Below are 57,671 nucleotides of genomic sequence, written 5' to 3' on the forward strand. Positions count from 1 at the left end.
ACAGATCCTGCAGACGTGACCGTCGGGCACAAGTATCCTGCTAGCAACTGCGTAGCAGGGACAAGATGCTCTGGGTATCTTTCAGTACGCGTACCTGGCGGAACAGGGCTTCGCCCTCCTTATAGTGGCGGGCGATAAACCTCAGCCACTGTTTGATGCGCGCCGGATAGTACTTCTCTTTCTCACTGACTATCTCAAACTCTGAATATTGCAGGAGTAGCGCTAACACCTCGGGCCAGGGCATGGGCATCTGCTCGCCTTTCACTACGTGGGCCAGGTTGGGGATGGTCAGGGCGCCGCGGCCGAGCATGACGTCATCACAGCCGCTGGCCTCGCGGCATTTGAGGTAATCTTCTCTGCCCCAGATCTCGCCATTGGCGATGATGGGCAGGCGAGTGACAGATTTTATCTGCGCGATATATTCCCAGTGCGCCGGCGGTCGGTAGGCTTCCTCTTTGGTGCGGGCGTGTACCGTGAGTTCGGTGGCGCCGGCCGCCTCGATAGCCTGGGCGATTTCGGTGCAGCGGCTCTTGTCATCCCATCCCAGGCGGATCTTGGCCGACACAGGCTTGTCCTTGGGTACCGCCTGCCTCACGGCCTGGGTCACCCGGTAAATGGTTTCCGGTTCTTTTAACAGCGCCGCGCCACCCTTGCTGCGATTAACCATAGGGGCAGGGCAGCCATAGTTAAGGTCGACGCCGCGAGAGCCGAGTTCGACGGCGCGAATGGCATTCTCGGCCATCCAGTTGGGTTCCTGCCCCAACAGTTGCAGGCGCACCGGGGTGCCCGAGGCGGTTTTGCATTGGTATTTAAGCTCGGCGCAGAGTCGGTAGAAGACTTTTTCCGGCAGCAGCTGATCGACGACACGAATAAATTCGCTGATCACCATGTCATAGCCACCAACGCTGGTTAGCAGGGCTCGCATAGGGGCGTCGGCAACGCCTTCCATCGGGGCTAAGATGACACGCATGATTCTCGTTTTCTCATTAATTCAAGGCGCGGAGCCTAAAAAGGTGAACCTGTCGGCCATGGTTTACGTACTGCTTGAGTACTGTATTGCCCGGACCGGGTAAAAGGGCGCTTATTCTACGTCAAGCGCCTGGCAGATACAAAGCCTGTGTGCGTGCGAGGAGGTGTGGGGATAACGGCTGTGCCCAGCCAAACTCATGGGTCAGATGTGAGCATCTTTTGTTATCTATGACTGGTTTATCGATTTTTAGTCGATAAAGACTTGAGATCAATCGATTACTGCCATTTAGATGCTTGCGCTAACACATAATTTGGGTCATAAATGTGATGCCTGATAAGTTTTTTGAAATAAAAATCTAGGGGGCCGGGTCATATTATCCGAGCCAGCAACGCACTGATGTTGGCAAACCATTGCATATAAGAGATCAACAAAGGAAGAGATTATGAAATTAGTTAAGAATACTGCTGTTGCTGTAGCGTTAGGCACTGTGTTTGTTGGTAGCGCGTTTGCGGCGCAGGCTCAAGCTAATCCGTTTGGTTACAGTGAAATGCAAGCTGGTTACCAGATCGCCGATGGCGAAGGTAAGTGTGGCGAAGGCAAGTGCGGCGAGAACATGAAGAAAGGTGCCAAAGAGGGCAAATGTGGCGCGCAGCAAAAAGCGATGAAAGAGGGCAAGTGCGGTGAAGGTAAATGTGGCGAAGCTATGAAGAAAGGCGCCAAAGAAGGTAAATGTGGCGAAGGCAAATGCGGTGCCCAGATGAAAGCCCAAAAAGAGGGTAAGTGTGGCGAGAACATGAAGGCCAAAGAGGGCAAGTGTGGCGAAGATATGAAGAAGGGTAAAGAAGGCAAGTGTGGTGGCCATAAGTAATAGGCCTTAAGGCAATTGCCCATGTCGATTAGGCCAGTTTTCACTGGCCTAATTCTTTTTACATAAGGTAAATGCGTCAATTTATTCACTAGAGGTGAGGTGATGATGACACAAGCTAAGGTGGGTCTCGGCCTGCGCCGCGAGATGCTAGATGAGTTTTGCCAGTCCGTCCCCGGAGCCATCGATTTTTTCGAGGTGGCGCCCGAGAACTGGATGACACTTGGTGGTAAGTTTGGCCGTCAATTTAGGCAGTTAACCGAGAAGCACAAGTTTTTCTGCCACGGACTGTCCCTCTCTATCGGTGGGCCTGAGTCCCTAGATACCCGTTTCGTCAAACAGGTGAAGCACTTTCTCGACCATCACGGCATAGATATCTATTCGGAGCATTTGAGCTACTGCTCGGGCAAGGGCCATCTGTATGACTTGATGCCAATCCCCTTTACTGATGAGGCGGTGCGCCATGTGGCAAAGCGTATCGAGCAGGTGCAGGATATCTTAGAGCGTCCCTTTATTCTGGAAAACGTATCCTTTTACGCCGCACCCGCGAGCGAGATGAGTGAGTGCGAGTTTGTCAGCGCCGTGCTGGAAGAGGCAGATTGCCGCCTGCTGCTGGATGTGAACAACATCTATGTTAACGCGATCAATCATCAGTATGACGCCGAAGCCTTCTTAAGGGCCATGCCCAGTGAGCGTATCGCCTATCTGCATATTGCCGGTCATTACGATGAGGCAGAAGATCTTAAGGTCGATACCCATGGCAGCGAGGTGATCGACCCCGTGTGGCGTCTATTAGAGGTCTGTTATCAGACCCATGGTGTGTTTCCAACCTTGCTCGAGCGTGACTTTAATATTCCGGCCACCTCTGAGTTGCTCAAAGAGATCAACAGGATACATGACTATCAGACCAAGGCATTACAGCCCAGCCATCGGAGCGCCTAGATGAGTTTTACCCAAGTTCAGCAGTCGTTTATCGATTACATCAAAGACCCTTCATCGCCCCTGCCTCAGGGGACGGATGAAAGGCGCATGGGGATCTATCGCGAACTGTTTTTTAATAATGTGAAGGGGTTTGTCGCCAGTGGTTTTCCCGTGCTCTGCTCCTTATATGAAGAAGATGACTGGCAGGCGCTGGTGCAGCAGTTTTTTGTGACCCATGATTGTCAGACGCCGATCTTTATCGAAATCGCCCAGGAGTTTTTGCTGTTCTTGCAAAATGAGTATCAGCTGAGCGAGCAAGATCCCGCCTTCATGCTAGAGCTGGCTCACTACGAATGGTTGGAGCTGGTGGTGGCTACGGCGCTCGATGACAGACAATCGCAAAATATTAACGAGCAGAACCTGGAAACCCAGCCCCTGGGATTAAGCTTGGCTGCCAGGGTGGCCCAGTACCATTTTGAGGTGCAGCGTATCAGCCCGGACTATCGCCCCGAGGCGCCTAGCGAGCAGCCTAACTTTTTCTGTATCTATCGAGATGCAGACGATGAAGTCTGTTTCTTGCAGCTCAACCCGCTTACGGCGCAGGTGCTGGCCTATATCGAGCAGCAAGATGGTATGGAGTTTGCCGCGCTATGCGACTGGCTCGCATCGCTTTATCAGCAGATGCCGAGGCCTCAGATAGTAGAGGGTTGTCGGCAGTTGCTGCTGGATATGGTGCAGCGGGGCATAGTGGTCGCCGCGAGATAAAATTTGTCCAAATTAGGCCTTTCTATCGTGCTGGCTTGTCACTATAATGGCGGCGAAAATTGATCTAGATCAATAAAAGTTGTCAATCATGAGTGAGGAAAGTATGAGTCAGCCGTTTAAAGACCCGTTTAATTTTGTTTATTTTCTTGGTTTCTTGCTGGTAATGATGTTGCCTACGCTGCCAGCTACCCTGTCATGGTTGAAACACCTAAACCTGATCTCTTAAGCGGTTAAGCAACTAGCTTAGCGGGCTAAGTCGGGTATACTAACCACTCATTATTGAGTGGTTTTTTTATGCGAGGAATTCATGGTTATCAAGCGGGGCTTCTATCTACTCCTAGGCCTTAGCAGTCTGTTTCTCGGCCTGCTTGGCATTGCCCTTCCGCTGCTGCCGACCGTGCCTTTTATCTTGCTGGCGGCCTTCTGTTTCGCCCGCTCGAGTTCGCGCCTGCATGACTGGCTGATGACTCATCCTTGGTTTGCCGATGCGCTGCAGAACTGGCATAGCGAGCGCGCCATTCGCCGCGGCTTGAAGCGCAAGGCCTATATCGCTACCTGTTTAAGTTTTAGCGTGAGTATCATCTTGGTGCCGCTGCTGTGGGTGAAGTTGATGCTGCTGGCCATGCTGACAGGCTTGCTGCTTTATCTCAGGCAAATTCCCGAATTAGACGACTGATTGTGAACTTAGGTTGTGAACCTTGGCGGTGAGTTTGGTTAAGCTTTGTGACATTCGCTGTTGCAACCCATATCAAAGGAGCTTAAGCTTTAGCCGAAAATTCTAGTCAAAACTGGCCCTATGGCCAGTTTGTCCTTTTTAAGGGCTCAAACGAAAAAGATGGTAGTAATGAATACAGACAAGTTAGCCTTGATCAAGCAGAGCATTAAGACAATTCCAGATTATCCGAAACCAGGGATCATGTTTCGCGATGTAACCAGTTTAATGGAAGACCCAGCGGCCTATCAGGCGACGATTGCCCTGTTTGTTGAGCGCTATAAAGATCTTGGCGTGACCAAAGTGGTGGGCACTGAGGCGCGTGGCTTCCTCTTCGGCGCGCCGCTGGCGTTAGAGTTGGGCGTCGGTTTCGTGCCTGTGCGTAAGCCGGGTAAACTGCCGCGCGAAACCATTTCTGAGAGTTATGAGCTGGAATATGGCCATGACATGTTGGAGATCCATACCGATGCCATTAAGCCAGGCGATAAGGTATTGGTGGTCGACGATTTGCTGGCTACAGGCGGTACTATCGAAGCGACAGTAAAGCTTATCCGTCAGCTCGGTGGTGAAGTTGAGCACGCGGCGTTTGTGATCTCTCTGCCAGAGCTTGGCGGCGAGCATCGTCTTGCCGAGATGGGCCTCTCTCTGATGACCCTGTGTGAGTTTGAAGGCGAGTAATACCGTCTAATTGATCGCTCAAGTCGATCATTTAAGTGCCGTGGCTATGCCGCGGCATTTTGCTATCTGGGCATCTGTGATGTCAGGCCGATGAGATATGTGAGCCTGTTGTCTACCCCATGCGGCTGATGGGCGAGGGGAGATGGCTAACAGTACCTTGTCAACTCGCTAAAGACTGACTAAAGAGTGGCTCATGATGGCTTAGCAATAGGCCTCATCCGGGCGGGTAAAGCGGGTGACAGGTTAAACATGAAGCAAGCTGGCTTAACAAAGATAAATTAAGGCGCGCTAAGCGCTTAGCTTGCTAGCGAGATGGACCTTGGCATGTTATTGTTTGCTGATTAATGAAGTGTGCTTCGTAATAGTTACCAACCTTGGGGAGTTCCATGTCATATCAGGTGTTAGCCAGAAAATGGCGCCCTGCAACATTTGAGCAAGTCGTCGGTCAGTCACATGTGCTGCATGCCCTAACCAATGCCTTATCGCAAAACCGTCTACATCATGCCTATCTGTTTACTGGTACCCGAGGGGTCGGTAAGACGAGTCTGGCCAGGCTATTTGCCAAGGGATTGAATTGTGAGCAAGGGGTAACGGCTACGCCCTGTGGCCAATGTGCCAGCTGCGTCGAGATTGCCCAGGGCCGTTTTGTCGATCTTATCGAGGTGGATGCGGCGTCGCGCACTAAGGTTGACGATACCCGTGAGTTGCTGGACAACGTTCAGTACCGCCCCACACGTGGCCGCTTCAAGGTGTATCTTATCGATGAGGTGCATATGCTCTCGCGCAGCAGCTTCAATGCCCTGTTGAAGACGCTGGAAGAGCCCCCTGAGCATGTTAAGTTCTTGCTGGCGACCACAGATCCTCAGCGCCTGCCGGTAACCGTACTCTCCCGCTGTCTGCAATTTAACCTTAAGAGTCTGACACTCGATGAGATCTGCGTGCAACTTGGCCACATCCTGGCGCAGGAGCAGGTTGGCTATGACGATGGCGCGGTAAAACTACTCGCCAAGGCAGCCAACGGCAGTATGCGTGACGCCTTGAGTCTGACAGATCAGGCTATCGCCTTCGGCGCCGGTCAAGTCAGGCTCACTCAGGTGCAGACCATGCTAGGCACCATAGATGAGCATCATGTGATTGTGTTGCTCAAAGCCCTGTGTGATGGCGACGTGGATCAACTCATGAAGGTGACTGGGGATGTTTTATCCTTCGGCGCCGATCCCCATGAGGTGCTGCGCAGCCTGCTGGAATTGCTGCATCAGATCACCTTGACCCAGTTTGCACCCAGCGCCGCTCAGCTGTCGCAATATGCCGAGCAGATCAAGGCCTTCGCCAAACAGCTAAGGCCCGAGCAGGTACAGCTCTATTATCAACTATTGCTAAACGGCCGACAGGACCTGCCCCATGCACCCGATCCTAAGTCTGGCCTAGAGATGGCGCTATTGCGCGCCATCGCTTTCGTGCCCGAGGCGCCTGTGCAGCGCTGGATGGGCGAGGCAGGTAGCGAGATCCTCTTGCCAGACACTCTTTTACGAGAACAGGGCAAGGGTGAAGATGTTGCGCCAACCTCTGCTAAGCCAGACGAAACAGTTAAGTTGGTGAAACCTGCTGAGTCTGTGTCAAACAGTCAGGACGAAGTGGAAGCCGAGGTTGAAGAAAAGGCTAAGGTTGAGGCCAGCAGTGAATCAAGTGCGCCAATGTTTTCTCAAGACGATGCGCAAACGCCAACTGCAGAGCAGACGAACAAGTTAAGCGATACTGACGCCCCAATTGAAGCGGACTTAGTTGAAGCGGATTTAGTCGAAGCGGATTCAGCTGAACAGGATGCGCTTGAGGAGGATGAGGGCGCACTCGATCTGTTTGCCGAGCAGCAGCTGATTTTGAGTCAGGCCAATAGCCAAGGTCATAGCCCTAATCATAGTTCTGAGCCTATCATTGAGCCTGTGTCTAGCCCTGAGCCGAGCGCGCAAGCAACGAGCTCGGCAAATAAGAGTCCCGTAAGCGATGCATCTGCCGAGTCTAAAGTGGATGCGTCGACGAGTTCTGCGACAGCGCAGGGCGGTGAAGCGGCTTTGCCAACCGAGATGCAAATGCCTGCAGCGAGCGTCGAGCAAACAGCTTCAATAGCCGAGCAAGCCACTTCGTCAGCAGACGAGAGTGGCAGTTTTTATGATGACCTCTATTTCAGTTCAGATGAAGAAGAGTCCAGCGACTCAAGTGACTATGAAGCCTACCTTGCCTATCAACAGGGCCAGGATAGTCAGACGTCTGGCGATATCTCTTCCTCTGAGGCAACAACGCCTGCTGCCAACAGTGTCCAGGCTAGCAGCGCTCCGGTAAATGAAAATGCACCACTTGGCGGCTTGACGCCCGATACTGGATCGGCAAGTGAAGAAACAACGTCCAACCTGTTAGAAGATGATCTGCTCGACGCCGTGCTGAATGCGCGTCAGAGCCTGCTTAGCGATCTTGAGGAAGATGCGGCTAAGGAGGACGCGGCTAAGGAGAGCGCATCAAAAAAGCCCCTAGTCGGCGTTAAGACGCCTGGGGCTAACCAGGCTCAGCCAAGTAGTGAACAGCTGGCGGGCGAAGAGAGCAAGTTTACCGCAGCGCCTTATGTGCCGCCCAAACGGCCAGAGCAAGCAGCCTTGAGCGTAGAAACAGCCCTGAGCGGAGAAAAAGCAGCCCTGAGCGGGAATGACGAATCCCAGAGGGGCGGTGAAAATGACTTGAGCGGGGAAGCAACTTCTCAGAGCTTTGGTGAGACAGCCCAGAACGTACAAGATAATGCCTTGAGCGTAGAAGCTGTCTCGAACACGGCTGTGATGACGGAGCCTGGGACGAAAGTGCCTGCTCCGCAGCACAATAATTCTTCACAGCAGCCTACTGCGTACCTAAATAATGAAGACAGGCCGCCTTGGGTGTCACCAGAGCCAAGTCAGCAGGCGATGACCGCGCCAAGTGATGAAGCATCTAATCTTGTCGAGCAAGTCGATACAGAGACTGAATCACACGTCCGCGCCGCTGCAGTTGCTGAGACTGAACAAGGCTTGGATGAACTCAGCTTGGAGGGCCAAAGCTCGGATGGCCAAGGTCCAAATGAAAGAGGTGCTATCGGCAATCATCCCGTCCAGAGTCCTGCTGCGCAGGAATCTTCTGCATCTTCAGCGGTAACTCAGTTCGTCAGTCAGACGACCCGGGTGGCCTTTGTGTCCGATGAGATCTCAGGCCATGATACGGATCTTAAGTGGTATCGCTTGATGTCGGCGCTGGAGATCGGCGGCCGGGTAAGACAGCTGGCGGTCAACGCCGTATGTAAGGCCTTTAGTGAGCCACTGCCTCTGGTGCTCAAACCCAATCAGAAGCATTTGGCGGCGCCAGGTGCCATCAGTCAGCTCGAAGATGCCTTGTCGAAGGCCTTGGGCGGCAGCTGCCAGGTGGCGTTTACTGTCGGCGTCGAGCCTGAGCGTGAGACACCGCTAGAGATACGTCAGCGTTTTCATCGTGAGCTGCTCGAGCAGGCGCATCAGGGGCTATTGCAAGATGAAAACATTCAGTGGCTGACACAGGTGATGCAGGCAGAGATGGAGCCAGACAGCTTAAGTTATCTGCCGGAGCTTCTGGGTAAGCGGGGCCAGACGATATCACTTATCGATAAGTCGAACTTTGTGGCGACAGAGGAGTCTTAACTCACTCGAGTTATCGCTCATGTGAGGGATAGCTTGAATCAGTCGTTAGTGTGGCTAACTAATGTCGTGAGCAAGTGTCGTGAGCAAACGCAGTGAACTAGTGCAGTTGGCTCGATAGAATGAAGGAGCCGAGCAATGCGAAAGGGCTCGCAGGTCATAAGTTTTAAGATTGGTGATCAGCTTTGATTGCTTATTGGTGCTAATTCAGTAAGATTAGCCAGTTTTTTTAATATTGAAGAGAACTCGATATGTTTGGAAAAGGCGGTATGGGCAACCTGATGAAACAGGCCCAGATGATGCAAGACAAGATGGCCAAGGCGCAAGAAGAGATCGCGCGTATGGAAGTGACCGGTGAAGCCGGTGCGGGTCTTGTTAAGGTCACTATGACAGGCTCTCACAGCGTACGTAAGGTCGAGATCGACCCAAGCCTGCTAGAAGATGACAAAGAGATGCTCGAAGATCTGATCGCGGCGGCTTGTAACGATGCGGCGCGTCGTGTCGAAGAGAGCCAGAAAGAGAAGATGGCTGAAGTCACAGGCGGCATGCAGTTGCCACCAGGCATGAAGATGCCTTTCTAACGATGAAATTTAGTCCCCTCGTCGATGAGTTGATCCAGTCGCTGCGCTGTCTGCCCGGGGTTGGCCCCAAGTCGGCTCAGCGCATGGCGTTTCAGCTGCTTGAGCGCGATCGCAAGGCGGGTCACAAGCTCGCCCAGGCATTGTCGAGTGCTATGAGTGATGTGGGACACTGCAGCAGCTGTCGCACCTTCACCGAAGAGAGCCTGTGTCCCATCTGCGCCAGTAGTCGCCGTGGCAGCTCAGATCTAATCTGTGTGGTCGAGACGCCTGCAGACGTGCTGGCGATTGAAGCCGGCGGTCACTTCTCGGGCCGTTATTTTGTGCTCTTAGGCCACCTGTCACCCCTCGATGGTGTGGGGCCTGACGAGCTCGGGCTGAGCCTGCTGGAGACCCATCTTGCCAGTGGCGAGGTGAGCGAGCTTATCCTGGCGACCAACCCCACGGTAGAAGGGGACGCGACGGCGCACTTTATTGCCGATATGGCCAAGCAGCATGAGGTCAATGTGAGCCGAATTGCTCATGGTGTGCCCGTGGGCGGCGAGCTGGAGTATGTCGACAGCACCACGCTGGCGCTCTCCTTTAATGGACGCATTCCGTTATAAGGCTCTTTTAAGTCCTATATTAAAATCCAGTTCATCTTGAGCTGGATTTTTTTTGACCAATTAAAACCCTTTGTCTGTTTTTAGCTTGAAAAGCGAAAATCCAGCCCCATCTCTAAAGCCATAAGCGTTTTTGTGAAATAGAGAAGGAAACATCCATGTCACATCAAGAAACCCATGGCTTTCAAACAGAAGTCAAACAACTACTCAATTTGATGATCCACTCTTTATACTCCAATAAAGAGATTTTCTTGCGTGAATTGGTCTCTAACGCCGCCGATGCGGCCGATAAACTTCGCTACGAAGCCCTGACTAAAGATGAGCTTTACGAAGGCGACGGTGAGCTGCGCGTACGCGTCAGTGCCGATAGCGAGAAAGGCACAGTGACCATTGAAGATAATGGTATCGGTATGACCCGCGATGGCGTGATAGAGCATCTGGGGACCATCGCCAAGTCGGGCACCGCAGAATTTTTCAAGAACCTGTCGGGCGATGAGTCTAAAGACTCACAGCTGATCGGCCAGTTTGGTGTGGGCTTCTACTCGGCCTTCATTGTTGCCGACAAGGTGACCGTACGCACTCGCGCCGCCGGTCACGCGGCCGATGAGGCGGTGCAGTGGGAATCGGCCGGTGAGGGTGAATTCACCGTCGAAAATATTGTCAAAGAGAGCCGCGGCACAGAGATCATCTTGCATCTTCGCGAAGAAGAGAAAGAGTTTGCGAGCGATTATCGTCTGCGCTCTATCATCACCAAATACTCAGATCATATCTCGGTACCGGTAGAGATGTGGCAAGAAGGCACGCCAGCCCAGGAAGCGACAGAGGAGGGCGGTGAAGCCATTCCTGCGACCGAAGGTCACTGGAAGGCGATGAACAAGGCGACCGCCCTGTGGACTCGTAACAAGAGCGATGTCACCGACGAAGAGTATCAAGAGTTCTACAAGCATATCTCCCATGATTTTGCCGATCCTCTGCTGTGGAGCCACAACCGCGTTGAGGGTAAGCAGGAGTACACCAGTCTGCTTTACATCCCGTCGAAGGCGCCTTGGGATCTGTGGAACCGCGACCGTAAACACGGCCTGAAACTCTTCGTGCAGCGCGTATTCGTGATGGATGATGCCGAGCAGTTTATGCCAAGCTACCTGCGTTTCGTGCAGGGTCTTATCGACTCAAACGATCTGCCGCTGAACGTCTCGCGTGAAATCTTGCAGGACAACAAGATCACCACGGCGCTGCGTACTGCGGTGACCAAGCGCGTGCTTGGCATGCTAGAGAAGCTGACTAAGAACGATCCCGAGAAGTATCAAACCTTCTGGGCCGAGTTTGGTCAGGTATTGAAAGAAGGTCCGGCGGAAGATTTCGCCAACAAGGAGAAGATTGCCGGCCTGCTGCGCTTTGCCTCGACTCACACCAACGAGGCGGCCCATACCGTTTCACTGAGTGACTATGTTGAGCGCATGAAGGAAGGTCAGAGCAAGATCTACTATATCGTTGCCGACAGTCATGAAGCGGCGGCTAACAGTCCACACCTAGAGTTACTGCGTAAGAAGGGGATCGAGGTGCTGTTGATGTCGGAGCGTATCGACGAGTGGTTGATCAACCATCTCACCGAGTTCGACGGCAAGCAGCTGCACTCGGTGACCCGTGGTGACCTTGAACTGGGTGAGCTGGAAGATGCCGCCGAGAAAGAGGCCCAGGAGAAGCTGGAAACCGAATCTGAAGGCCTAGTGAAACGCGTCAAAGAGGTGCTGGGCGATAAGGTGGCCGAGGTGAAGGTGACCAGCCGTCTTACCGACACCCCAGCCTGTGTGGTTGCCGGCGCCGGTGAGATGTCGTCGCAGATGATTAAATTGATGCAGGCCGCTGGCCAGGCTGTGCCGGAGAGCAAGCCTGTGTTTGAGCTTAACCCCGAGCATCCGCTGGTAAAACGTCTGGACACAGAGCAGGATGAAGAGGTGTTTGGTCAGTGGGCCGAGCTCTTGCTGCAACAGGCGCAGCTATCTGAGAAAGGCAGCCTGGCTGACCCATCAGCTTTTATCAAACTGATGAACAAGATGTTGTTAGCCAGCGTTAAATAAATCTAAGCTAGAGTTAGTAAGAGGCAGTTTGACTGCCTCTTATGCTATCTACTTATCGCCAACTCATTAACAGAGACAAGCTCTCTCAAAAAAAGAGACGCTCTCGATAAAAGAGATATTATGGATTCAGTATTGGATTTAACCAAAGAAAACATTCAGCAAGTGGTCGATGCCTCCATGCAGCAGGTGGTTGTCATGGCCTTCTGGAGCCAGCAGAGCCCGGAGAGCCTGCAGCTGATGCAGACGCTGAACCAGATCGCGGCACAGGGGCGTTTTGTATTGGCCAAGGTCAACTGCGATCAGGAGATGGAGATAGCCAACTATTTTCAGATCCAGAGCCTGCCGACCACCTTGGTGTTAAAAGAGGGTAAGCCGGTCGATGGCTTTGCCGGCCTGCAGGAGGCGGCGCAAATCGAGGCCTTACTCGACCAGCATCTGCCTAAGGCCTGGCAAGTCGCGCTTAATCAGGCCAAGGTGCAGCTCGCCGAGGGCGATGCTGAAGGGGCGCTGCCGCTGCTCAAACAAGCCTATCAGGAGTGCCAGACGGCCGAGGTATCCTTGGTGTATGCCGATGCGCTGCTGGCTGTGTCAGACATCAATCAGGCTAAGGTGTTGCTCGATGGTATCGGCCTTGCCGATCAAGACGCCTACTATCAGAGCCTCAAGGCCAAGCTCTCCCTGGCGCTGGACGCCGCCGATACGCCGGAGATCAGAAGTCTGCTGGATGATGTCGAACAAGACCCCAGTGATTATGCCAAGCTTCTGTCCCTTGCCAAGGCACTTCATGGCGCCAAGCGCGATGAAGAAGCCCTCGAGCGTCTGTATCTGGTATTAAAGACAGATCTGCAGGCTCAGCAAGGAGAGATCAAGCAACTTTTCATGGAGATCCTCACCGCGTTAGGTCAGGGACATGCCGTGGCCAATCAATATCGTCGCAAATTATACACCTTGCTCTATTAGGGCCTGTTGATCTTTGCTGTTTGTTTTTGCAGCAGTTTGTAGGTGATTTATACAAGGCAGAGCCTGTGCCGTGTAGTGTTTTTATAAACCAGAGTTACACAAACGGGCGATTACGCTGTAAAAATGGCCTACAAACACTACCCAATGGGTTCATCTAAACACGCACTGCACTTGATGAAAGGCTTCCTGCCTTTCACCGCAGGCGGTCAGCGACGCTGTTAGAAATCGTTCCAGACGATTTCTTTGTTGTTCGCCATTCACATAGAGTAACTATGCTTCATGACTCTCGCCTCGTGCAAAACGCGTTTAGATTGAACAAAAATTAAACTTGAAAGTTCAACAGGCCCTAATGAGTCTCTGCATCGGGTCATCATACCAGTGATATATGCTAACCCTGTCGCTTTATAAGGTGGTATGTGTGGTATCAGCCTAAAGTCGAATTAAAACTGGCCATGCGGCCCTTCAAATAGACGCCCATTTGTGCGAAGATCGCCGCCCAGATAAAACTAATAATCAAATTTATGCGAAATAAGAGGACTCTCAGATGCGCATTATGCTATTAGGTGCCCCAGGTGCCGGTAAAGGTACTCAAGCCCAATTCATCATGGAAAAATACGGTGTGCCACAAATTTCTACGGGCGACATGCTCCGTGCAGCCGTTAAAGCGGGAACGCCTCTGGGTCTAGAAGCCAAGAAAGTGATGGATGCAGGACAGTTGGTTTCTGATGAGCTGATTATTGGACTGGTTAAAGAGCGTATCGCCCAAGACGATTGCGCCAAGGGCTTCCTGCTCGACGGTTTCCCACGCACCATTCCTCAGGCCGATGCCATGGCGGCTAGCGGTATCGATATCGATCACGTGATCGAAATCGACGTGCCAGACGAAGAGATCGTTAAGCGCATGAGCGGTCGTCGTGTACACCCAGGCTCTGGCCGTGTTTACCACATCGTTTACAACCCACCTAAGGTGGAAGGTAAAGACGATGTAACCGGCGAAGATCTGGCTATCCGCCCAGATGATGAAGAGAGCACAGTGCGTAAGCGTCTAGGCATCTATCATGAGCAGACTAAGCCGCTGGTTGAGTACTATGGTAAAGTTGCCGAGCAAGGTAAGCTGACTTACAACAAGTTCGACGGCACCCAGAGTGTTGGTGCTGTGAGCGAGGCTATCGTTAAGGCGATTGGCTAATTCCGCTCCTATAAAGTGAAGCGCTATATGAGCTGCTTCTCATATTTGAAAAAGCCCACCTAGGTGGGCTTTTTTTATGTCAGGGTGGGTGCTAGCCTAGCGCTATCCTTGCCAGAGAATATGAGTAGAGTAATTCTTGAATAAAGTCGACAACTTATCTCCCGCTAAGCTTGGTGTCTTGCTGGTTAATCTCGGCACACCCGATACACCAACGCCTAAAGATGTAAAGCAGTTCTTAAAACAGTTTCTCAGCGATCCCCGTGTGGTCGACCTAAATCCCTGGATCTGGAAACCCATACTCAATGGCATCATATTAAATACGCGCCCTAAGGCAGTAGCCAAGCTCTATGAGTCTATCTGGTGGCCCGAGGGCTCGCCTCTGATGGTGATCAGTGAGCGCCAACGTGAGGCGCTGAGTGCGATTCTAAAAGCGCGTCATGGTCACGATGTTCCGGTGGAGTTGGGGATGAGTTACGGCAACCCCTCGTTGACAGCTGGGATAGATAGCTTGCTGGCGAAAGGGGTGGAGCGCCTCGTCGTACTGCCTTTATATCCCCAGTATTCCTGCTCGACCGTGGCACCGGTATTCGATGCCATCGCCAGTGACTATAAGGGCAGACGCAACTATCCCGAGACCCGCTTCAGTAAAGAATATTTCGAGCACCCGGCCTATATCGCGGCGCTGGCCGATTCAGTGCGGCGTCACTGGCAAGATAAGGACCAGGGGGATTGCCTCTTGATGTCTTTTCATGGTGTGCCACTGCGTTATGTGACCGAGGGCGATCCCTATCAGCGTCAGTGTCAACGCACTGCCGCGCTTCTGGCCGAGGCCTTGGGGTTGACCGAGTCACAGTGGCGCCTGTGTTTTCAATCGAAATTTGGTAAGGAGGAATGGCTGACACCGGCAACGGATGCGCTGCTCGAGAGCCTGCCGGGTCAGGGGATTAAGCGTGTGGATATTCTCTGCCCGGCTTTCGCCGTCGATTGTTTGGAGACGCTTGAAGAGATCTCCATTGGCGGCAAGGAGAGCTTTATCGAGGCGGGCGGTGAGGCCTACCATTTCATCCCTTGTCTGAACGAGGATGAAGCTCACATGCAACTGCTTGCGGACTTGGTCGATGAGCAGGCGGCGGGCTGGCTTAAATCTTAAGCAAAGAATCTCGGGTAAACGGCATAAATCACTGCCCAATGCTATTTTATATGGTACGATCTGCCGCCGTTTTTTTGAGGCAATGGCGTCCGCGTAGCATTAACCAAAACGCGGCCTGGTAGACAGTAGACTAAGGGGGTCTAGTGTGCTGTTTATTCTTATTTGATTCTGCATGGATGCATTAGAGTGAGTTCTGTATGAAGTTTCCCGGTCAACGTAAGTCGAAACATTACTTTCCAGTTAAGAATCGCGATCCATTATTGGCGCAGTTAACCCTGCAGCCGCAGCATATTTCAACCCACATCAGTGGAATTGATCAGACACTGGTCGACATCGAGGCCAAAGTGGGCGACGAGCTACTTAGCCGTTACGCCCTGCCAAAAGGAAACTCGACACTGATCGATGATGAGAAGGCGCACCAACTTTACACAGAACTGAAGTCTTCTGAGCTGATCAGCGATGAATTTGCCGGTGGCACCATAGGTAACACGGTACACAACTACTCTATTCTCGCCGACGATCGCTCAGTGCTGTTTGGGGTGATGAGCAACCACATCGAGGTGGGCAGCTATGCCTATCGTTATCTGTGCAATACCTCTTCTAAGGTGGATCTTAATTTTCTGCAGCCGGTCGATGGGCCCATCGGTCGTTGTTTCACCCTGATCTCAGAGTGCGGCGAGCGCACCTTTGCCATCAGCAAGGGCTCGATGGATAAACTCACGCCTGAATATATCGACCAGGAGATAGTGCAGACCTCGTCGGCGCTAGTGCTTACCGCCTATCTGATGCGCGCGAGCGGTGGCGATAAGATCACCGATGCCGCATTAAAAGCTATTGAATACGCCAAGGCGGCAGATGTGCCCGTGGTACTTACCCTGGGGACACGCTTCCTTATTGAGGAAGATCCCCTGTGGTGGATCGAATTCATTAAGGAAAATGTCACCATACTGGCGATGAACGAAGATGAGGGCGAAGCCCTGACCGGCTTTAAAGATCCCTTGAGTGCCAGCAATGCGGCCCTTGAGTGGTGTGATATGGTGCTTACCACGGCAGGCCCGCTGGGGCTCTACACCGCGGGTTATACCGAGGATTCCGAGAAGCGCGAAACCAGTCATACGCTGCTTCCTGGCGCAATTCCAGAATTTAACCGCTACGAGTTCTCAAGGCCTAAACTAAAGCGTGACTGTCAGACCCCTATTAAGGTATTTGCCCATATCTCGCCTTACATGGGCGGTCCTGAGATCATACGTAATACCAATGGCGCGGGCGATGGTGCGCTGGCGGCGCTGCTGCACGACCTTGCCTCTAACACCTATCATAAGGCCAATGTGCCGGGGTCGAGCAAGCATAAGCGAGACGGCCTGTGTTACTCCTCTTTCTCGCAGATCTGTAAGTACGCTAACCGTGTAGCCTACGAGGTATTGGCGCAGCACAGTCCACGTCTGTCTCGCGGCCTGCCTGAACGGGAAGACAGCCTGGAAGAAGCTTACTGGGAAAGATAGGCTATTGGGAAAGATAGGCTTTGGCAGTTTTAAATAGGCCTGCACGGTTTTAGCGAGGCTTGTTTAAGTTAATTCCCGTTCTACCCTATATAAATTAAATAGAAAAGGCGTCCATAGGACGCCTTTTTTGCTTTTATAGAACGATGAAATCTATGGTTTTACTCTTTAAGTTCGGCATTGACCTGATCGACGAAGCTACCGGCAGTTTTACCCGCTTGAGGGTCATCAAAGGTCTCTTGATTAAAGGCATTTTCCGATTTGGCAATGATAAGCGTCGCAACCGAGTCTCCGGTGACGTTGACTGCGGTGCGCACCATATCCAGCAGTCTGTCGACCCCCATGATAAGGGCGATACCTTCGACAGGCAGACCCACCTGATTAAGCACCATGGCTAGCATGATAAGACCGACACCTGGTACACCTGCTGTGCCGATAGAGGCTAGGGTTGCTGTGACCACCACCATGGCATAGTCGGTGATAGTGAGGTCGATACCAAATACTTGGGCAATAAACACCGTGGCGACACCCTGCATAATCGCCGTGCCGTCCATATTAATGGTGGCGCCAAGCGGCAGAGTGAAAGAGGCAACCTTGTTATCCACCCCTAGACGGTGCTCAGAGGTTTCTAGCGTCACCGGTAGCGTGGCATTTGAGCTAGCCGTACTAAAGGCGAACAGCTGCACATCGCGCATTTTACGAATAAAGGTAAAGGGACTGAGTCCGGAGAAGAGTTTTAATAGCACTGGGTAGCTAACGAAGGCATGGACTAATAACACCGCCAGAACTACCGCGAAATATTTAACGACGCTTTCAAATGTCTCGAGACCTAAGGTTAAGGCGAGTTTACCCATGAGGGCAAATATACCGTAGGGGGCCAGTTGCATGATGAGAGTGACCACGCGCATGATCACTTCATTTAGGTCGTTAAATAGTGCCGATACACGTTTACCGCGCTCGCCAATATGGGAAATGGCAAAGCCAAAGATCACTGCAAAGATGATGATCTGTAGCATATTCCCCTCAGTCATCGCCTGTATCGGGTTTCGGGGAACCAGGTTGATCAAGACATCAGAAAGGCTAGGGGCCTCTTTCACACTGTACTGCATGTTTTCTGCTGCTAGCGAAGCGTTACCTGGATGAACGAGCAGCGCGACCAAGATGGCCATAGATAGCGCAATCGCCGTTGTAAACAGATAAAAAGCGATGGTTTTTCCACCGAGCCTGCCAAGGGATGATGGGTCACTCAGCGAGCAGGTACCACAGACCAGGGAGATGAAGACCAGAGGGACGACCAACATCTGTAAACTCGAGATAAAAATACTGCCGACCACGTTCAATAAGCCGTTAGTAATATACTCTTCGATAAACTCACTACCGGGGAAAAAACTGCGTAGCAGTAGCCCGATTAAAATGCCTCCGGCCATACCTATGAGTATTTTTCCTGTGAGGCCTAATTTTTTGTTTTGCGTGCCAGCCATAGTGCTTCCTGTATTATTTTTATGCTTTTCAATTTGCACCTAAAGCCTAGCAAGAAACCCTAGGTGATGAAACGGCTAAATAGTTAAAGTTTTTGTCACTTTTACGCTCTTAATTGCGATTAGTGATGGAAAAGTTATGGGAAAATTGTGTAATGTTAGCCTATAAGTAATAAGCAGATGCTTTTAATGATAATCTGAGTAACAGGGAGTCTGACAATGAAGTCAGCGTTTAAAGTTTTTACCTCATATTTATTTTTGCTTTTTATTGTCGCCTGTAGCGGCGGGGGAAATGTCACAGATGGTGGATCCGGTGGTACACCGACACCGCCAACTATCTCTATTGCTTTATCTATCGATAATACGCAGATCTCAGTAGCGGAACCTGCGATGATCACCGCTAAGGTGAAAGATTCAACAGGAGCCGCTGTCAGTACTTTGGTATCGTTTAGCTTGAACAATGATACTTACGGTACCTTCTCTCCTGGTACGGGTGAAGTAGCGACCGATGCCGATGGTATTGCTAAGGTGCGCTTGGATACGGCTGCTATTAATACTGGCGCGACGATTACTGCGACGACCAGCTCTGGCGAGAGTGCTTCGCTTAATGTCACCATGGTAGGTGATGGCGGCGAAGCCGGCGGTGGAGCCCAAGTGTCTGTATCACTTACCGACAGTACCGGTAATCCGATTCAATCGATCAGCATTCTTGAGCCAGGCAAGATCACTGCCACGGTAACCGGCATCACTAAGCCGACAATCGTAACTTTTGCGACGACTATTGGAGACCTGCCTATCAAGACTGCAGTGACCGATTCTGAAGGTAAGGCTACGGTCGACATCTATGCTGGTAGCTCTTTAGGGGCGGGTGAAGTAACCGCGAGTCTATCTACCAATGAGGTGGGTAAGACTATCGTTGTGGTTGGTGCGACCAATGTAGTGATGGGAAGCGGCGATCCTTTTGTTCAAGGAAAAGCTGAGATTAGTACCGCAACTCTCTCTGCTGGTGGTACGGCAACAATTTCCGTTCTTATTCAAGATGATAAAGGTAACCCCTTTACTCAACCTGTAGATGTTAATTTCTCTTCAACCTGTGCGACTAAGAATCCTGCTCAGGCCGAGATTAGCTCGCCGGTGTCTTCGAGTAACGGTGTTGCTACTTCAACCTACCGTGCGCAAGGTTGTGTGGGTGAAGATCAGATTAACGTCACGGCCAACGCAGGTGGAATTAGCCTATCGGCAACGGGCACACTAACTGTCCTGCAAGCAGATGTTGGCAGTATCGTATTTGAATCGGCAACGCCGCAAAATATCGCAATCTTGGGTACCGGTGGCATTGAGTCTTCAGTCGTTAAATTTAAAGTGCTGGATAAGAACAGCAACCCTGTTCCTAACCAAAATGTTTTGTTTTCACTTAACACTAAAGTAGGCGGCGTAGATATCTCACCTCTGCAGGCAACTACTAACAACGAGGGTATCGTTCAGACGGTCGTCACTACCGGTACGGTAGCTACATCACTGCGTGTTACTGCGACTGTTGATAACGGTGCGGTACCGGCCATTTCGAGCCAGTCTAGCCAGTTGATAGTTTCTACGGGTATTCCTGATCAAGACAGTTTCTCGTTATCAGCATCTGTGCTCAATGCTGAAGGGTGGGACGAAGATGGTACTAAGGTAGTCGTTACCGCTCGTATGGCAGATGCCTTCAATAACCCTGTGCCAGATGGAACAACAGTGTCGTTTACTACCGAAGGTGGTGCAATCGAAGATGCCTGTCAGACGGTTAATGGTGCCTGTTCGGTGACCTGGACCAGTCAGTTACCACGTCCTGAAGGTGAAACCATCATTTCTGGCGCTGGTGCTATGTATCGTAATCCAAATGCAGCATTGGTTTACTATTCAACGCTCGGTGTGTACGGTAACTTTTATGGTCAGATGTATGGTGGTCGTGCCACAGTAACAGCGACAGCGATTGGTGAGGAGTCTTTCCCAGATCTTAACGGTAATGGCCGTTTCGATGCCTCGGAGATGGCTGAGTTTACCAATGGTAAAGATGTAACGGGTCAGTCGTTCGACCTTACCGATGCCTTTAACGATTACAACGAAGATGGTTTGTTTAATCCGCAGCAATCAGGTGGGCAAATTGGCGGTACTCTCGAAGAGTTAATTGATTTTAATGCCAATGGCGTCTTCGAAGCCAAAGATGGTAAGTACAACGGTGTATTGTGTTCAGACCCTGTGCATGCAGGCTGCGCCGATGGTGTGAATGATTCGAAATCTCTCTATGTGCGACGTAGCTTGGTAATTGTCATGTCGGGTAGTACGGCTTTTGCTACTGCGCCTAACGACATTCTGATCAGCGATAAAGATGGCGATCATTACGGTGGCAGTATCAATATCGTAGGTAAGGGGGCGGCCAGTGTATCCTTTACTATCTCGGATCTACATAACCAACAGATGCCTGCAGGTTCTAAAGTTCGCTTTAAGACGAGTGCGGGTTCTGTAGTAAGTACTGCCGAATATGTATGGCCTAGCTCTAACTACAATGGTGGCCGTGAGTTTACCGTCACATTAAAGGGTGAAGATGAGCCAAATACAGGTGTATTTATTGTTGAGGTAGAAACGCCTGGAGGTCTAATTACACAAGTAGTCTCTATCGGTGTAAATATCCTTTAGACAATCCTTTGAAAAAGACGCCCTAGGGCGTCTTTTTTATCGAGTCGATTTTACCTATTTGATGAATTAGCACAGGTAGTTGCCAATTCGATTTTGCAAAAAACAAAAAGCCATCTTTTCAGATGGCTTTTTCAGCTTTAACTTACTAGTAGTCAAAATCTATTTCTGGAATTGATACACGCTGCCGAGCTTCATTATCTGTGTCAGTTCATCCAGCGCGGTTCGCGATTCGACAATGAGCTGAGGATCGGCGAGATCGTCGATGGCGAGCTCGTCACGATAGTGTTTATCGACCCAGAGGTTAAGCCTGTTAAACAGCTCATCATTCATCAAGGTGTTGGGGTTGACGGCAGCAAGCTCTGTCTCGTTCATGGCGACTCGTAGACGCAGACAGGCGGGGCCTCCGCCATTTTGCATGCTCTGCTTCACATCGAAATAGTGCACCTGCTTGATCGGTGTCCCCAAGGTGACGAGCTCATTAAGGTAGGCATATACTGCCTCATTTTCCTGACAGTTAGTCGGCGCAATAATCGCCATCTCACCATTGGGTAGGGTGACTATCTGGGTGTTGAACAGGTAGCTCTTCACCGCATCCTGGATGCCGACCTTGGCAGTAGGCACTTCAATAAAGTGCAGTTCTTTACCGTTGAACTTACCTTGGATTTCGGCCAGTTTCTTTTGTGTATCGATAAAGGCCTGCTCGTGATAGAAGAGCACATTCTGGTTACCCACGGCAATCACATCGTTGTGGAACACGCCTTGATCGATGACATCTGGATTTTGCTGGATAAAGACGCTGCTCTCATCATCGAGTTGATGCAGACGGGCGATGGCTTGTGAGGCTTCGAGTGTCTGTCTAGCAGGGTATTTTTTCGGCTTTGGCGCGTTAGGGTTAGTCGCTTCCTGGCCGTAGACGAAGAGTTCGATACCGGCATGACCGTATTCGCTGCAAAGACGCGTATGGTTAGCCGCACCTTCGTCGCCGAAGCTCACGTGTTCAGGCAGATGTTGATGGTGATGGAAGTAACGCGAATTATTAAAGGTGGCGGCCAGTATGTTACCTGTGGTCACAGGTTCTATGCTGCGATGGAGTTTGTCTACCAGGTTTGCCGGGGTGAAATGGATCTTACCATCATGGGTATCGGCGCTTGGTGAGACGGTTGCCGCATTGGCCGTCCACATACTTGAGGCGCTGCAACAGGCTCTAAGGAGCGCAGGGGCTTGTTTGGCGGCTTTATTTAATACTTCGGCATCTGTACCAGAAAAACCAATTCGACGCAGTGTGTGAAGATCTGGGCGCTCCTGAGGGGCAAGCATACCTTGGGCTAAGCCTAAATCGGCGAGGGCCTTGGCTTTCTTAAGGCCTTGTTTCGCAGCCGCCTTAGGACTGGATACCGCGGCGGCGTTATTTAAAGAAGCCACATTACCGTATGACAGGCCCGCATAATTATGAGTCGGTCCGACGAGTCCATCAAAATTCGCTTCGTAATGCTTCATTGCATATCCTTCAAGTTATTATTGCTTTAATAGGGCGTCAACACAGGGCTGAGGTGGCGCCGTAATTTGTTGAATTTGTGCTCCAGTATACTTGAGCTTTGGGGCATAACAAGCTAGGGGAATGGTGCCTTATCTGTGATATTGGCTCAGAAATGCATAAGTATTACTTGCTAGTTGGGGAATAATGAAATATTAGTTTTTAATTACGCAATATTATTTTTCACATTTTTTTCAAAAACGGTTAAAAATTGGCTCGCCGTAACAAATAAAACAGGGATTAGCTTGAAACTATTGATACAACCCTCTATATATGGAGCCAATTTACAGAATTTTGAGACTTTTTGGCGCAGATCATTCTATGGGTAAATCGCTAGTTATTGTCGAATCACCGGCCAAAGCCAAGACTATTAACAAATATCTCGGCAAAGATTACATCGTAAAATCGAGTGTGGGTCACATCCGTGATCTTCCTACCTCATCCTCCAGTGACGCCAGTTCGTCGACTAAATCGCCCGCCGAAGTGCGCAAGATGTCCCCCGAAGAGAAGGCTAAATATAAGGCAGAGAAAGCGAAGAAAGCTCTGGTTGCGCGCATGGGTGTCGATCCTGAGCGAGGCTGGAAGGCTAAGTATCAGACGCTGCCGGGCAAAGAGAAAGTTGTCAAAGAATTACAGTCACTTGCTGAAAATGCAGATCATATCTTCCTCGCAACCGATTTGGATAGAGAGGGAGAGGCAATTGCATGGCATCTTCAAGAAGTGATTGGTGGGGATCCAGAGCGCTATCAGCGCGTGGTCTTTAACGAGATCACTAAGAGCGCGATTCAAGAGGCGTTTAGCCATCCGTCGCAGCTCAACACCAATATGGTCAATGCCCAGCAGGCGAGACGTTTTCTCGATCGCGTGGTGGGTTTCATGGTGTCACCCCTGCTTTGGAAGAAAGTGGCCCGTGGCCTCTCCGCAGGGCGCGTGCAATCGGTAGCGACGCGTCTGGTGGTCGAGCGTGAAGGCGAGATCAAGGCGTTCGTACCTGAAGAGTTCTGGGACATTCATGCCGAGCTGACTACCCTAGGTAACGAAGGGCTCAAGATGCAGGTGGCTAAGTTTAAGGGTGATAACTTTAACCCTGTAAACGAAGCCCAGGCCATGGTGGCGGTAAACGCACTACAAGATAGCAAGTACCAGGTTTCTAGCCGTGAAGTCAAAGCGACTTCTAGTAAGCCCTCGGCGCCCTTCATCACCTCGACGCTTCAGCAGGCGGCCAGTACCCGTCTCGGTTTTGGCGTGAAGAAGACCATGATGATGGCTCAGCGTCTCTATGAGGCGGGTCATATCACCTATATGCGTACCGACTCGACTAACTTGAGTCAGGAAGCCCTCGATAGTGTGCGTGACATGATTGGCAAGGAGTATGGCGATAAGTATCTGCCCGATGCGCCGATCCGTTATGGCAGCAAAGAGGGAGCACAGGAGGCTCACGAAGCGATCCGTCCGTCCGATGTGAACGTCAGTGCCAGCAGCCTTAGCGATATGGAAAGAGATGCGCAGCGTCTCTACGAGTTGATCTGGCGCCAGTTTGTTGCCTGTCAGATGACCCCTGCCAAATATGATGCGACGCGTTTGACCGTGACCGCAGGGGATTACGAACTCAAGGCCAGTGGCCGTACACTTAAGTTTGACGGTTGGACTCGGGTTCAGACCGCGCTTAAGAAGAAAAACGAGGAAGACAACACCCTGCCGATGGTTGCCGAAGGCGATGTGCTGGCATTAGAGGAGTTGTTACCTAAGCAGCACTTCACTAAACCGCCCGCGCGTTACAGCGAAGCATCACTGGTGAAAGAGCTTGAGAAGCGTGGCATTGGTCGTCCATCGACCTATGCGACCATCATCTCGACCATTCAAGACCGTGGCTATGTAAAGGTTGAGAATCGTCGGTTCTACGCCGAGAAGATGGGGGAGATCGTTAGCGAGAGCCTCATCGGCAGTTTCGAAGAGCTGATGAGTTACGACTTCACCGCCGGCATGGAGCAGACCCTGGATAACGTGGCCCAGGGTCAGCTCGAATGGAAGAAGGTACTGGATAACTTCTACAAAGGCTTGACCGCTCAGCTTGAAAAGGCCGAGCTACCGCCGGAAGAGGGCGGCATGCGCCCTAACGAGATGGTGCTGACCGATATCGCCTGTCCGACCTGTGGACGCCCAATGGGCATTCGCACCGGTACTACCGGCGTGTTCCTGGGCTGTTCAGGTTATGCCTTGCCACCGAAAGAGCGCTGTAAGACGACCATGAACCTGACGCCGGGCGAAGAGGCCGTCAGCGAGAACAGCGAAGATGCCGAAACCGATGCACTGCGCGCCAAGCACAGATGTGATGTTTGCGGTACGGCCATGGACAGTTATCTTATCGATGAGAAGCGCAAGCTGCATGTGTGTGGTAATAACCCCATCTGTGGCGGCTACGAGGTCGAGCAAGGACAGTTTAAGATCAAGGGGTACGAAGGGCCGATTATCGAATGCGATCGCTGTGGCAACGATATGGAGCTGAAGAATGGCCGTTTTGGTAAGTATTTTGGCTGTACTAACAGCGAGTGTAAGAATACACGTAAACTGTTGAAAAATGGCGAAGTGGCTCCGCCAAAGGAAGATCCGATCCACCTGCCAGAGCTGAAATGTACCAAGTCTGATGGCTATTTCGTGCTCAGAGACGGCGCAGCAGGCATCTTCTTGGCCGCGAGCACTTTCCCTAAATCACGTGAAACCCGCGCGCCTTTGGTGGAAGAGCTGGTGAAGTACCGTGAGCTCTTATGGCCCAAGTATCAATATCTGGCCGATGCCCCTGTAGCGGATGAAGACGGTAATAAGGCTGTCGTGCGCTTTAGCCGTAAGACCAAGGAGCAATATGTGGCAACCGAAATCGACGGTAAGGCGACCGGTTGGACGGCCAAGTTTGTCGGCGGTAAGTGGGTCAGTGAAGCCAAGGCTAAGCCAAAGGCGAAGAAGAAAGCCTAACTGACAGACTGTCAATTATCTAAATAAGGGCCCTAACTGAGTTAGGGCTTTTTTATTGGGATAAATATTAGTGGTTCATAATCTGTTGTATTAGGCTAATATAGATAAGATTACCTTGCTAATCATTAAACTAGCTGGGTTTCATCGCAGAGGTTTCGACGGACTTAGGGTTATAAATGGAGCGTAAAATGAAAACACTGATCATGGCAGCAGGACTTGGGATCTTAAGCTTAAACGCCTATTCGGCCGATTGGCAGGTGAGCAACCAGGGCTCACGGGTTAACTTTATCTCAATCAAGAAGGGTGATATCGCAGAGGTGCATCATTTTACTCAGGTCTCGGGTCAGCTTAGCGACGCCGGCGCCTTTAGCCTGTCTATTCCCCTTAACAGCGTGGTCACCAATGTGGAGATCCGCGACCAGCGCATGAAAGAGATACTGTTCGAAACCGCTCAATATCCGAGCGTCGAATTAACTGCCAGTCTCGATGGAAAGGCGATCGATAAGGCTAGTGTTGGCACCATAATGTCGATGAGTGTCGATGCTAAGGTGAGCCTGCATGGTAAGACCCAGACTCTACCTGTGATGGTGAGTGTGGCCAAGGTGGCCGGTGATAAGTTGATGGTGGCCAGTGAGGCGCCTCTGGTGGTCAATGCCGGTGACTTTGGCCTGACACCTGGGGTTGAGAAGCTCAGAGAATTAGCCGGTCTGCCTGCCATCAGCAAGGCGGTGCCGGTTTCTTTCGTATTGACCTTAATGCGATAGAAAAACGTGCACTAACAACAAGATTGGCTGGTCGATTTATATCATAATGGCGGTAGAAACTGGATATTGAGCATGGGCTATACCATGCTCATATATAAGTCGTGTGTTTAGGGCAAAAAATGGTTACTGATAAAGACGGATACATACATCTAATACAATATCTTACCGAGCATCTAGGCCTGTTTGAGTCTTCCGAAGACGGTGGGGTAGCGGGTGACACCGTCATGGAGTTGTTTGAAGAGCAGTTGGCGGCGCAGATCATCATGGTGTGTGGCCAAAATCCTTCCTTAACCTTTGCCGAACGCAACATGGTGATCCGAGAAGTCGATGCCATCGTCTATGACTTAGAAGAGATCTTAGCCAAGGTGGCTAATCACAACGCCACCCAAGAGCAGACCCTGTTTATTACCGAGTTTTCGGGACTGATCAAAAATCTGTTCGATCAGGAAATTGCCAAGATGCAAGCTTAGGTTTTGCAATCCGAAACAGGTGTTTACAACTCACTGCTTGAGAATGTCAGTCTTTATTCCTACTGTTAGCATAAGTGCGAAATTGGGAAGTTTGTGTGCATGTCTGCAACCTCTATCAGTAAACAACATTTTGTTATCTATGCGGTACTCGTGTTGTTTTGGGTCATTTTTCAGATCTTTAGCGCTAATGCATTGGCGTTTGGCTGGGGGTTCATTCCATTTGTCATCTCCTTGCCCTTTGTGCCCTTCATCTTGGTCTGGTTGGGAGTGCAGTTTGTGCGCCATTACAGATACATACGGTTAGGGCCCAACATCAGCGAGCACCTGGTGCACTGTATCTGTACCTGTACGCTATTTTGTCTCTTCGTCTATCATTTTGTTTACTAATCCAAAAGGAGTTGTTGATGATAGAACTACTGTCGGGATTTCATCATGATACCGTGGCGGTGAAGGCCAGAGGCGTGCTCTCTCGGGCCGACTATGACCAGACCCTAATTCCGGCGATAGAAACCAAGTTGCAAGATCACTCAACCATTAAGCTCTGGTATGAATTTAGTGAAGAATTTGAAGGGGTTTCTGTTGAAACCTTGTGGGATGATGCCAAATTAGGATTCTTTCATTTGACGGACTTTTCCAGAGTCGCCATCATCACAGATAGTGAGTGGGTGGCTAATACCGCCAAAGTGATGGCCTATATGGCGCCCTGTCCGGTGAAGGTATTTGCCCGGCAAGCGGCGGATGAGGCGCTGCGCTGGCTGGGTGAGAGTTCGCCGGAATAAGATTGTAGTTAGGCCGACACTCAGTCGGCTTCGTTTCATTGGGTTTAGGATATTTTTTATGATTAGAATGTTGACCTTGAGCATGTTGACCTTGAGAACATTGAGCCCTAAAGCGTTGACCAAAGCATTAATGTTAGTGGCGCTATTTCTGCTTGCGCCTGCCTATGGCGATGATAAAGCGGTCATTGGTCAGACGGCCATGATGACGGTCGATGAAGCCGGGCTAGTCTATCAGGCCCGCATCGATACCGGCGCAGGTAATACGTCCTTGCATGCCTTCGATCTTGAAATCCAAGGGGGCAGCGCCAAGAAGATGGCTGACAATGTGGGTAAGACCATCTGGTTTACCACAGAAAACGCCGCAGGTGAGCGTAAGCGTCTGAGCGCCAAGATAGTTAAAACCTCCACCGTCAGCAACTCTCAGGGTACTGAGACACGTTACATGGTGGAGATGCATGTCGGTTTTGCCGGTGAGACCCGCAAGGTTAAGGTAAACCTCAGAGACAGAGGCCACATGGATTACAAACTGCTGATCGGCCGTAACTGGCTAAAAGGCAAGTATGTGGTGGATGTGTCTGAAAAGCGGGTGATAGGTGCCAGGGCCCCCATCAGCATCCTGGAAACCGGCTTCTTGTTTGATACCCGCATCGATACCGGCGCGGTAGAAAATTCGCTGCACGCGGTGGATCTCAAGGTGGAGAATGGTGTCGAAGATATGGAGCAGAATGTCGGTAAGATGCTCGCTTTCACCACGGAAAACGAGAAAGGTGAAACAAAACGTGTCCATGCCCGTATCGTCGAAACCTCGCTTATTCGCAATGCCCAGGGCAGCGAGGTGCGCTACATGGTGGAACTCAATGTGGGTGAGCCGGGCAGGGAGTATAAGGTGAAGGTGAACCTGAGAGATCGTACCAAGATGACCAATAAGCTCTTGATAGGTCGTAACTGGTTGCAAGGCCACTACCTGGTCGACGTCGCGAAGTAACCTGTCAGACAAGGCAGACAAATATCGTCCCCGGATGTTTTCACCTCCGGGGATTTTTTATGCCTTATTGAGATGTAACTCGCATACCAGCTCGGTAAACTGCGCGCTCTGACTGGCGACTGTGAGCCTGCCGTTGAAGTGAGCCTTGAGCCACTGATTGATATGGATGAGGGAGCCTTGTCCCTTACCGCTACAATTACCACTGCTATTGCCACAGCTATCTAGCGCATGAGTGAGTTTCTCCAGCCGGGCTTGGCCTATCCCCAGGCCGTTGTCTCTCAGGGTCAGGGAGAGCAAGCCTTCTCGATAGCGAATACCTATGCTCAGCTGTTTCGGTCGATTGAGCGCCTGACTGTCGGGAAAGGCATGTTGCAGGCTGTTGCCGATCAATCTGTGGCAGAGCACCAGAAAATGCCAGGGTGAGATGGGCAGCGTCAGGTGATGGGGACAGTCTATCTGCACTGCTACGTCCTTGGCTTCGAGCTGAGGCCTTAACATGGCCACCAGGTCTTGCAAGAAGAGGTCGGCCACAGTGGCGCGAACATCTGTGATGTCGGCGCTGATCAAGGATTGACCATGTCGTATGATATCTATCTGGGATGTCAGGGCCTCGGTAAATTTGGCAAGTTGAGGCTCATCGATATCGGCCGCATCTAACTGACGCAGCTGGATAAAGATCTGCTCTAGCGCCTGCAGCTCCTGGCGGAGTAACTGATGTACCACCTGAGGCAAGATAGCCTGCTGGGCCAGCTCTATCTGTTTAAGCTGCGCCAGCCCCTTGGGATCTATCCCTTCTTTTACCACGGCTTGTGGCTTGGCATCTAAGGCCTGTTTTAGCTCTGTGTTTCTTGCCCCTTGTAGCTTGATGGTTTGCTCCAGCTCTGCCTGTTTGGCCTTGAGGCTGCTGATATCTACCGCCATGGCACCCAGGGCGATGATGTTGCCATCCTTGTCTTTGATTGGGTACTTAGTGATCAGGTAGATACGCTCACCATGCACGGTGGGCATTGGCTGCTCAAAGCTCTGGGCTTGATCGCTGCCCAAGATGATGCGGTCATGATGATTGATGATCTCGGCAATATGCGCCGGATAGAGGTCGCTGTCGCGCATGCCGATGACCCGGGCTCGCTCTATGCCCATCACCTCGCAAAACTTGTCGTTGACCAAGGAGTAACAGCCATGGGTGTCCTTGATGCAGATGAGGTTTTGCGAGGCGTTGAGCAGGGAGTTGATCAACTCTTTCTTGTTCTCCAACTCCTGCTGCGCCAGTTGTTGCATCGCCAGTTGCTGCTCCAGCGCTAGATTGCTGGCATCGAGACTGGCATAGGCTATCTCCAGCTGATTGCTGCGGGCGATGAAGGCCTTGGCCAGTTGGCCAACCTCGTCGTGGCGCTTGTTGGCATCTAGCTCCAGCCTGCCCAGGTTACCGCTTTGCAGCGCCGAGACGATCTGAAAGATTGGCCGGATAAAGAGCTTGTGCTGGAAGATAAACAGAATGAGCAGGGCGATAAGCTGCGCGAGTAACAGAAATGCACCTATCTTGAGCGCGATGGCGTTGGCCTGGGATGCGAGGCTCGACAGCGGCGTTACCAGGATGATCTTCCACTGGGTCTGGGCCATGGTGAGGATAGACACCAGCACGGGCTCGTTAAACAGGGGATCGCTACTTAGCTCCAGGGTCACTATAGGCGTCTTGCCATGGCTTCCCCTGATAGAGGCATTGATGAGTGTGGTTAAGCGCTCTCGCTCCTCTCTAGGCGTCTGTACGAGCACTTTCTCGAGCTGTTCGGGGCGATAGGCCGGGCTGGTCATTATCTGCTGACTAAAGGTCTGGTCCATCGTCTCTATGCGTTTGGCGATGGGGGCGAGTTGCGGGTAGCGCTGAATAAGTCTAGAGAGCGGCTGGCCGAGCATGGCGGTCTGCTGCTTATCAGACTCGTCGAAAGGATCCGCCAGCAGATTGTTGTAGCTGTCCAGCGCCAGGATATATCCCTTCGAGAGGGGGTTCTGGTCGGAAAAATTAAAGCGCTTATCCAGGCCGCGCAGGGCGATGTCGACCGTGGCCACGCCGATGAAGCTGTGGTTGGCGCGCATGGGCACGGAGGCGGTGATCATCACCTCCTTGGTGTAGGGGTCGACATAGGATTTAGACCAGTGGGTATGGCCATCTTGGAAATATTTCGCCGGCAGGTACCAGAAGGCCTGATGATAACCTGGGCCTTCGGCGCTGTTGTAGTTGTCCAGGTATTGAAACTCATCATGCTTGTCCCGCGCCCAGAAGAAGCTGTTGCGCGTCTTCTGTGTACCGAACATGCCGGGCTCGGGCCAGATCCCGCCGCCTGCGATCAGCTGATGGCGCTCGCCAATATCCAGCAGGGAAGGGATCAGCTCTTTCACCACCTCATCCTGGCCGCGATAGGTTTCACCCACTATGCCTATGGTGTTCGCCAGTGTCTCGATTTTGGAGGTGACCTGTTGCAGTTGCTCTATGACCGCCTGGCCGTAGTTCTGGCTCAGCGAGAGTTGGGTGTCCATGTGATGTTTCTTCTCGGTAGAGAAGATCAACCAGATGCTTGAGGCGATGATCAGGACCGCGACCACAAATTGGACTATGGTGAATTTAAAGGTAAGGCTGTTTTTCCACTGGGTGTTTAATGAGCCGGCCTCGTCTTTCTCATTGGCGACCATAGGGGCTTGTGATCCATTCATGCATTAGTGATAGCTCAAGATTAAATCAAAATGCGACAGGATTAAACTCTTATGAAGTCGGCTTAGGGTGACGAGTTGCCTCCCTAAGCCGTTAAAGTGACTAGCTTTTAGTGACTAGAGCATTAATGACTAGAGCATTAGTGACTAGACTTTCAGGCCAACCAATAGCTGATCCAGCTGTTCGGCGGTGGCGTGCAGCTCGTCGCAGCCTGAGACAGACTGGTTGGCGGACTGCTCCACATCGTGAGACTGGTTGCGGATCTCCATCAGGTTGGTGGCGATCTCGTTGGCGACCGCCGATTGCTCCTCGGCCGAGGTGGCGATCAGTACGCTCATTTCGTACACCCGCTCGCTGTGGTGGGCGATGGCCTTGAGATCTTCGCCGGTTTCCAGCACATGCTGCTTACCCTCCTGGGCCTTCTCGACTGTGCGTTTCATCACCTGAGTGAGTGCGTGAGAGCCTGTCTGCAAGGCCTCGATCATCGATTTGATCTCAACGGTTGCGGCCTGGGTGCGTCCGGCCAAGGTTCTGACCTCATCGGCGACCACGGCAAAGCCGCGACCCTGCTCACCGGCGCGGGCTGCTTCGATGGCGGCGTTGAGCGCCAATAGGTTGGTCTGCTCTGAGATGGCGTTGATGGTGGTGACCACCTCATCAATCTTGGCGGCGTTGTCGTTCAGGGTATTCACCGCCGTCGAGGCGTCGCCAATTTCGTTGGCAAGATCGCCAATGGCTTCGACCGTGATGGCGATATCTTTCGAGCCCGCATCAACCTGTTGGTTGGCCTCCTGGGTCTCGTTAGAAGATTGCTCTGCGTTGCGGGCCACCTCTTTCACCGCGGCGGTCATCTCCTCCATGGCCGTGGCCAGTGAATCCAGATGTTGACGCTGCTCGGCGGCAAGGGTTTGTCCCTCTTGAGCCGTTTGTCTGAAGGCCTGCACTACGGTGCGGATCTGGCTGCTGGCCTGGGTCATGCGGCTCACCAGCTGATGCTGACGTTCGACGAGTGTGTCTATGCTCACCGCCAGGATGCTGAACTCATCTTTCACCTCGAAGAAGTTCAGTCGTCCGGTGAGATCGCCATCGGCCGCGCGTTTAAGTGCCATCACGTTGGTGTAGAGGGCGCCGCCGACGAAGGTGGAGATATAGTAGCTGCTTAGCAGGATGACAAAGATAAGTGCCACCAGGCTGATGATGACTACGCTCTGGGCCGAGCTCAGTACCTGGTCGAGATCTGTCACCTCTGTCTTGGCAACCAGATTGGCACTTGAGGCGCGGCTGTAGGCTGTTAGGCTGTCCTTTTGCATTAAGGTGCCACCACCGGCCTGTACCAGGCGGCTGGCTTTGGCGTTGAGGGAAGATTGGGTATCGGCAAAGCCAGCAGCGATTAGCGCCTGCTGATAGCTGTCGGCCTTGTCGGCTGGCACGTACTTAAGGCTCAGGTCGATAAGCTCCACCATCTTCTGGGCGTCAGCCAAGGCACTCTGCTGGTGACTCTGCTTAATCTGGCTATTGAACTGCCCATAGAGAATATAGGAAAGCCCCATGAGGGTGATGATGGGGATGATGGCCAGAATGGTAAATTTGGTTTTCAGGGTCATATGGATAAGATACTGATCTATCCATCGAAACTTTACTTCTCTCATAGCTTTTCTCTGCCGCCTGGGGATGATCTCGTTATCGGATCGCAAAGTGATTACTTAACGAGAGTTTTGCCTCAGGGCGTTTGTTTGTTGTTTATTTGTACTGGGATTTTATCGTTATTGTTAAATAAGGTACGGCTCAAGTGTACATGCTTGGTGTGATCGCGGCGAATCAAAATTACATTTTGGGATGGCTTTTTAGCCTATCTGAGTTTGATGCTTAGGCAGCTTGGCCTTTTCTCACGGATTTCGTTAGAAAAATACCAAATAAGCCCTAGTCAAACGTCTTATGGTCACGTAAAATTTGTCTCTTTTTCTATTTTCGTAAAGATTAAATAGTCAGCATATAGAAAGTCTTGGCTCTCAGCGTGAGGGCGGGCGTACTGGAAGAGATGATGTCAGAGTTAACAGAAATCGTAGAACAGGCCTTACAGGCAATCGAAGGGACAGATGATCTGAAAACCCTCGATGACCTTCGTGTCGATTACCTGGGTAAGAAAGGTAAGATCACCGACATGATGAAGATGATGGGTAAGCTGAGTCCAGAGGAGAAGCCGGCCTTCGGTCAGGCGGTCAACCAGGCGAAGCAAGCGGTGCAGCAAAAGCTGTCTGAGCGTATCGAAGGCTTAAAGGCTCAGGAGCTCGAAGCTAAGCTGAGCGCCGAAAGCATCGACGTGACCCTACCTGGCCGTCGCATCGACAACGGTGGCCTGCATCCTGTGACCCGTACCATCGAACGTATCGAAACCTTCTTTGGTGAGCTGGGATTCAGCGTAAAGCAGGGGCCAGAGATCGAGGACGATTTCCATAACTTCGATGCGCTCAACATTTCTGAGCATCATCCGGCACGTGCCGATCACGATACCTTTTACTTTAATCCTAAGCTGATGCTGCGTACCCAAACCTCGGGCGTGCAGATCCGCACCATGGAAACGGAAAAGCCGCCGCTGCGTATCATCTCTCCGGGCCGCGTTTACCGTAACGACTATGACCAGACCCACACGCCTATGTTCCATCAGGTAGAAGGTCTGTTCGTCGATGAAAATGTTAACTTCGCAGAGTTAAAGGGGATCTTGCATGATTTCCTACGTAACTTCTTCGAAGAAGATCTACAAGTACGCTTCCGTCCCTCTTACTTCCCATTCACAGAGCCTTCAGCCGAAGTGGATGTGATGGGTAAAAACGGCAAGTGGTTAGAAGTCTTGGGTTGCGGCATGGTTCACCCTAATGTCCTGCGCAGCGTTGGCATCGATCCCGAGAAGTACCAAGGTTTCGCCTTCGGTATGGGGGTAGAGCGTCTCTCTATGTTGCGTTATGGGGTTAATGACCTGCGTTCATTCTTCGAAAACGACCTACGTTTTCTTAAGCAATTCAAATAACGGAGCGAGTAAATAATGAAATTCAGTGAGTCTTGGCTTCGTGAGTGGGTCAATCCAAGTATTAGCCGTGACGATTTGTCACATCAGATCACCATGGCGGGTCTGGAAGTCGACGGTGTCGATCCGGTAGCCGGTGATTTTTCAGGCGTGATTGTGGGTGAGGTGGTCGAATGTGGCCAGCACCCAGACGCCGACAAGCTACGTGTAACTAAGATTAATGTTGGTCAGGATGAGTTGATCGATATCGTCTGCGGCGCGCCAAACTGTCGTCAGGGCCTGAAAGTGGCCGTGGCTATGGTGGGCGCAGTTTTACCTGGCGACTTTAAGATCAAGAAGGCCAAGCTACGCGGTCAGCCATCATTTGGTATGCTCTGCTCCTACGGCGAGCTGGGCATCGATATCGAGAGCGATGGCATTATCGAGCTACCGCTCGATGCGCCAATCGGTCAGGATGTACGTGAGTACCTGGACCTTAATGACGCGGTGATCGATGTCGATCTGACCGCTAACCGCGCCGACTGTCTCGGTATGGTGGGTCTGGCCCGCGAAGTAGGTGTACTTAACCGCCAAGCGGTTGTAGCCCCGACATGGGAAGCTGTTACCCCTAGCATCGAAGATGCTATCGAGATCGATAATCAGGCACCTAGCGCCTGTCCACGCTACCTGGGTCGTGTGGTGAAAAACGTTAACGTTAAGGCGCAGTCGCCACTCTGGATGCAGGAAAAACTGCGTCGCAGCGGCATTCGCTCTATCGATCCTATCGTCGACATCACCAACTATGTGTTGATCGAGTTCGGCCAGCCGATGCACGCCTTCGACTTGGCGAAAATCGACGGCAAGATTCAGATCCGTCTGGGTGATGGTGAGGAGAAGCTGACTCTGCTCGATGGCAACGAAATTACCGTACCAAACGATACTCTGGTTATCGCCGATAACAGCCAACCTCTGGCCTTGGCTGGTGTGTTCGGTGGCGAGTACTCGGGTGTGACGGGCGAGACCCAAGATATCCTGCTGGAATGCGCCTTCTTTGCGCCGCTGGCGATCATGGGTAAATCACGTCGTCTTGGCCTGCACACAGACTCGTCACACCGTTTCGAGCGTGGCGTCGACCCTGAGCTGCAACATAAGGTGATCGACCGTGCGACCCGCCTGGTGCTAGAGATCTGTGGCGGCGAAGCCGGCCCTGTGGTTGAAGCAAAGGCAGACGAGCATCTGCCTCAGCCTGCTAACATTCTGCTGCGTCGCAGCAAGCTAGATCGCGTGCTAGGCCATCATATTGCAGATGCCGATGTCACCGAGATCCTTGAGCGTCTTGGCTTTGGCGTGTCGCGTGAGGATGACAACTGGCAGGTTGTGACCGCGACTTACCGTTTCGATATGGCGATCGAAGAAGATCTTATCGAAGAGGTTGCTCGCATCTATGGCTACAACAACATTCCGAATGTTGCGCCTGTTGCGGCCCTTAGCATGCCACTTCACAAAGAGTCTGATATCGACCTTAAGCGCGTGCGCGCCATGATGGTCGCCCGGGGCTTCCAGGAAGCCGTGACTTACAGCTTCGTCGATCCTAAGCTGCAGCAGCTGGTACATCCGGGCAGCGATGCCATGGTGTTGCCAAACCCTATCTCGGTTGAGATGTCGGCCATGCGCTTGTCTATGTTCACCGGTCTGTTGACTGCCGTGGGTTACAACCAGAGCCGTCAGCAAAACCGCGTTCGCCTGTTTGAAACTGGTCTGCGTTTCGTGCCAGATGCCAACGCCGAATCGGGTGTGCGTCAACAGGCTATGTTGGGTGCGGTCATTGCCGGTAACCAAAATGACGAACATTGGTCGATGGAATCAAAAACTGTAGACTTTTTCGACCTTAAGGGCGATCTCGAAGCCATTATCGGCTTGACAGTTTCAGAGGATGAATTTACTTTTAAAAAAGCATCTCATCCGGCGCTTCATCCGGGGCAATGTGCTGAAATCTTAAGAAATGATCGTGTGATTGGTGTCATTGGTGCGGTCCATCCGAGCCTGGAAAAGCCCTTCGGCTTAAATGGTAAAACCATCGTATTCGAGCTCGAATTAGACGCCTTATTGCACGCAAGTTTGCCGCAAGCCCAGACTGTGTCTAAGTTTCCAGCAAACCGACGCGACATTGCCATCCTGGTTGATGAAGATGTCTCGGCAGGAAATGTTGTAAATTTGATAAGAAAAGTTGGCGAAAATCAGTTGGTTGGCTTAAACTTGTTCGATGTATACCAAGGTAAAGGTGTTGAACCAGGTAAAAAGAGTCTGGCGATTGCACTTACACTACAAGACAACGCTCGTACACTTGAAGAGAAAGAAATTGCTGAAATGGTAGAAAAGGTAGTTTCTGAACTCAAGACCGAGTTCAACGCATTGTTGAGGGATTAAAAGTATGGCACTTACCAAAGCCGAAATGGCAGAACATCTTTTTGAAACGCTTGGTATTAACAAGCGAGTTGCGAAAGAGATGGTTGAGGCATTTTTCGAAGAAATTCGTCAAGCCCTCGAGAACGGTGAGCAGGTCAAGTTATCTGGCTTTGGCAACTTTGACCTAAGGGACAAAAATCAAAGACCGGGTCGCAACCCTAAAACAGGCGAGGATATCCCGATTTCTGCTCGCCGCGTGGTGACTTTCCGTCCAGGACAGAAACTTAAGAGTCGTGTTGAAGAGGCTAACGCCGGTAAATAATCCGACTTAACGCATAGAGAAGGCCACTCCTTGAGTGGCTTTTTCTGTTTCTTCTGAACTGGTTATCTGTTGTTTATGCCTGTGTGGTCACAGGCGCTGGATGAGTAAGAGGTTGTACTCTTGTCTAGAAAACCTAAGTATTTCGATCGCCGCTTTCGCGCCGAGTTATTACATCTTAAGCATTGGCCCACCTGGTTTGCCATAGGGCTGTTGGTGTTTTTCGGCCTGATGCCCGCCTGGCTAAGGGATCCGATAGCGCGCCTGCTCGCGCGTCTGGTGAAGAAGATCGCTAAGAAGCCCCTCAGGGTGGCCAGGGCAAACCTGGAGACCTGTTTCCCTGACAAATCAAAGGCCGAGATCGATAAGCTGCTCGATGAGAATATCGAGAATTTCGTGTTGATCCTGTTGGCGCAGTCTGAGCTGCTGCTGCGCTCAGATGCTAACCTGCGTCGCCGCGTTCAACTTGAAGGCTTCGAGCATGTGCAGCGCGCCCGTGATGCAGGTCAGCCGGTGATCTTTATCATGCCCCATGTATGGGGCATAGAGTACGCCGGGCTCAGGTTGAACCTGGAGCTGCCCATGGTCACTATGGCCAAGGCCCATCGTAACAAGCTGTTCGATTGGTTCAATAACCGCATGCGCAGCTCCAAGGGCGGCAACGTCTATATGCGCGAGGCGGGTATACGTGCGCTCCTATCTGAGCTGAAAAACGATAACAGCTTCTTCTATCTGCCAGATGAAGACCTAGGCCCTGAGAAGAGCGTCTTCGCGCCATTTCTTGGCACGGTTAAGGCCACTCTGCCTGTAGTGGGGCGTCTTGCCTCGGCGGGCAACGCCCAGGTGATGCCGGTGAAGATTGGCTATGATCAGCAAAAGCGTCAGTACCTGCTGACGGTACTGCCGCCCATCTCACCCGAGGAGATGCAGGGTAAGGAGAATGAGGCCTTAGCATTAAACCGCGCGGTGGAGCAGGTGATCAACGCCTATCCAGAGCAATATATGTGGTTCCTTAAACTTCTGCGTACCCGCCCGCCGGGCGAAGCGTCTATCTACTAGCTTTTAAAGTAAGCTCTTGAAAGTTAGTGTTAGAGTTAGGGAAAAGATCGCGCTGAAGCAGATAGTGATAAAAAAAGCGGCTCAATGAGCCGCTTTTTAATGCCTGAAATCCAGACTTATTCCGTCAGGCCTCTGTGCTTTAACAGGGCATCCACGGTTGGCTTTCTGCCGGTGAACTTGATGTAGTCCTGCATCAGATCTTCACTGTTACCCTTAGACAGCACGTTGTCGCGGAACTTGTTACCGTTCTCCAGTGACAGGCCGCCGTTGTGGCTCATGAAGTCGAAGGCATCTGCCGCAAAGACTTCGGTCCACAGGTAGGCGTAGTAGCCCGCCGAATAGCCGCCGGCGAATGCATGGCTAAAGTAGGTTGACTTGTAGCGTGGCGGGATAGGCGCAAAATCGATGCCGTGTTTCGCCAGTGCCTGCTGCTCAAACTTCGCCACGTCGTCGATCTTGGCATCGACGCCAATGGAGTGCCACTCCATGTCCAGGATGGCCGCCGCCAGATACTCTGTGGTATCGAAGCCTTGTCCAAACTTACTCGCCGCCAATACCTTCTTCAATAGCTCGGCAGGAATAGGCTCGCCGGTCTGATAGTGCTTGGCGTAGTTGGCCAGAACTTCAGGATCGATAGACCAGTCTTCGTTGGCTTGTGATGGGAACTCGACGAAGTCTCTCGGCGTAGCTGTACCCGCCACACTTGGGTATTTCACCTGAGAGAAGAGACCATGCACGGCGTGACCGAACTCGTGGAACATGGTGCTCACTTCATCATAGGTCATCAGGGTTGGTCCTGAGGCTGGCTTTGGAATGTTCAGCGCGTTGTAGACCACAGGCTTAGTGCCCAGCAGGCCGCTCTGAGTCACAAACTCATCCATCCAGGCGCCGCCGTTCTTACCTTCTCTGGCGTAAGGGTCCAGATAGAAGATGCCGATAGAGCTCTTGTCTTTGTTAAAGATCTCATAGGCGAGCACATCCGGGTTCCATACAGGCAGATCCTTGCGCGCCTTGACCGTGATGCCGTAGAGTTTCTCCATGGCGAAGAAGAGACCGTCGTTGAGGACGCGGTTAAACTCGAAATAAGGCGTGACCTGGCTCTGATCCAGGTCGTATTTGGCCTTGCGAACCTTCTCGCTGTAATAGGCCCAGTCCCATGGTGCCAGTTCGAAGTCTTGACCCGATGCCTTAATCTGCGCCTGTATGTCCGCCGCCTCTAGCTTGGCCTTGGCCACAGCCTTAGGGGCTAGGTCATCTAAGATCTCATATACGGCTGCCGGTGTCTTGGCCATCTGATCGGCTACCGTGTAGGCCGCCCAAGAGTCATAGCCCAGTAGCGCTGCCTTTTCGGCGTGCAGATGTGACTGTTTGACGATATTCGGGCCGTTAAGTGCCATGGCGCGATTTGCCGAGGTCTTCCACACTTTCTCTCTTAGCTCGCGATTGTTCAGGCTGGAAAGAATTGGTTGACGGGTGGTGTTCACAAGAGTTATCAGGTATCCCTCTTTGCCGGCATCTTTCGCGGCCTGGGCGAGGGTAGCGATTTCGGCGTCAGATAGGCCGTCGAGCTCCGCCTTGTCTTTAACAATGATCACTTCGTTTTTAAATGAATCGAGAACGTTCTTCGAAAATTCCGTGGTTAGGCTGGCGAGCTGACCGTTAAGATCGCGCATCTTCTCTTTATCAGCGTCAGAGAGTTTGGCACCGGCGCGCTCGAATGCCAGGTAGTAATACTCTACAAGGCGCTTGTCTTCCGCGTTCAGGCTGTCGCGGCTCTTGTAGACGCTCTCGACGCGGGCAAATAGCTCAGGGTTTAAGAAGATGTTGTCCCAGTGCGCAGACAGCTTAGGTGCTAGCTCGGCTTCCAGGGTTTGTACCTGGCTGTTAGAGTTGACGCTGGCCAGGTTAAAGAAGGTCTTGGCCACGCGGGTAAGCAGGCTGCCAGACTTTTCCATGGCGACTATGGTGTTGTCAAAATCTGCGGCGGCCTGATTGTCGATGATCGCCTGGATCTCTTTATCGTGCTCTATGATCCCTTGGGTGAAGGCGGGGGCATAATCGTCGAAGCTGATCTTGTTAAACTCAGGCGCCTGATACTGTAACACGCTCTTCTTGAGCAGTACGTTGCTGGCATTGATTTGACCTTCACTCGCCTGAACGGCAGGCTTCGCCGCTTCGCTACTTGCTACTTCTGTATTGCTTGCTTCCTGACTCGCTGGTGTACAGCCAGTGAGATATAGACCGGCTAAGATAGCCGTGGTGAGGATAGACTTACGCATGGATTCTCCCTGTTGCTGGCGCCCAATCGTTTTTTACTGCCTAACAGGCATGGGGGCGCTAAAGATGTGATTGCCGCCATACCTTATCAAGCGGGGCAGGGGCGCGGCAAATCAAAAGTTTAAGATTGGATTAATAAAGTTGTGAGAAAATATTAAGGCAACCTTTACAACCGAGTTTTTACTGTATTTTGAGTTGCCAGATCCAGTCTTGTCTGTCTCTCGTTAGCTTATGTTTATGTCATTGCCTTAGCTTTATGAAGTTGCGGCGAACGGTGCGTTAGAGACGAGTTGCAGGTTTTATCCCCCTCCAATATCCAGGCCTGAGTGGATTGAGGCTTGTTGGGTTTCTTTATATCGTGATGATTTTAATGGCTATTGTGTGTTAAACCATTTCAATGGATGTGCTGCCGTTACTTGAGCTAAGCTATGTCGGCCGACAGCCTATGAGGTTTCTCTCTTAGGTAAGTTGCCATCTTGGGCACGTTTCGGCTAAGCGAATTACCGGCGCAGATTAAGCGTATTTTTTAGGTGCCGTTAGATGGCGTGCCCACCTGTTTTATCAGATTAATTTTCTTTCATCATCGTCTTATCAGCGAGGCGCAAGGTTTTAACGCCTCTGCCAGCGTCTTTTAGGGCTCAAAGGCAAGCATGATGAAACCACTTCTGGGTGACTTTCCAATAAAAAGGCCCAATCGAATCTCAGGTGAAACGCAGATAAACACGCATAAAAAAGCCAGCGTCTGTTGAACGCTGGCCTTAGTTTTCTAGTAAGCCCTGATTATCTCATCTTGCTTGCCTTGGCAAATTAACCAGGTTGAGTATCAGGAGCTTAGCGCCATTAGGCTTGGATTAGCTGATACTCATCGCGCAGGATGTCGATGATCTCCTGACGAGGATTCTCGCTCAGGTGTAGCTTCTCACCTATGATGGTCTCGGCGATGCCTACGTAGGTGTTAGAGATATCCATCATCACTTCGGTTGGTAGCTTGTTGTCGCGCGCCAGGGCGAAACGCTCAGGCATGCGCTCCTTGTTGAGCAGAATATCGGGGTCAGGGAAGTGGTTTAGTAGCCACTGTCTGAAGCCTTCTTTTGACTTCTCGACTATTTTGCCGTTGCGACGGGCTTCACCGTCCCAGATACGTGATGAGTCAGGTGTGCCGACTTCATCCATGTAGATCAGTTTTTCCTGACCGCTGGCATCTTTCACGTAACCAAATTCAAACTTGGTGTCGACGAAGATCTGATCTTGCTCGGCCAGGGCTTCGCTGATCACCGCAAAGCCCTCTTTAAGTAGCTTCTCGTAAAGGTCGATATCGCCCTTGCTGTGGAAGTTGAAGCCTTCCAGGTGACGTTCCAGATCTGCACGTGAAACGTTAACATCATCGGCTTCGGGAACGCCCTCAAGACCTGTCAGTACACCTTTGGTCGATGGGGTGATCAGCACCTCTTCCAGTTTCTGATCTTTCTCCAGTCCCTCGGGTAGTGTGATACCACAGAAGTCGCGCTCGCCCTTGCTGTAGGCACGCCACATAGAACCTGTGATGTACTGTCTGGCAATCGCTTCGACCATCACTGGCTGCGCCTTCTGCACGATCCACACGAAAGGATGTGGAACATCCAGAATATGGCTGTCTGCTAAGCCTTTCTCTTTAAATAGCTTGAACCAATGGCTAGAGATGGCGTTAAGCGCCGCCCCTTTGCCAGGGACGCCGTTGAGGCCGTTTTCGCCTTGCCAGATGCAGTCGAAGGCAGAGATACGGTCACTGATCACCATGATCGCCAGCGGCGTGTCGGCGGGAACATCATAACCTTTCTGCTCGATCAGGCGCGCGCTGTCTTCAGCGGTTAACCAATAAACACTGCGGACTTTACCTGAATGTACCGGCTTGTCGGTGCGGATGGGCAGATCATCGTTAACGGCTAGAACTTTATTAGATTGATTCATAGGGTACTATTTTTATATGTAATGTTAGAGGAGGAAATTACGGCGAAATTGTAGCAGAACTGCTATGGGACAACAGCTTTTTCGCTTTAATTCTTTTGCGAAAACAGTGTGTTCTCATTGGCAGAAGGTGAATGCAAGATGCACGATAAAGTTGGTGTTTTCTCGCGCGAAATGGCGGCTTTATATGCGAGTATGCTTGGGTGTTGATCTGCCGTGATTCAGCGCGCATCTGGCTCATCTGACAGCACGGACTATGGACTAGCACTTATCTCTTGTGGCTGCGTTACCGAGTAACCCGAGATGAGGAGTTGCCAGCCCCTTAGGGTCCCTACATCGCCTGCGGCCAGGTCACTTACCTTGAGGGTCCAGTCGCCTCTTACCACTTCGTTATTGAAGGTCTCGGTACGATATTCCCGATACTGATTGTCTTTTGCTGCATGACTCTCTCTGACTGCATAGCTTTCTCTTGCGGCAAGGCTTTCTTTTGACGAATCGCTCGCTTTTACTGTTTTACTTTCTTTTGCAGCATAGCTTTCGCTTTCTAGTTGATAGCTTGTGCCCATGGGGGAGGTGAGGGTCATCTTAAGATCCCTGTGCCAGGTATGGGCGATATTGACCAAGATGCGCACGCCAAAGGCGGCAAGCTCATCATCGACGGCGATGCGACTCTCTATCCCCTCAGGGGCATTGTCTATGATGGGGTGCCTGGTGAGATTGGCCTGCTTGATCTCGCGCATGTTGCCGGGAAGCAGGCTGAGATTGACACTCTGCTGCTTGACCCAATTGCCGCCGTCAGCCGAGGCGGTCACGGTGAACATATAGTCGCCCCATCGGGCATCACTGTTTGATGGCACCAAGAGGCTGAATGTGTCGCCAGGATGAATCCTTTCCTTAGAGAGCCTGGCGCCGGGAAGGGAGGAGGCCAGGCTCAGGCATATCTGTCCTCCTAATTTCTCGCTTGCTATTCTTGTACCTGTATGGCTATTGTCTACAAGAGTCCTGTCTTCAAGTGTCGAGAAGTGATAAATGGCGGTCTCACCGGCTGCTTTGCTTAAGTGCTTTTCTTGTACAGATAGCATGAAACCCGGCGTTGACGCCGTGGGCTTGGTCCGCTTTGTGGTCGATATCGACACGTTTACGTGTTCTGGCGTGGCAGAAGCGAGCCTTTGCTCGTTCGCTCTCTGGTCCTTGTTTTCAGTGTTTGAGTGAATGCTCAGAGACTTTTCGCCCATCAGCTTGGGGGTCATCTCAATTGAGGTGTTAGTCGCCTTGCGCTGCGCGTTTAACTTTTCGAGCGTTGCTCTGTCCTCGGCAACCATGTTCAGCAGTGGGTCGTCATAGCGGCTCTGGTGGGCGCGAAATTCGCTCGAGCCATGGGTGAAGGGCGATAGCATAGAGAGCAGGATTATTGCGAGTAGGGAGAGTCGGTTCTTTTTCACCTCTTTTGCCTCAAGAGTCTGCCAACACTGGATCTGGGTGAATCCGGTGGCGGGGTTATTGCTTTTCATAACGTTAGATAGCGTTAGATAGTGTTAGCTAGATATAGATAGAAAAGGGAAGGCTCTTGGCAGAGCCTTCCCTGGGTTACAACTTACTTGTTTTTACCTTTGGTCTTAGGGGTCGCCATTATGGTGACTTCGTAAGAGCAGTTGCTTGTGCCAGTTTCACATACTTGGTAAGTGAAGCTAGTCGCGGATGAGTTGAAGCGGTCTGTGTAACTAGACTTTCTCACTTCAGTGCTGACTAGGGCACCGTCGCGGTATACATCAACCGATACCTTGCTTGATGACGTCCAAGACAGGTTAGCTGTTACACGGTTACCGTCGGTGGTCGCGCTTCCTTGTAGTGCCAGGCTTGGCTCTGTCACAGTGATCTCTTTTGTGACTGAGTGCTCGGCGCCGTCGTCATCGCTTACGGTCAGGGTGACAGTGTAGGTGCCTGCGGCGCCATAGCTGTGGCCTGGGTTTGCTAGCGTTGAGCCAGCGCCATCACCGAAGTCCCAAGACCAGCTGCTTACCGCACCGTCGCTGTCGCCAGAAAGGTCGCTAAACTGCACGTCTAAGAAGTTAGCTGCGAAGCTGAAGTCGGCCACAGGGGCTTCGTTAGCAGGTGCATCGACAACGGTGAAGCTTACCTGTGCCTGGTCGAAGGCGTCTTGCGAGTCAGTCGCCACAGCTGTCACTATGTGGTCACCAGCGCCTAGTGTGTCGATGCTAAATAGGGCACCAGTACCGATTAGGCCGTTGAAGTTTGAGTACCACTTGATGCCTGCACTCAGGTCACCGTCTTCGGCGTCAATTGCGCTGCCGTCGAAGGTGATGCTGTCGCCCAGGTTGAAGCTAGAACCACCCATAGGAGCATTGATAGTCATCACAGGTGCGGTGTTTTCAGCCGGAGGCGGAAGTACTGCGTCGCCGTTTGATACCGAGATGCTCCAGTTGTTCAGTACGCCGTTCATTGTGTAGCTTGACGTATCTTCAACAAACAGACGCCATGTACCCATGCTCGACTCGCCTGCGAACTCGACCGGGTTAAAGGTCTTTACCAGATCTTTGTTCCAGAATTGACGCCAGGTGACCAGTTTGACCAGGGTGCCAGACGGAGACTGTAGCCACACGTTCAGGTATTGAACCGATTCGAACGAGATATCGACATTGACTTCGATTGCATCGATAGCAACGCCAGTAGGCAGGTCGATTTCAGTAAATACCTTGCCGCCCATCTCAGGCATAGCAATAGCCGTGTTGTTTGCACCGCTAACTGTAGTGTTAGCATCGGCAACAGATAGCTCAACAGTTTCTGTGCTTGCCTGGCCTGCTGAATCAGTAGAGGTCGCAGTGATCACGTGGTCGCCTACCGACAGGTTAGACTTAGTGAACGATGCGCCGTTACCGATAACGCCGTCAATGCTTGAGGTCCAAACGATGCCAGACGTCAGGTCGCCGTCTTCGGTGTCGTTTGAGCTTGCGCTGAAGCTGACGGTTTCACCGGTCAGGTACGCGCCTTGGTTAGCAGGCGTCGCTATCTGTACGTTTGGTGCGAAGTCTGTGCCGGCAGAAGGGGCGCCAGTCAGTTTTAGTGACCAGTTGTTGATAGCACCCGTGTCCCCTGCCACTTCGTCAACAACTTTCAGTGTCCACTCACCCAATGCGTTGTCCAGCTCGTATTCAGTAGGAATAAAGTTGCCAACAAGACCAGTACCATTGCCGCCCGCACGGTCGTGCAGAATGACTTCTTCGCCGGCTGGTGAAATGACAGACACAAGCATGTCAGATGCCCAAGTGTGAGTGATGTCAACAAACACTTCGACCTGAGTCAGCGTCATGTCGTAAGGAACATTGATGCTGCTTGTTGCAGGGTTTGAAGGATCGTCATCGCTGATAGGCACGATCTCATTGCTGGTCAACACAGTAGAAACAGTACCCTGAGGCCATACTTTCAGCTCCAGGTTGATGTTCTTAGAAACGGCTCCGTCGGTGGCGTTGACTGTCATGTTGTACGTACCAGGCGCAGTTTGCTCGGTCGTATTGATCGTCATAGTGTTAGTGGTGTCGCCCGCAACCGGGTTTTGTGCAAATACCACGTCTGCATTGAGCTCAGGCACGCTGCTTAGGCTCATGGTCGCGGTGCCGCTGAAACCGCCCGCTGCGACCAGATCGATAGCATAAGTCTGGCTATTGCCTTGGTTGATGGTCGACTTAGTTGGGGTTGCTTCCATGAAGAAAGAAGGACCCGCGCCGCCTGAATCGATCAGGGCGTTGGCGACGTTCAGACGTTTACCTGAGATGGTCTTACCTTGCAGAGACGCAAGCGCATCACCTGTATTCATGAGTACGCTTTTTAGCTGTGACGTAGTCAGGTTGGGGTTACCCGCAAGGATCAGCGCGGCGGCGCCGGCTACGTGCGGTGTCGCCATAGAGGTACCGCTGAAAGTGTCGTAGCTGTTGTTAGGCGTCGTTGACAGGATAAATGAACCCGGTGCAGCCAGGTGAACCAGTTGGTCGCCGTAGTTAGAGAAGCCAGACAGATTGTCGGCGCTATCGGTAGAGGCTACCGCTACTACGTTAGGCACATCGTAACCGGCAGGGTAGAAACCACCGTTGTCGATGTCGGCCGAGTCGTTACCCGCAGCCGCGACGAAGAGGATGTCGGCATTATTGGCCGCCGAGATGGCATCCTTAAGGGTTTGAGTGAAGCCGCCACCACCCCAGCTGTTGTTCAGCACGCGGATGTTGTTGCCGGCATTTTTAAGACCGATCATATAGTCGATACACTGAACACCATCGGCAAGGGTACCGCCGCCAGTACCGAGGAAGCTACAGCCGACCATATTGGTTTGCCAGTTTACACCGGAAACGCCCAGGGCGTTGTTCCCTTTGGCACCGATAGTGCCAGATACGTGAGTACCGTGAGAACCTGTGTCAGACGGGTTACCATTATCCAAGATGGCTGAGATACCGTGGATATCATCAATGTAGCCGTTGCCGTCGTCATCGATACCGTTGCCCGCGATCTCATTGGGGTTGGTCCAGATGTTGTCAGCAAGATCTGGGTGGTTGAAGTCGAAGCCGGTGTCGATAACACCAACAAGAACAGAAGAGTCACCGATCACATAGTCCCAGGCAGTTTCCGCTTGGATCTTCTGCATGCCGTAAAGGCTTGCATATGAAGTATCGTTAGGCACCGCTGTCGTGTGTACTATGTAGTTAGGTTCTGCGTACTCTACCAGTGGGTGGTTTTGCAGGCTTGCCAGTATCGCATCAACTTTACGGCCTTGGCCAAGTTCTAGTACCGCCAGACGACCGTTGGCGATGTTGCGCAGGCGGTCATCCACGCCGTCGTTATTCTTATCTTTGAAAGAGACGCCAAGGTTACGAGTTAGCGCTTTACGATCTTTCTTAGCTACTTTTTGTTTGAACTTAACGATAACAGATTGTTGATCGTATTCAGGCATAGCTTTGAGCGGTGCCTTGGTTACGGCCAGTGCTACAGGGCTCAAACCGGTTAAGAGTGAGGCACCTACTAGTGTTGTGAGCAGCTTGGAAGATGATTTCTTGGGTGTAGTCATCAACTGTTCTCCTGTTGTTATTAAATTTATAAGTACTCAGTGTTGTCGCACCCAGTTACTTGATGAGGTCTTCAATAGGGCTATATCACATACAAATGTATTCGATATGTATACATTTATATACCTCGATTTGATTTTGATCAACATTTGTTTATCAAAAATGTCACAAATTCGTCTTAAATGTGAATTTATGTATATCAATGTTGGTGCGTTCATCTGGCTAGATGCTTGCAATACGCTGATCTCTATAAAAAAATCGAATATAACTGGTCGATAGACTCGACGGAGGAGGGGATAACTCTGTATATAGCGCCTTGAGTGGTGGCAGCGTGTGAATTGGAGAAAGGGCGGAGGATAGACGAAAGTGCTAGACGGCTAGCATTTCCCATAGCCTAACTCTGTCTAGTCGAGCTTAGTCTAGTCGAGCTTAGTCTAGTCGAGCTTAGTCTAGCCGAGCTTTGTCTAATCGCGCTCTGTCCAATGGAGCTCTGCTGCATAGATCATAAGGGCAGAGATCAAATGAGATGATCTCTGCCCTTTATTTGCTGGCGCACAAGGTGCTCGCGTCTAACGAGCTTGTGTTTAATAGCCTGTGCTTAGCGAGCTTTTCTTCACGAGCTTTTTCTTAGCGAGCCTTTTCTTAGCGAGAGAATGCCCAATGAGCTCGCGCTTGATGAGCCAATGCTTAATGGCTAGTGTCAGCCGCTACAGCGCTCATCTCTCAGGCTATCAACACCTTACCAAATCGCCTTGATTGGCTGCAGCGACAAATCTCCGTGACTAGAAGCTGACGCTTTGGGTCTCGGTGCAGCTCTGGGTATTTTCTTCACAGGCCTTGTAACTGAAGCTGCCACTTGCCTTGCGACCGAAGCTATCGGTATAGAGGGTGTTTGCCGCTACCGTGGCGATGAGTTGCTCGTTACGGTAGATGTCTACCTTAGGGCTAGATGCCGCGACCGTCGTCAGGTTTACCCTGTGTTTGCCTCGCGCGTATTCATACTCGGCGTTTAGGCTAAAGGTGCCCGGCGTTCCGCCTTGACCGTTACAGTCACTGCTTTGCAGATAATCATAAGCCGCCTTGGCCTTGACTATGCCATAGCCAAAATACTCATCGTGTCCAGGTATGCCCTGATCTTCGGCGGTTGCCTTAAGCGCTTGACGGATCTCGCTACCAGTACACTCTGGGAAGTTTGACCACACCAGTGCCGCGACGCCCGACACGGCAGGGGTCGCCATCGAAGTACCGCTCATATAACCGTAATCACCACTCGCGATAGACACCGAGGCTTGAGTCGCTGACATCAGGGCTGTGCGATCACTGAGCGCCGCACCCACGGCGGGAATCTGGGTGCTGTTGGCGTCACCCAGCGTGCCATATAACATGCCCTCGACGTTATTGATGATGATGGCGCCGATACCGCCAGAGGCCTCACAGTTGGCGACCTTGTCATGGAAGGAGATGTTGCCGCGATCGATAACGCAGACACTGCCCTGGGCTCGCGTATCTAAGGTTTCGGCCGTGCCCATGAAATAGGTGTTGCCACTGGCACTGCCGATATTTTCCATGGCCGAGGCCTCGAAGAAAACATCATCCGCCGACATGGCAGCTATGGTCGCCATTTTGGCTGGATAGGTCGAAAGCGTCTGTACGCCGCCGGCGGTGACTTCTACGCAGGTCGTTTCATCTTGGGTTGCATGTTTGCCTCGGCCACTGCTACAGCTAGGAAATTGCGAGAAACTGGCGATATTGTTATTGGCATCGTTGGCACCAACCATCATGACGGCTGGGTAGGCGGCCGGGTAGGAGCGGGCGTTGTTACCATCGTTGCCCGCAGCGGCGACCACCAGGCCACCTGCCTGGGTAAAGGCTTCGAAGGCGTTAGATTCAATGCTGCTCGCACCGCCACCACCCAGGCTCATGCTGATGATGTTGGCGCCCGCCTGGCTACAGAGGTCAGTGGCATGAGCCAGATCAGAAGAGTAGGCCCAGCCGCTAGCGGTAAAGACCTTGATGATATGCATATCGACCCCAGGTGCCATACCAACGACACCTATGTCGTTGTCTGCCGCGCCTATGGTACCGGCAACGTGGGTGCCGTGAGGTCCGCCGTTGACATCCCAATCGCCTGTGCCTGAATCGTTATCGCCTGTGATGGCTCCCCAGTTAAAGTCAGGGTTGCTTCTATCCAGGCCCGAGTCGATCACGCACACCTTAATGCCGGCGCCCGGCACGAAATCAACTTGATCTGCCTGAGACTGATAGATGGCATAGGGGGTGAGTTGGCTCAACATAGGGTCGCCCGCATCATCCTGATAGAGTGACTGCAGCGTGCGGCGTTGGTCTTCCTCGACCAGCTTCACATGGGGATTGTTTAACAGGCCTTTCACCTGGGCGAGCTCCTGGGCGTTAAAGCTGGCGGCGAAGAAGCCATCACCGTCGAGTTCGATTATCGCGCCCGACTTGACCGCCAGGGCCTTCACTATGCCCTTGTGTTGATTATCGACTTGAACCACATAGCGGTTGTCTGCTGCCTGACTCGAGGCGGCGATGCCCAGTGTGATTAGGGAGATTATGCCTGCTAGTTTACTGATTTTCATCTTATATGCTCCACGATTTCCTGTTGCATTGGCAGCTCGCATATCCTGCTATACCGCTGCCGGCTCAGGTGCCTCGTTGTTATTGTGTGTGGTAGGGATGAGCTAGGCTCATGGCGCTGCTCCCCTCGCTGAGGGGGATTTCTCTGCAAGATTTACAGCTTTGAGTATACATTTATATACAAAGATATTCATTTGATCAAATTTATTTAACAAATAACAAACATTTTTTAGGGTGGTTTTGTGCATTAGGCGGAAAATGTTGGGATGCAACCGGATGAATTCTCGTCGCTTGGGCGTGAAAAGTTGGCTTTTCAGCAGGGAGATTAGCAGGGGCATTAGAAGAGGAAGGGGATGAGCAGCGAATTGACACTATTAGCGGATCGGTTTTATAGACCTGTTTCTACAGGCTTTACCGACTCTCTGTTTCTAGCTTATCTGTTTTCAGAGGCTTTGCTTTTGGCAGCTTGGTGAGCGGCCGCCTTATGTCCAACTGCTTGATGTACAGAAGCCTTGCTCTAGGATATTTTGTTATCAGACTCTCTGTTAACTAAAGGGCAGGAGAGCGACAACTTGGCGCCGCCCAGCTGGGATGAGGAGATGGTGAGGGCGCCACCATGGGCTTCACATATTTTCTTAGCCAGGGCGAGACCCAGGCCTATGCCGCCCGAATCCCGACAACGGCTCTGATCTAGCCTGACGAAGGGTTCAAACACCCTTTCTCTCTGCTCTGTGGGGATCCCTGGGCCATCATCTTCGATGATGACCAGGATGCGGGACTTTTCTAGCTTGAGGCTAACGAGTACCTGAGAGCGGGCGAATCGGGCCGCGTTGCGCAGTATATTGGAAAATGCCCGCGCAATCTGGGTGCTATCGGCCTTAACCAGGCAAGCTTCGCTTGGGTTAACCTCCAGCTTAAAAGCCTTGTCGGGGTAGAGGACACTATTGGCGTCCATCAACTCACTCAGCAGCTTATTGAGATTGACCTGCGAGAGGTGTAACGGCCTGGATTTACTCTCTATCTGGATGAAATCCAGCGCCTCTTTGATCAGCTTCTCCAGTTCACTCAGGCCTTTGTTGATGGTGTCGATGAGACGAGTGGGTTTGTTCTGCTCAAACTGCTCTTCCAGCATATCGAAGGCCAACTGAACCCGGGCGAGCGGGGATCTAAACTCGTGGGCAACCGCTTGAATTAACTCACGTTGAGATTGAATGTTCTGATTGAGCGATGCGTTGATCTTGCGCTGGTGATGACGATTAACCAGCAGGAGCAGGATGATAAACAAGACGCTCAGGCCGCCTAGCCATACGTTGCGCTGATAAGTATGTTGCGCCAGCTGGGTCTTCTGCAGCGCCTGATCGGCCTGCAGCAGCTTTATCTGCTGTTCCTGCTGCTCGGCCTCGAAGTGGCTGAGGAGAAAGGCCAATCTCTGGTCGCTCTCAGAGTTAAACATCTCATCGTTCACCTGCTTAAAGGCTTCCAGACTCGCCAGCGCCTGTTCGGCTTGCCCTAGATGTTTGTAGAGCAGGTAACGAAACTCGTGTGCATCGCGCACGACGCGCTTATCTTGCAGCTGCTGGGAGCTGTTTAACGCCGCTGCACTTAAGGAGAGGGCACGCTCACTGTTGCCGCGTAACTTTTCCACCTTGGCGAGGGTCAGCAGACCATAGGCGCTGAGGGAGACGATGCCGAGCTTATTGGCCTGATCTAAACCTGTGGTGATCTGCTTGAAGGCCTGTTCAGGGTCATCGAGTTCGATATAGGCATTGGCGAGATCTATATTGATCCTGGCCTCGAGCGCCGTATCAGGGATCGCCTTGGCCAGCGCCAAGGCCTCTTGATACTGCAACAGCGCCGATTCCAATTGATGCTCGTGCAGATGAACCATGCCGAGGTTGCCGTGGATCTCGGCGATGCCCTGTTGATCCTTGAGGGATTCGTAATAGCCCAGAGAGCGTTGCAGATAAGAGAGTGCCTGTTCGCTGTCCTTAAGATAGAAATAGGTGAGGCCGATATTACCCAGGATCTGCGCCAGGCCAGGCAGATCGTTCAGCTTCTCACGAATCTTCCTCGATTGCAGTTGATAGTCCAGCGCCAGGCTATAGTTGCCGCTGGTGCCATACATGTTGGCGATGTTATTGAGGGAGACGGCTATGCTCTTCTCATCACCCACCTCTTTTTGAATGTTGAAGGCGCGGATGAAATAGTCGAGCGCCTTCTCTGGTTGGCCCAGTGTCTGGTAGATGATCGCCATATAGTTGGTCGTGTTGGCGATACCTCTGAGATCTTTCTCCTGCTTAGCTATCTCCTGCGCCTGTTCGAAGGTCTTGAGGGCGGTCTGATAGTCCGCCTTGCGCCAATAGATGATCCCCTGCATAGTCTGCGCGGTAAAGAGTCCATGCAGGTCATTGCTTGCCTTGGCCAGTTGTTTGGCCTGGTCGGTGCGCAGCTGAGCATTTTCATACTGGCTCAGCGAGACATATATCCAGGCCATGTTGTTCAGCACTGTGACCTTACGGATATCGTCGGGTACCTTGGAGAAGAGGGTCAGGGCCTGTTCACCATAGGTCAGGCTCTTGAGGGGATCGTTGTCGCGATAATGTTTGACCAGCGCGGTGAGCAGTTCACCCTGCTGGTTTTCAGGCAGGGTCGTCAGCTGCGTCTCTCGCTCTGTGATGTCGGCCCTTGCCTCGGGAGGATCCATACGTGCGGTGATACCGACCAGGCTGAGGCTGATCAGTATCGCGAGCAGTAGTAAGGCAATGGGCTTTTTTCGCATCTAGAGTCAGTCTCCAACAAACAGATAACCCTTGCCGTGGATCGTCTTGATGCGGGTGGCGTGGCTGGGATCGTCGCCAAGCTTGCGGCGAATGCGTGACACCCTAAGATCTATGGTTCTGTGGGAACTCTCGTACCCCAGGTCGCTGAAGTAATCTGAGATAGAGTCTCTGTCGCAGATCTCGCCGGGCCGACTGGCCAGCAACCACAGCAGCTCAAATTCAGCGGTGGTGAGTTCGATATCCTGTCCATGTTGTTGGATGCGTTGATATTTCTTATCTATGCTGAGGCCGTCAAATTCGATGAGACTATCGTTGTTGCTGTGAAGCTTACTGAGCTTCTCGGTGACAGGTGGCTCAGGCTTACGTCTCAGTAGGGCCCGGACTCTGGCGAGCAACACCCGGGAGCGCACGGGTTTGGCCAGGTAGTCGTCGGCGCCTGTCTCCAGGCCGGCAACTTCGTCGATATCGTTGTTAAGGGCGGTCAACATCAGGATAGGGCCGTTGTAGCTACCCTCGATCCCCGGATGGCCATGACGCACCGCGCGGCAGATGGACAAGCCGTCCATGTCGGGCAGCATCACATCTAAGATAACCAAAATAGGTTGCTCGGCAATGATGCGCTCGACGGCCTTGGCACCGTTGTGTTCTATCTCGGTTTTATAGCCGTTCATCTCGAGAAAATCGGCGACCAAGTTTGCCAGATCGGCATCGTCATCGACAATCAGTATCCAGTTATTATCCTTCACGATATCCCTCTGAAGTGTTGCAATACTGTAAAAGGTTTATTGCCAGTTATTATATATCACTTTTGTATTCTAATGTATGTTTATGTATATAAAACTTGTTGTGAAAGCCATAGTTAGCGCAAAATCGGTCCAACTTCGGGGCAAACAGGCTTATTTTCCAAGCCTATTTTTAACGTTTATTTTCGAAGCTTAATTTCGAGAAGTGGCTAGAAACTATAGCCAGCGACATAGGCTAGCAGCATAAGTTAGCGACATAAGTTAACCGCGTAATGGAAGGGTTTTAAGCTGATGGGAGATAAAAAAGTTTAAGGCTTCCCTGCCTTAAACATAAAACTAGCACTTAACACTTAGCACGAGCTAAACCTGTAGTTGGGGGGGTAGATGTTTTGCTTAAAGAGCGGCTTTCCTTAGATCAAGACTCTGCCTGGACAATGGCTTAGATGAAACCATAGCGATTCGAGGGATCTTGACGGGGTCTAATTGCAGCTCATCCGGGATAGTCAGCTGGTCACTCCCCATGTAACTAAACCAGGTATTGCGCGAACTCGTCTTGGCCTGGTACAGCGCCATATCGGCAAGATGAACCACCTGCTCCCAGCTTAGCTTATCCGCCTGGGCTGTGGAGAAGGGGTAGGGGGCGGCGCCGACCGAGGCGGTGATCTTTATGGTGCGCTTAGCGTCGAGTTCGATCTCCATCGACTCGATGGCGTGACGGACTTTTTCCGCGAGATGGTTTATCTCCCGGCGATCGATAAAACGTGCCACCACCAGAAACTCCTCACCGCCCCAGCGCACCACATAATCATAGTTGCGAAACAGTGTAGTCAGTCGCTGACCCACTTGGCTCAGCACGCGATCGCCGGCCAGATGACCATAGGTGTCATTAATGGGCTTAAAGTGATCGATATCTATGATGAGCGCCAATAAGTCGGCTTTGCTTGGCAGCTCTTCATTCCTTAACTGCGTGGCGTCATAGCTGCGGTCGACCCTATTCAGGTCTTGGGCAATCATCTCTTCGATGAAGCGGCGATTCTTAAGGCCGGTCAGGGGATCTCTGTGACTCATCTCCTGCAGGCGCAGGTTTTCAAGTTGCAGCGCCTGAGTGCGTTCATCGATCGCTTGCTCCAATCGTGTTTTGGACAGGCTACTCGCCTGTCTATAAACCCGCTGCATCACCAAGGCGATGGCAATGAGCGGCGCAAGATAGTGAAGCAGCAGATTCGGATAATGGGCTTTGAGCTTGCCCAGCCATGAGGAGGCAGTGCCGGCCTGACGGCTTGGGTCGTACGGCGGTGATACAGAGGTGCGGGGATTTGGGGAAAGCCCCGCGGATGCCATACTCGATTGTCTCGGGGCAAACTGAAGCTGGTTACTGCTCTGCTTAAGTTTAGGGCTTGCGGTGGCGACCATGCTATAGGGTGCGGCCAACGCACCAGGCATGAGGGCGTGAGATGTGAGTGCATAAGGCATGAGCATAGGCTGAGCCTGGCTAGCACTCGCTGCGACTTGGCTAGAGACTAGTAGCATTAGGCTACAGGCAAAGCATGTAGTTGTTTTGAGTGTGAGCTGTCGAAAACGCCTAGCCATAACCGGATACCTCTTGTTTGAACGCTAACATCAGTGGGCATTTCATCGGTGAATTTGTAATGAATTTGTTGCCAATAAGTCCGTTTGTTACACCGTGTATTCTTTTGTATATAAATGTATATTATGTGCCAGAGTGGATTTTTGCAACAGCGGAGTGGATTTTTGCGGCAGGGACGTGGATTTTTGCGATAGCGTAGTGGATTTTAAAGATAGTGGCTTAAGTCGCCCAGAAGGTAGGAAAAAGGGGGATAGAGGGGGATGGTCATAAATCGTCATGGCAAGATACAGAGCAGGGGCGCCCGCTTCTCCCGGACGCCCTTATATGATTGTGCTAACGCTAGCCTTGGTCTATTTGCTGGCGGCGCTGTGACGCGCTAGCAGGTTGGCGGTGACATCCTCCAGGCTAAGCTCTTGATCTTCAAGTAGCACCAGCAGGTGATAGATGAGGTCTGAGGCCTCGTTGATCAGCTCCTCCTTGTCATGGGTGGCGGCCGCCAGGGCGGTCTCCAGTCCCTCTTCGCCGACCTTCTGGGCGATCCGTTTGGTGCCGCGCTCGAACAGGTGCGCCGTGTAGCTGCTCTTGGCATCTTGCCCCTTACGCGAGGCGATGAGATTTGCCAGGTTGTCGATAAAGGGATGCGCCTCGCCGTCGGGCCAGCAGCTTTCCCGTTCCAGGTGGCAGGTGGGGCCGTTGGGGATCACCTGCACCAGCAGGCTGTCGTTGTCACAGTCGCTGTCGATGGCGATAAGATCTAGGGTGTTGCCCGAGGTTTCGCCCTTGGTCCACAGGCGCTGCTTGCTGCGACTGAAGAAGGTGACCTTGCGGCTTGCCAGGGTCTGGGCCAGCGCCTCTTGGTTCATATAGCCCAGCATCAACACCTTACCCGTGAGGTGGTTCTGGACCACGGCGGGTAGCAACCCCTGCTTTTTGTCCCAATCTAAGTTGTTAAAATCTTCTAGGTTTTTCATCTTTATTCCTTGAACAAATTTGGGGCGGTTACAGGCGCATCTGTACACCATTGTCGAGCAGGTATCGCTTAAGCGCCTCTATCTCTATGATCCCTTTGTGAAAGACGCTGGCCGCGAGGGCCGCATCCACACCCGCCTGGGTGAACACCTCGAGGAAGTGTTCCATGGTGCCGGCGCCGCCCGAGGCGATGAGGGGCACGTCGCAGATGGCGCGCACCATGGCGAGTTGCTTGACGTCATAGCCCTGGCGAACGCCATCCTGGTTCATCACGTTCAGCACTATCTCGCCGCAGCCACGTTTCTGCACCTCTTCCACCCAGTCTTGGGTGTACCACTGGGTATCTTTGGTGGCGGCCTCGTCACCGGTAAATTGCTTCACCTTGTAGCTGTCGGTATCGGCGTCATAGTAAGAGTCGATACCTATCACGATACATTGACGGCCAAACTCATCCTGCAGGCGGTCGATCAGGCTGGGGTCGCTCAGGGCTGGCGAGTTTATCGAGATCTTATCGGCGCCGAACGCCAGCTTTTCCCGCGCCTGCTCGATACTCTTGATGCCGCCGGCGACGCAGAAGGGGATATCTATCTGCTCGGCGACGCGGCTGACCCAGCTCTTGTCCACCACTCTGTCGTGGGCGCTGGCGGTGATGTCGTAAAATACCAACTCGTCGGCGCCCTCAGCTGCGTAGCGGGCGGCCAGAGGTACTATGTCGCCGACGATCTCATGGTTACGAAACTGAACCCCCTTGACCACCTTACCATCACGGACATCCAGACAGGGAACTATGCGTTTGGCCAGCATGCGATCGCCTCCTTCACGGTAAAGTTGTTGATGAGTAGGGCCTTGCCTATGATGATGCCACTGGCGCCGCTATCACGCACGGCGCTCACATCGTCCAGGGTGGCGATGCCGCCCGAGGCCTGCCACTCAATATCGGGATAACGCGCCGCGATCTCCTGATAGAGCTGGGTATTGCTGCCTTGCAGTGTGCCGTCACGGCTGATGTCGGTAACCAGGGCGTGCTTGAGCCCATAGGGGGCGAAGGTGGCCACCAGAGATTCCAGCGTCTTACCGCCGCCACTCTGCCAGCCGGACACGGCGACTATTTTCTCACCCGCCTCGTTGATGTTCACATCCAGTGCCAGGCAGATGGCGTCGCTGCCGTAGGTCTGGAGCCAGGATTGCACCAGCTCTGGCTGTTTGACGGCGAGGGAGCCTATCACCACCCGCTTGACCCCGAGATCTAACAGCTCCTTGACCTGGGCCTCGCTGCGAATGCCGCCGCCGACCTGAATGTTGGCCTCGAGATTCTCGACCAGTTCACCTATGAGTCGGGTCTGGCGTCTGTCTGGGTCTTTTGCACCCGTCAGATCGACGATATGTAGCCAGGTGGCGCCTTGGGCCTGATAGGCCTGTAGCTGGGCGAGCGGGCTCAGATCGAAGGTGGTCTGTTGGGCATAATCGCCCTGATAGAGACGCACCACTTGGCCCTCGATGAGATCGATTGCTGGGATGATCATTGGGCGCTCTCCTGTGTAGATTTGTGGTTACCGGCAAAGCTGCCGGCATTCATTTTCATAAAGTTTCTTAATATGGTGGCGCCCACCGCGGCGCTTTTTTCCGGGTGGAACTGCACCCCCATGAAGTTATCTTTTGCGATGGCGGCGCTAAAGCCCTCGCCATATTCGCACTTGGCGATGGTGAAATCGCCCAGTGGCGCCCGGTAGCTGTGAACGAAATAGACATAGCTGCCCTCGGCCACCCCGGCAAACAGTGGGTGATCGCCCGGGCTTATCTGATTCCAACCCATGTGGGGCAGTGGCAGTCCCTTGGCGTCCAGCTGCTCGATATTGGCGTCGATCAGCCCAAGGCACTGACAGTTCTTGCTACTATTCCCGTAAC

General features: G+C 52.0%; 40 protein-coding genes (1 of these 40 only partly in view). 23 read left to right on the forward strand and 17 right to left on the reverse strand.

Translation table 11 applies throughout. The features are described 5' to 3' along the window. Positions 1–40: 40 nt before the first annotated feature. Positions 41–970: a tRNA dihydrouridine(16) synthase DusC gene (dusC, locus tag AYI87_RS13670; protein ID WP_144202920.1), complete on the reverse strand. Its 930-nt coding sequence runs from the start codon at positions 968–970 to the stop codon at positions 41–43. A 442-nt stretch (positions 971–1,412) separates the two neighbouring features. On the opposite strand from dusC, the gene AYI87_RS13675 reads away from it, so the two are divergent. The 13 genes from AYI87_RS13675 to AYI87_RS13735 all read left to right on the forward strand — a co-directional run bounded on the left by AYI87_RS13675 (position 1,413) and on the right by AYI87_RS13735 (position 16,653). Next, positions 1,413–1,838, forward strand: coding sequence for a hypothetical protein (locus AYI87_RS13675; protein WP_144202923.1), 426 nt, complete (start codon positions 1,413–1,415; stop codon positions 1,836–1,838). 102 nt (positions 1,839–1,940) lie between these two features. Further along, a complete protein-coding gene (locus tag AYI87_RS13680; protein ID WP_144202925.1) occupies positions 1,941–2,777 on the forward strand; it encodes a DUF692 domain-containing protein in 837 nt (278 codons plus the stop codon). After that, on the forward strand, positions 2,778–3,521 hold the full coding sequence (locus AYI87_RS13685; protein WP_144202928.1) for a DUF2063 domain-containing protein: 744 nt from the start codon (positions 2,778–2,780) through the stop codon (positions 3,519–3,521). A 307-nt stretch (positions 3,522–3,828) separates the two neighbouring features. Next, a complete protein-coding gene (locus AYI87_RS13690; protein ID WP_011866035.1) occupies positions 3,829–4,197 on the forward strand; it encodes a YbaN family protein in 369 nt (122 codons plus the stop codon). Between the two features lie 159 nt (positions 4,198–4,356). Continuing rightward, positions 4,357–4,911 (forward strand): adenine phosphoribosyltransferase, encoded by a 555-nt coding sequence (gene apt / locus AYI87_RS13695; protein WP_083764354.1) that lies wholly within the window; start codon positions 4,357–4,359, stop codon positions 4,909–4,911. A gap of 386 nt (positions 4,912–5,297) precedes the next feature. Then, positions 5,298–8,597, forward strand: a complete 3,300-nt coding sequence (dnaX, locus tag AYI87_RS13700) for a DNA polymerase III subunit gamma/tau (protein ID WP_144202931.1) — start codon at positions 5,298–5,300, stop codon at positions 8,595–8,597. Positions 8,598–8,845: 248 nt separating this feature from the next. Continuing rightward, positions 8,846–9,175: a YbaB/EbfC family nucleoid-associated protein gene (locus tag AYI87_RS13705; RefSeq protein WP_144202934.1), complete on the forward strand. Its 330-nt coding sequence runs from the start codon at positions 8,846–8,848 to the stop codon at positions 9,173–9,175. A gap of 2 nt (positions 9,176–9,177) precedes the next feature. Continuing rightward, on the forward strand, positions 9,178–9,777 hold the full coding sequence (gene recR, locus AYI87_RS13710; RefSeq protein WP_144202937.1) for a recombination mediator RecR: 600 nt from the start codon (positions 9,178–9,180) through the stop codon (positions 9,775–9,777). Positions 9,778–9,932: 155 nt separating this feature from the next. Continuing rightward, positions 9,933–11,852 (forward strand): molecular chaperone HtpG, encoded by a 1,920-nt coding sequence (gene htpG, locus AYI87_RS13715; protein WP_144202940.1) that lies wholly within the window; start codon positions 9,933–9,935, stop codon positions 11,850–11,852. Between the two features lie 120 nt (positions 11,853–11,972). After that, entirely contained in the window at positions 11,973–12,812 is an 840-nt protein-coding gene (locus AYI87_RS13720; RefSeq protein WP_144202943.1) for a co-chaperone YbbN, read from the forward strand. Between the two features lie 544 nt (positions 12,813–13,356). Further along, positions 13,357–14,001, forward strand: a complete 645-nt coding sequence (adk, locus tag AYI87_RS13725; RefSeq protein WP_011866028.1) for an adenylate kinase — start codon at positions 13,357–13,359, stop codon at positions 13,999–14,001. A 136-nt stretch (positions 14,002–14,137) separates the two neighbouring features. After that, positions 14,138–15,151, forward strand: a complete 1,014-nt coding sequence (gene hemH, locus AYI87_RS13730; RefSeq protein ID WP_144202946.1) for a ferrochelatase — start codon at positions 14,138–14,140, stop codon at positions 15,149–15,151. A 197-nt stretch (positions 15,152–15,348) separates the two neighbouring features. After that, positions 15,349–16,653: an inosine/guanosine kinase gene (locus AYI87_RS13735; protein ID WP_144202948.1), complete on the forward strand. Its 1,305-nt coding sequence runs from the start codon at positions 15,349–15,351 to the stop codon at positions 16,651–16,653. 158 nt (positions 16,654–16,811) lie between these two features. Here AYI87_RS13735 and AYI87_RS13740 read toward each other — a convergent pair whose 3' ends face one another. After that, positions 16,812–18,131, reverse strand: a complete 1,320-nt coding sequence (locus AYI87_RS13740) for a dicarboxylate/amino acid:cation symporter (protein WP_144202950.1) — start codon at positions 18,129–18,131, stop codon at positions 16,812–16,814. Positions 18,132–18,347: 216 nt separating this feature from the next. On the opposite strand from AYI87_RS13740, the gene AYI87_RS13745 reads away from it, so the two are divergent. Further along, positions 18,348–20,804 carry an Ig-like domain-containing protein gene (locus AYI87_RS13745; RefSeq protein ID WP_144202953.1) on the forward strand — a complete coding sequence of 819 codons (2,457 nt, stop codon included), beginning with the start codon at positions 18,348–18,350 and terminating at the stop codon, positions 20,802–20,804. Between the two features lie 159 nt (positions 20,805–20,963). On the opposite strand, the gene astB is transcribed toward AYI87_RS13745, so the two are convergent. Further along, positions 20,964–22,301, reverse strand: coding sequence for an N-succinylarginine dihydrolase (gene astB, locus AYI87_RS13750; RefSeq protein ID WP_144202956.1), 1,338 nt, complete (start codon positions 22,299–22,301; stop codon positions 20,964–20,966). Between the two features lie 358 nt (positions 22,302–22,659). Between astB and topA the strand changes: the two genes are divergently transcribed. From topA to AYI87_RS13780, 5 genes are all read left to right on the forward strand, one after another. Continuing rightward, a complete protein-coding gene (gene topA, locus AYI87_RS13755; protein ID WP_144202959.1) occupies positions 22,660–25,308 on the forward strand; it encodes a type I DNA topoisomerase in 2,649 nt (882 codons plus the stop codon). A gap of 188 nt (positions 25,309–25,496) precedes the next feature. Beyond that, positions 25,497–26,072, forward strand: a complete 576-nt coding sequence (locus AYI87_RS13760; protein WP_260865144.1) for a YceI family protein — start codon at positions 25,497–25,499, stop codon at positions 26,070–26,072. Positions 26,073–26,191: 119 nt separating this feature from the next. Continuing rightward, positions 26,192–26,542: a DUF3802 family protein gene (locus AYI87_RS13765; RefSeq protein ID WP_144202963.1), complete on the forward strand. Its 351-nt coding sequence runs from the start codon at positions 26,192–26,194 to the stop codon at positions 26,540–26,542. Between the two features lie 404 nt (positions 26,543–26,946). After that, positions 26,947–27,321 (forward strand): STAS/SEC14 domain-containing protein, encoded by a 375-nt coding sequence (locus AYI87_RS13775; protein WP_144202969.1) that lies wholly within the window; start codon positions 26,947–26,949, stop codon positions 27,319–27,321. Between the two features lie 130 nt (positions 27,322–27,451). Next, a complete protein-coding gene (locus AYI87_RS13780; RefSeq protein ID WP_260865147.1) occupies positions 27,452–28,306 on the forward strand; it encodes a RimK/LysX family protein in 855 nt (284 codons plus the stop codon). Between the two features lie 57 nt (positions 28,307–28,363). On the opposite strand, the gene AYI87_RS13785 is transcribed toward AYI87_RS13780, so the two are convergent. Together AYI87_RS13785 and AYI87_RS13790 are read right to left on the reverse strand one after the other, a co-directional pair. Next, positions 28,364–31,015: a PAS domain-containing protein gene (locus AYI87_RS13785; protein ID WP_144202974.1), complete on the reverse strand. Its 2,652-nt coding sequence runs from the start codon at positions 31,013–31,015 to the stop codon at positions 28,364–28,366. Positions 31,016–31,159: 144 nt separating this feature from the next. After that, positions 31,160–32,662: a methyl-accepting chemotaxis protein gene (locus tag AYI87_RS13790; RefSeq protein ID WP_144202977.1), complete on the reverse strand. Its 1,503-nt coding sequence runs from the start codon at positions 32,660–32,662 to the stop codon at positions 31,160–31,162. A gap of 392 nt (positions 32,663–33,054) precedes the next feature. On the opposite strand from AYI87_RS13790, the gene pheS reads away from it, so the two are divergent. From pheS to lpxM, 4 genes are all read left to right on the forward strand, one after another. Continuing rightward, entirely contained in the window at positions 33,055–34,038 is a 984-nt protein-coding gene (gene pheS / locus AYI87_RS13795; protein ID WP_144203217.1) for a phenylalanine--tRNA ligase subunit alpha, read from the forward strand. Positions 34,039–34,053: 15 nt separating this feature from the next. After that, the gene (pheT, locus tag AYI87_RS13800; RefSeq protein ID WP_144202980.1) at positions 34,054–36,441 is read left to right on the forward strand and encodes a phenylalanine--tRNA ligase subunit beta; all 2,388 of its coding nucleotides are present in this window, start codon (positions 34,054–34,056) and stop codon (positions 36,439–36,441) included. Between the two features lie 4 nt (positions 36,442–36,445). Beyond that, complete coding sequence (gene ihfA, locus AYI87_RS13805; RefSeq protein WP_011866012.1) at positions 36,446–36,742, forward strand: integration host factor subunit alpha; 297 nt, start codon at positions 36,446–36,448, stop codon at positions 36,740–36,742. Positions 36,743–36,862: 120 nt separating this feature from the next. Continuing rightward, on the forward strand, positions 36,863–37,798 hold the full coding sequence (gene lpxM / locus AYI87_RS13810) for a lauroyl-Kdo(2)-lipid IV(A) myristoyltransferase (RefSeq protein WP_144202983.1): 936 nt from the start codon (positions 36,863–36,865) through the stop codon (positions 37,796–37,798). A gap of 116 nt (positions 37,799–37,914) precedes the next feature. Here lpxM and AYI87_RS13815 read toward each other — a convergent pair whose 3' ends face one another. The 12 genes from AYI87_RS13815 to hisH all read right to left on the reverse strand — a co-directional run. Next, positions 37,915–40,077 (reverse strand): M3 family metallopeptidase, encoded by a 2,163-nt coding sequence (locus AYI87_RS13815; RefSeq protein ID WP_144202985.1) that lies wholly within the window; start codon positions 40,075–40,077, stop codon positions 37,915–37,917. A gap of 838 nt (positions 40,078–40,915) precedes the next feature. Further along, complete coding sequence (locus tag AYI87_RS13820) at positions 40,916–42,022, reverse strand: phosphoribosylaminoimidazolesuccinocarboxamide synthase (RefSeq protein WP_144202988.1); 1,107 nt, start codon at positions 42,020–42,022, stop codon at positions 40,916–40,918. Between the two features lie 251 nt (positions 42,023–42,273). Beyond that, entirely contained in the window at positions 42,274–43,530 is a 1,257-nt protein-coding gene (locus tag AYI87_RS13825; RefSeq protein WP_144202990.1) for a proprotein convertase P-domain-containing protein, read from the reverse strand. 83 nt (positions 43,531–43,613) lie between these two features. Then, positions 43,614–47,090 (reverse strand): S8 family serine peptidase, encoded by a 3,477-nt coding sequence (locus tag AYI87_RS13830; RefSeq protein ID WP_144202992.1) that lies wholly within the window; start codon positions 47,088–47,090, stop codon positions 43,614–43,616. A gap of 780 nt (positions 47,091–47,870) precedes the next feature. Continuing rightward, positions 47,871–49,688, reverse strand: a complete 1,818-nt coding sequence (locus AYI87_RS13835) for a S8 family serine peptidase (RefSeq protein WP_144202995.1) — start codon at positions 49,686–49,688, stop codon at positions 47,871–47,873. Between the two features lie 515 nt (positions 49,689–50,203). After that, positions 50,204–52,465 (reverse strand): tetratricopeptide repeat protein, encoded by a 2,262-nt coding sequence (locus tag AYI87_RS13840; protein WP_144202998.1) that lies wholly within the window; start codon positions 52,463–52,465, stop codon positions 50,204–50,206. A 6-nt stretch (positions 52,466–52,471) separates the two neighbouring features. Beyond that, a complete protein-coding gene (locus AYI87_RS13845; RefSeq protein ID WP_144203000.1) occupies positions 52,472–53,212 on the reverse strand; it encodes a response regulator transcription factor in 741 nt (246 codons plus the stop codon). A 390-nt stretch (positions 53,213–53,602) separates the two neighbouring features. Beyond that, entirely contained in the window at positions 53,603–54,682 is a 1,080-nt protein-coding gene (locus AYI87_RS13850; protein WP_186300630.1) for a GGDEF domain-containing protein, read from the reverse strand. A 465-nt stretch (positions 54,683–55,147) separates the two neighbouring features. Continuing rightward, a complete protein-coding gene (hisIE, locus tag AYI87_RS13855) occupies positions 55,148–55,768 on the reverse strand; it encodes a bifunctional phosphoribosyl-AMP cyclohydrolase/phosphoribosyl-ATP diphosphatase HisIE (RefSeq protein ID WP_144203005.1) in 621 nt (206 codons plus the stop codon). Positions 55,769–55,796: 28 nt separating this feature from the next. Beyond that, entirely contained in the window at positions 55,797–56,570 is a 774-nt protein-coding gene (hisF, locus tag AYI87_RS13860; RefSeq protein WP_144203008.1) for an imidazole glycerol phosphate synthase subunit HisF, read from the reverse strand. Continuing rightward, positions 56,552–57,289 carry a 1-(5-phosphoribosyl)-5-[(5-phosphoribosylamino)methylideneamino]imidazole-4-carboxamide isomerase gene (gene hisA, locus AYI87_RS13865; RefSeq protein WP_144203011.1) on the reverse strand — a complete coding sequence of 246 codons (738 nt, stop codon included), beginning with the start codon at positions 57,287–57,289 and terminating at the stop codon, positions 56,552–56,554. The genes hisF and hisA overlap by 19 nt, the downstream gene beginning before the upstream one ends. Beyond that, positions 57,286–57,671, reverse strand: the 3' portion of a protein-coding gene (gene hisH / locus AYI87_RS13870) for an imidazole glycerol phosphate synthase subunit HisH (protein ID WP_144203013.1). The gene runs 289 nt beyond the window's last position; 386 of the gene's 675 nt are visible here — the last part of the coding sequence; its start codon lies beyond the right edge, outside the window; it ends in the stop codon at positions 57,286–57,288. Before hisH ends, hisA begins: the two co-directional genes overlap by 4 nt.

The organism is Shewanella sp. KCT, assembly GCF_007636505.1.
GTDB classification, from domain to species: domain Bacteria; phylum Pseudomonadota; class Gammaproteobacteria; order Enterobacterales; family Shewanellaceae; genus Shewanella; species Shewanella halotolerans.

Coding starts and splice junctions, on each gene's coding strand:
- recR (WP_144202937.1), top strand. CDS start 9,178: ATGAAATTTAGTCCCCTCGTCGATGAGTTGATCCAGTCGCTGCGCTGT.
- hisIE (WP_144203005.1), bottom strand. CDS start 55,768: ATGAAAAACCTAGAAGATTTTAACAACTTAGATTGGGACAAAAAGCAG.
- dnaX (WP_144202931.1), top strand. CDS start 5,298: ATGTCATATCAGGTGTTAGCCAGAAAATGGCGCCCTGCAACATTTGAG.
- AYI87_RS13720 (WP_144202943.1), top strand. CDS start 11,973: ATGGATTCAGTATTGGATTTAACCAAAGAAAACATTCAGCAAGTGGTC.
- hisA (WP_144203011.1), bottom strand. CDS start 57,289: ATGATCATCCCAGCAATCGATCTCATCGAGGGCCAAGTGGTGCGTCTC.
- AYI87_RS13830 (WP_144202992.1), bottom strand. CDS start 47,090: ATGACTACACCCAAGAAATCATCTTCCAAGCTGCTCACAACACTAGTA.
- topA (WP_144202959.1), top strand. CDS start 22,660: ATGGGTAAATCGCTAGTTATTGTCGAATCACCGGCCAAAGCCAAGACT.
- dusC (WP_144202920.1), bottom strand. CDS start 970: ATGCGTGTCATCTTAGCCCCGATGGAAGGCGTTGCCGACGCCCCTATG.
- AYI87_RS13760 (WP_260865144.1), top strand. CDS start 25,497: ATGAAAACACTGATCATGGCAGCAGGACTTGGGATCTTAAGCTTAAAC.
- htpG (WP_144202940.1), top strand. CDS start 9,933: ATGTCACATCAAGAAACCCATGGCTTTCAAACAGAAGTCAAACAACTA.
- AYI87_RS13815 (WP_144202985.1), bottom strand. CDS start 40,077: ATGCGTAAGTCTATCCTCACCACGGCTATCTTAGCCGGTCTATATCTC.
- pheT (WP_144202980.1), top strand. CDS start 34,054: ATGAAATTCAGTGAGTCTTGGCTTCGTGAGTGGGTCAATCCAAGTATT.
- AYI87_RS13840 (WP_144202998.1), bottom strand. CDS start 52,465: ATGCGAAAAAAGCCCATTGCCTTACTACTGCTCGCGATACTGATCAGC.
- AYI87_RS13785 (WP_144202974.1), bottom strand. CDS start 31,015: ATGAATGGATCACAAGCCCCTATGGTCGCCAATGAGAAAGACGAGGCC.
- AYI87_RS13675 (WP_144202923.1), top strand. CDS start 1,413: ATGAAATTAGTTAAGAATACTGCTGTTGCTGTAGCGTTAGGCACTGTG.
- AYI87_RS13835 (WP_144202995.1), bottom strand. CDS start 49,688: ATGAAAATCAGTAAACTAGCAGGCATAATCTCCCTAATCACACTGGGC.
- AYI87_RS13735 (WP_144202948.1), top strand. CDS start 15,349: ATGAAGTTTCCCGGTCAACGTAAGTCGAAACATTACTTTCCAGTTAAG.
- AYI87_RS13740 (WP_144202950.1), bottom strand. CDS start 18,131: ATGGCTGGCACGCAAAACAAAAAATTAGGCCTCACAGGAAAAATACTC.
- AYI87_RS13820 (WP_144202988.1), bottom strand. CDS start 42,022: ATGAATCAATCTAATAAAGTTCTAGCCGTTAACGATGATCTGCCCATC.
- AYI87_RS13765 (WP_144202963.1), top strand. CDS start 26,192: ATGGTTACTGATAAAGACGGATACATACATCTAATACAATATCTTACC.
- AYI87_RS13685 (WP_144202928.1), top strand. CDS start 2,778: ATGAGTTTTACCCAAGTTCAGCAGTCGTTTATCGATTACATCAAAGAC.
- AYI87_RS13780 (WP_260865147.1), top strand. CDS start 27,452: ATGTTAGTGGCGCTATTTCTGCTTGCGCCTGCCTATGGCGATGATAAA.
- adk (WP_011866028.1), top strand. CDS start 13,357: ATGCGCATTATGCTATTAGGTGCCCCAGGTGCCGGTAAAGGTACTCAA.
- AYI87_RS13790 (WP_144202977.1), bottom strand. CDS start 32,662: ATGAGAGAAGTAAAGTTTCGATGGATAGATCAGTATCTTATCCATATG.
- AYI87_RS13690 (WP_011866035.1), top strand. CDS start 3,829: ATGGTTATCAAGCGGGGCTTCTATCTACTCCTAGGCCTTAGCAGTCTG.
- apt (WP_083764354.1), top strand. CDS start 4,357: ATGGTAGTAATGAATACAGACAAGTTAGCCTTGATCAAGCAGAGCATT.
- AYI87_RS13680 (WP_144202925.1), top strand. CDS start 1,941: ATGATGACACAAGCTAAGGTGGGTCTCGGCCTGCGCCGCGAGATGCTA.
- AYI87_RS13825 (WP_144202990.1), bottom strand. CDS start 43,530: ATGAAAAGCAATAACCCCGCCACCGGATTCACCCAGATCCAGTGTTGG.
- AYI87_RS13850 (WP_186300630.1), bottom strand. CDS start 54,682: ATGCCTTATGCACTCACATCTCACGCCCTCATGCCTGGTGCGTTGGCC.
- ihfA (WP_011866012.1), top strand. CDS start 36,446: ATGGCACTTACCAAAGCCGAAATGGCAGAACATCTTTTTGAAACGCTT.
- astB (WP_144202956.1), bottom strand. CDS start 22,301: ATGAAGCATTACGAAGCGAATTTTGATGGACTCGTCGGACCGACTCAT.
- hisF (WP_144203008.1), bottom strand. CDS start 56,570: ATGCTGGCCAAACGCATAGTTCCCTGTCTGGATGTCCGTGATGGTAAG.
- AYI87_RS13705 (WP_144202934.1), top strand. CDS start 8,846: ATGTTTGGAAAAGGCGGTATGGGCAACCTGATGAAACAGGCCCAGATG.
- AYI87_RS13775 (WP_144202969.1), top strand. CDS start 26,947: ATGATAGAACTACTGTCGGGATTTCATCATGATACCGTGGCGGTGAAG.
- AYI87_RS13745 (WP_144202953.1), top strand. CDS start 18,348: ATGAAGTCAGCGTTTAAAGTTTTTACCTCATATTTATTTTTGCTTTTT.
- pheS (WP_144203217.1), top strand. CDS start 33,055: ATGTCAGAGTTAACAGAAATCGTAGAACAGGCCTTACAGGCAATCGAA.